This is a genomic window from Parasaccharibacter sp. TMW 2.1891 (genome assembly GCF_023337675.1).
GTDB lineage: Bacteria > Pseudomonadota > Alphaproteobacteria > Acetobacterales > Acetobacteraceae > Bombella > Bombella apis.
Genome location: NZ_QORT01000003.1, coordinates 1 through 56257 on the forward strand (window position 1 = coordinate 1; position 56257 = coordinate 56257).

Here is a 56257-nt window from a genome sequence, read left to right on the forward strand (position 1 = left end):
CTTAAAGTCAGATACATCAGCTTCCGTCTTCCATCAGCCTTCACTAACGAAAACGCCGCCAACATATCCCTTCCAGTCTCTACTTTATAACCCATATTCTCTTGTCAATGACCACCCCAGCCGCCCCAGAACTCCCGCCCCAGCGCCGCCGGTGAATGGGCTTATACGCAGATCCCCCTCACCGCACAACCCCATCACACCAAAAAAATCAAAAAAACTTCAAAAAAAGTTAAAATATCCTGAATTTCCGCAGAGCCACGCCACAAACCTGCTGATTCCTTCCTCCAGAGACACCTGCGGTTCCCATGGAATCACTGCCTTCAGAGCGGTCGTATCAGCCCATGTCTCCAGTATATCCTCCGCAGGTCTGGGAGCTTTCTGGATAATGGCCTGTCGTTCCAGAGATGTTTCAAGACACCGGATCAGATCCCTCACAAGACGGGGCTGCCCATATCCCACGTTGAAGAGTCGGCTTTCTCCTGCACTCGGCGGCGCATCCATCAGATGCAGAATCGCCTCTACGACATCATCAATATACGTGAAATCCCTTGCCAGCCCTTCGGCATCCCAGAGGGTCAAAGGATGCCCCGCCTGAATCGCTCTGGCAAAACCATAACAGGCCATGTCCGGGCGCCCCATCGGGCCATATACCGTAAAGAAACGCAGACCGGTCTGGGCAAACCCGTAAAGATGACTGTAGGTCTGCGCCGTAAGCTCGTTCATCCTTTTGGTCGTGGCATAAAAAGATGCCTGCGCCCCAACAGGAACGGATTCGGAGAAAGGAAGGGCCGCCGAAGGCCCATACACGGCGGAGGACGAGGCATAGAGAATCTGCCGCAACCGGGACAGGGTCCGGCAGGCTTCCAACAGACTGACCTGACCGGCAATGTTGTCCTCTATATAGGCATGGGGCTTGAGCCGGGACTGCCTGACCCCCGCCCGGGCAGCGAGATGCAGAACCGTATCAATGTCAGGATACTGTGCGAACAGACCTGCCAGGGCAGCCTGATCACGCACATTGGCCCTGACATAATGAAAGCCAGACTGCCCATGCAGTGCAGCAAGCCGCAAAGGCGCCATGGCCGGAGTGGACTGCTCACTATCAAGCCCGATGACACGCCATCCACGAGCCAGCAGGACACGGGCCACATGAGACCCGATGAACCCAGCAACCCCTGTTATGAAAACCGTGCGGGACACATTCAGTGTGCCCCACCAGGCAGAGCATCGGACACGATGCGGTTCCCCACCACCAGCCCCAGCCTTTCCGCCGTTCCGGCAGGAAGCTCCAGAACAGCCCGGACAGGCCCATGACTGCTGATGATTCCCTCACTCAGGGGTGTTGTATGTTCCTCAATGGCGTGAATACGGTTCTGATCATCAATGAAGATCATGTCCAGCGAGATGAAAGTGTTGCGCATCCACATGGCGGATTCCTGCGGGGCAGGCCAGACAAACAGCATGCCATGATCCGGCTTTATCTTCTTGCGGAACATCTCACCCACTTCCTGCTGGCGTGGCGTGCTGGCCACTTCCACCCTGAAGGCATGGCTGCGCCCGGTCTGATCGGTAATGGTCAAGGCAACTTCGGGTAATGGTGGCTGTGCCTCCGTAACCATTTCTTCAGCCCGAACCATGCCACCAGCAGCAGCCAGACCCGCCAGGACGAGTCCACCTGCCAAAAGACCCCACTGATAAACTCTTTTCATCATCCCTCTCCTTATCTGCACCACCATGCCGATCAGTGCTGAAATGCCGGATTATGCTGCCGCTCTTCCCCTATCGTGGTCGGCAGGCCATGACCCGGCAGGACGATGGTATCGGCCGGAAGAGTGAACAGTCTGCTGCGGATCCCCTCCAGCAGCTGTCTTTCATTGCCATAGGGGAAGTCTGTCCGCCCCACCGTACCACGGAACAGCGTATCACCGGCAATCACCAGCCCTGCCTGCCGCAGGATGAACACGACATGACCGGGCGTATGACCGGGAACATGAGCAACCTCAATGTCATGCCCAAGAAAGGACAGTATATCCCCGTCGCTGGAAAAACGGTCCGGTGTGACGCTTTTCATGCCATCCAGCCCGAAAGCAGCCGCCTGCTGCTCGATTCTCGACAGCAGAAACAGGTCCTCCCGCAACGGCCCGATGACAGGCACGTCACCCCCCTGCCGGTCCGTCAGCAGTTTCTTGAGGTCGGCAGCACCTCCGGCATGATCAAGATGACCATGTGTCAGCAGGATGGCCTCGACATGCAGCCCCTCGGCTTCCCGGGCCAGCCGCACACTTTCTCCGCCAGGGTCGACAACAATCGCCCGCCCCATCTGGTCCGACAGAATCGTGCAGTTCTGACGAATCGGTGTCACGGTCACTTTCCGCAAGGTTAATTTCATGACGGGCTTCCATTTCCGGGCATCAAACAAGAAATGATCTACAACGTCATACCCCTACCCGACAAGAAACCACCACTTCCCCACACTCCACACCCATGAAATAAAATACTGCAGCAAGAAAAGCAGAGTAGACGAATAGAAGATTCGGATCTAAATACAGTTTCTGGAGCCATTTCTCCTTTACCTTTCCGGAGGGCCATGCCTCTTGCAGGCTTTGCCTTGCCAAATGAGTATGATCAGCCTGAAACATATTTCTAATTGGTATATATTTCCTAATGTTAAATCTTATTCAGGTTTCTCTGCCCATTTCATGCCATTATTTGTCTTGTCATTCACCGGCTTCTTCTGATAGTTTCCCGGAACTACTGAAAGAATGAGGTCCACTTCGGTCAAACAGAACGGGAAGATGTATCATGCGCCGTGCCGGGAAACGGTTATTTTTATCATGTCTGGTATTATCTGCGGCAGCATTCTGCGCTCCCAAGGCCGAAGCGAGGCACCATGTCCGCCATTCAAGCCGTTTGATCAGAAGCAGCCACTTCCTGCACAGGCATTACCGCCACTATGGTCATGCCCATGTCATCCAATGCGTTGCCTATGTGCACCAGAGCACGGACTTCCACATCCGTGGCAATGCACGGGACTGGTGGCGCAATGCTGAAGGCATGTACGCCCGTGGCCAGCAGCCCGAGCCCGGTGCTGTCCTCAGCTTCCGTCCCACACGCCGTATGCCACTTGGGCATGTTGCCGTTGTCCGTCGGCAGATCGACAGCCGGACCATCATGATCGACCAGGCACACTGGGCCTCCAACGGCATCAGCCACAACACGAGAGTGGTGGACGTGTCTCCTGAGAATGACTGGACAGCTGTCCGTGTGGCTCTCCCGGGCAATGGGGAACGTCTCGGCAGCATCTATCCGACGCATGGCTTCATCTACAACCGTCAGGACGGTTCTGCCCCTGTTTCCACACGGTACCGCAATGTCATTGCCAAAGGAACGGCCAGTGACATGGAAACAGCCTCCGTTCCGGCTGATGCCAGCTTCTTCGGAGACGAGGCTCCCAGCCGGTCTCTCCAGTAAGAACTGGACCTCACGACCGTAATCCCACAAAGCCGGACCGTTCCCTCAAGGACGTCCGGCTTTGTGGTATGGATGACCTGTCTGGATGGACTGTGCCCGGAAGAGCTGCTCCGCCAGCATGACCCGCACCAGCATGTGTGGCCATGTCAGCTTCCCCAGCGAAAAAACAGCATCCGCCCGCTGAAGAATGGCGGCATCAAACCCTTCGGCTCCCCCAATCATGAAACAGACAGGGCGGCCACTCTCCTGCCACGTCTGCAATCGGGACGAAAAGGCCGGGCTATCCAGCAGACGGCCCCCTTCATCCATCGCCACAAGAAACGCATTGTCAGGACAGGCAGCCAGAAGGGAATCGGCCTCCCGCCGTTTCAGTTCGGCAGGAGCACCCCGGCCCTGGGCCACTTCCACAATCTCCAGCTTCGGACGCAACCGGGCGCAGTACCGCTCCAGCAGCTCCCGTTCCGGGCCGGCCTTCAGCTTTCCTACGGCGATGAGCTTCATCAGAAAACCCTCTCGCCAGCCACCACCTCATTCAACGGCAATTTCTTCCGCAGCCGCATCAAAGTCACCACCCCACATGCGTTCCAGCGCATAAAGCTCACGGCTTTCCGGCATGAAGAGATGGACAACCACATCTCCTGCATCCATCAGAACCCAGTCACTGCCCTGGTCCCCTTCAATCTGCGGGCGGGCAAGATTTTCTTCCTTCAGGCGACGTTCCAGATGCTGGGCCATGGCAGAAATCTGACGCTCGGAAAGACCGGAAGCAATGACCATGCGCTCAGCGAATCCGGCACGACCTGTCAGGTCCAGCACGACAATGTTCTCGGCTTTGTCTTCATCCAGACTGTCCGTAATGACAGACAGAAGACGGGCCAGCCCTTCCTCATCACTATGAGGGGCGGAAGCGGGGGTTTCAGTCGCGTTGATGATGGTTCTCACTCCTGATCGACAGACGGGCAGAACAGCCCCTTTTGACGCAAAGCGGTCGAAGATATGTCATTCTGAGGTGCCGAAAGGAATGTCCAGCCCGGCCCACTCCCTTTTTCTAGCAGAAGAGACGCCGCCCTTCCATCACGACGATGATGCCGCAGGACGGAACTGGCCCGCCCCTTGAGGGCCGGTATGATGCTTCCGGGACGAGGCAGGACAGCAATCGGCACCATCTGCGCCAGCCGCCGCCATGACCGCCAGCGGGAAAACTGGGCCAGCCCGTCTGACCCCATGAGCCAGACAAAACGGCACTGTGGGAAACGCTGCCGGAGCATGGCCACGGTCCGGACCGTGTAACGCTGCCCCAGCTTCTGCTCTATGTCCGTGGCGATGATGCGCCGTCCATCTGCCAGAGCCTGTGCCGTTGCCAGCCGCCGGGAGAACGGCGCCATTCCCTTGCGGGGCTTGAGGGGATTCCCCGGAGACACCATCAGCCAGACCTGATCCAGCTTCAGACTTGCCAGAGCCTTGCGGGCCAGCTGGATGTGCCCCTCATGCGCCGGATTGAACGACCCTCCCAGCAGGCCGATGCGCATCCGGCGGCCATCCCCGAATCGGGATGCAGCAGCCCCCAGCGGAGTCGCCGGAAGCCTTTCGGGACGAGGCCCCTTCATGAGGCTGTCTTACACGTTGAAGCGGAACAGCAGGACATCACCATCCTGCACGACGTAATTCTTGCCCTCGACACGCAGCTTGCCGGCCTCACGGGCACCCGCCTCGCCCTTGTAGGTGACGTAATCATCATAGGCGATGGTTTCGCAGGCGATGAAGCCACGCTCAAAGTCATTATGAATGACGGCTGCCGCCTGCGGGGCCTTCGTACCTGCCGTGATCGTCCAGGCCCGGGTCTCCTTCGGCCCTACCGTGAAGTAAGTCTGAAGGCCCAGAAGGCGATAACCAGCAGCAATCACACGGTCCAGACCGCTGTCCTTCAGGCCGAGGCCATCCAGAAACTCGGTCCGTTCCTCAGCCTCAAGCTGGCTGACCTCCGCCTCGATGGCCGCAGAGACGATGACAGCCCCGGCACCTTCCGCCTCGGCCCTCTTCCGCACCTGCTCGGAATAGGCATTGCCGGTCGAAGCCGCCGATTCTTCCACGTTGCAGACATAAAGGACGGGCTTGGTCGTCATCAGCTGGAGGCGGGCAGCCTCTACTTCTTTCCCCTCAGGAACGGCCGTACGGGCCGGTTTGCCCTCACGCAGGGCGGCCAGCAGCGGCTCCATGAGTTCCAGCTGTTCCTTGGCCTCACGGTCATTGCCACGGGCACGCTTTTCCAGCCCGACCTTGCGGCGCTCCAGACTGTCCAGATCGGCCAGCATCAGTTCCGTCTCGATGATGTCCGCATCCCGCACGGGGTCCACGCCGCCCTCGACATGGGTGATGTCATCATCATCAAAGCAGCGCAGGACGTGGATGATGGCATCCACCTCACGGATGTTGGCGAGAAACTGGTTGCCCAGCCCTTCCCCCTTGGAAGCCCCACGGACCAGCCCGGCAATATCCACAAACTCGAGGCTCGTTGGCACAATGCGCTGAGAGTTGCCAGCCTTGGCCAGAACCTCCAGCCGTTCATCCGGCACGGCCACCCGCCCCGTGTTCGGCTCGATGGTGCAGAACGGATAATTGGCAGACTGTGCCGACGCTGTCTGTGTCAACGCATTGAACAGGGTGGATTTGCCGACATTGGGGAGGCCGACGATCCCGCAGTTGAACCCCATTCGCTCTCTCCCCTTTCTGTGCCCTGCCGGTCTGGCTCATCTCTCGCCACCGCAGGCCTGTTAGATTCTCTGTTTTCAGTTCCGCCGCAAGGCTGTTTTCGTCATGAAGGCCTCATGCTCACCCTGCGCCAGAAGTGGCGTGGCATCGGCCATGTCATCCAGCCACAGCTCCAGCTCAGACCGTTCCGTGCTAGAGAAATCCCCCAGTACATGGCCATGCACCTTTTCCCGGCTGCCCGGATGGCCGATCCCCAGCCGCACACGCCAGTAATCAGGGCCGGGCAGGGCCTTGTCCATGGAGCGCAGGCCATTATGCCCGGCCGCTCCCCCGCCCCGTTTGACCCGCATCTTTCCGAAGGCCAGGTCCAGCTCATCGTGAAAGACGGTAATCTCATCCTGTGGGATTTTATAGAAACGTGCTGCCTGCTGCACGCTGTCACCAGACAGATTCATGTAGGTCAGCGGCTTGAGCAGAAGAACCTTCTGCCGCCCGACCATGCCTTCCGCCGTTTCCCCACGGAAGCGCTTGCGCCACGGGCCGAACCCGTGGCGCGCAGCGATCGCATCGACCGCCATGAAGCCGATATTGTGCCGGTTGCGGCTCATTGATGCGCCCGGATTACCGAGTCCGACCCAGAGCTTCACAACCGCAATACCCCTTACTTGGCTTCAGCTGCTTCCTCAGAAGCCTCTTCCGGCTCCTCGTCAACCGTCGGCGGAGCGATGGAGGCAATCACGAAGTTCGGGATATGCAGGGTCGGTGTGGAGTGCTCCGTCCCCTGGAGGTCGTCCCAACGCACGTTGTCGTTGATGTCCAGCTTGCTGAGGTCAACCGTGAAGTGCTCAGGGATGTTCTCGACCGGAACTTCCACGTCAACGGAGTGACGGGCAATGTTCAGCACGCCGCCACGCTTGATGCCCGGAGCCTCATCTTCACCCGTGAAGGTGATGCCCACCTGAACATGCACGCTCTGGCCAGGAACCAGACGCAGGAAGTCGATATGGATCGGCGCATCGGACACCGGATGGAACTGGATGTCACGGATCAGGGCATGGACCTGCTCACCACCGATGCTGAACTGGTACAGGCGGGACTGCCAGGCACCACGGTGCAGCTCTTTCATGATGATGCGGGGGTCGATGGAGACCAGAGCCGGCTCCTTCTTGCCACCGTACACCACGCCCGGGACCATGCCCTCACGACGTGTTGCGCGCGCTGCCCCCTTACCTGCTTTGGCGCGCTGGGAGATCTCCAGTGTCGTTACTTTCGCCACGTTATACGCTCCTGCGTTCTGAAATTGTCATGCCCAACCGGCCTCCAGGGGTGCCGGATGGTTGCCCCGCCCTAGCGGAAAAAAGCGAAAAAGACAATTTTTTTATCAGTCCAGCCCCGCACGGATGACAGCAATCTGGCGGCCCGTCCGCCCGTCACCATGCACTGTTGCCCGGCGATGGCTGAAAAAACGCTCCTCCGCCAGCGTATCATGGCCTGTCCATTCTGCCTGCACGCCCTCTTCTGCCAGACGGAACAGGCAGAAAGCGGGCAGATCAAACTGATGATGCCCAGCTCTTGCTGCCTGACTGAAAAACCGCTCGCCCTCCGGGTGCCGTTCCAGAACGGCCCGGCACATGTCCTCACCCACTTCATAGGAGACAGGGCCGATGCAGGGCCCCACCACGGCACGGAGTCCCTCCGCCCCCAGCAGACGCATCTGCCGGACTGTCTCTTCCAGCACACCTCCCACAGCTCCACGCCAACCTGCATGGGCTGCACCAACAATCCGCCCATCGTCCGACGACAGCAGCACAGGGGCACAGTCCGCCGTGGCTACGCCCAGAGCAAGCTCCGGGCAGTCCGTCACCAGCGCATCACCCGCCGGAAGGGCCTCGTGGCCCTGCGTATGAGACCAGACCTCATCAACCTGGCGCAGCACATGCACATCCGCTCCGTGAACCTGCCGGAGCGCAGCAAACCGCTCCAGCTCCACACCCACGGCAGCCGCCATCCGCCGCCTGTTCTCCTGCACGTTGTCCAGCCGGTCCTGCGTCCCCAACCCGCCATTGAGGGTATCATGGGGAGCCACAGACACGCCCCCCTCCCGGGTAAAGAAGCCATGCCGGACAGGCAGAAGCGGCGACCGTAAGAAGACAGGCTGTGTCATTCTGCAATCCAGTCCGTCTGCCGGGCGGAACGGCTGAAGGCATGAGCCATCAGGCCAATCCCGGCCAGTGCCATGGGCAGGCACAGGAGCTGCCCCATCGTGATTCCCCCAGCCAGAAAGCCGATATTGTCATCCGGCTGGCGGAACAGCTCACAGAAGGCCCGGGCACAGGCATAGCCAAACAGGAACAGCCCGGACAGGAACCCGGCCCGTGCCCGCAAGGCTGGGCGGCTGACAGCCAGCAGCATCACGACCAGTAGCAGGACACCCTCCGTCAGGGCTTCATAAAGTTCGGACGGATGCCGTGGCTCCGGCCCGACAGCGGGAAAGATCATGGCCCACGGCACGGCACTCGCCACTGGCCGTCCCCAGAGTTCCCCGTTGATGAAATTGGCACACCGCCCCAGAGCCAGCCCGATGGGCACCACCACGACGATCCGGTCTGCAAAGGCCAGAAAGTTCAGGCCCCGCCGCCATGTGAACAGGGCCAGTGCAATGATGACCCCTGCCGCTCCCCCATGAAAGGACATGCCGCCCTTCCATGTGGCGAAGATTTCCAGAGGATGGGACAGAAAGAAAAGCGGCCGGTAGAACAGGACATAACCCAGCCGCCCCCCCAGCAGCACACCCAGCACCGCATAGGCAAGGAAATCATCCACGGCTACCTTCGTTGCCACCTTCGGCCCAAGCTGGACCAGCCTGCGGGCCAGGGGCAGGGCAATGATGAAAGCCAGAATATAAGCCAGAGCATACCAGCGCACCACCAGCGGCCCGATCTGGAAAGCAACGGGGTCCAGCCCCGGGAAGATAAGCGGATGTGTCACAGATACGGCCTTCCTGATGCCAGATACCCCTTGATGTAATGGCTGATCCCGTCCTCCGGTGTTGTGAAAGGAGCCGTATATCCAGCCGCCCGCAGTGCCCTCATGTCAGCCTGCGTGAAGGACTGGTACTGCCCCCTCAGGCTCTCTGGCATCGGAACATAATCGATCTCTGCTGCCCGTCCCGCCGCAGCACAGACAGCCCGGGCCAGAGCCTCGTATGTACAGGCCTGTCCTGTCCCGCAATTGAACAGCCCGCTGACGGCAGGGTGTTCCAACAGCCAGAGCAGGACATTCACCACGTCCCCGATCCAGATGAAATCACGCTTCTGCTGCCCATCCGCAATATCAGTCCGGTCGGACTGGAACAGACGGATGGGATTGCCGGCCATCAACTCATCATATTTTACCTTGATGACCGAAATCATCCGCCCCTTGTGATACTCATTAGGGCCATAAACATTGAAGAACTTCAGACCGGCCCATTGTGGTGGGGTCGGTTCCCCAGCCTCTACCGTCCGCTTCACCCAGAGGTCGAACGCCTGTTTGGACCAGCCATAAAGATTGAGCGGCTGCAATCCCTCGATGCTGTCCAACCCGTCTGCAAACAGCTCTGGCCGGTCTGCCGCCCCATAGGTTGCTGCCGAAGAAGCATAAAGGAACGGCACCTCATGCTCCACACACCACCGCCAGAGCTGCTGGGACAGGGTGACATTGCTCTGCCAGACCAGGTCTCCATCCCGGGCCGTCGTTTCACTGATGGCCCCCAGGTGGATGACGGCCTCCACCCCTCTCACCGTTGCCAGAAAAGCGGAAAGTTCATGGGGGGGAATGATCTGGTGGGGAGGATGGCTGGCAAGATTGTGCCACTTCCCCTGATCATGCAGATAATCCACAATGACAGTCCGCCGCCCCTGCCGGAACAGGGCCTGCTGCACGCATGAACCAATAAATCCGGCTCCGCCGGTGACGATAATCATTCTTCCTGTATAGTCTGGCCAGATGCGGCTTCCAACAGAAAGAACGCAGAAACAGGGATGACGGTTGACAGACCGGCTTCCTGTTCTGAAAGAGTCGTGGCGGAAAAGACGGTCCGTTTTCAATGCTGAATGTCCAGGAGTAGCACCATGGTCTCTCGCCCCCGTTTCCTCGATGATCTGACCGGCCTTGCCGGAACGGCGTTTTCTGCCGCATCCGGCCTGCGGGAGGAGGTCCATACGCTGATCCGCAGCCAGATCAACGAGATGCTGTTCTCCCTCAACCTTGTCCGCCGGGACGAATTCGAGGCCGTGCAGGAAATGGCCAGCCGCGCCCGGGCCGAGCAGGAACGGACCGAACAGCGCCTCAGGGAGCTCGAAGCACGACTGGACGAGCTGGAACAGGCCCTGACAGCCCCACCCTCACAGCACTGATTTTTCACAGGACATGAACGGAGACTTCCCATCATGACAGCTCCCACCCTTCTTCTCGTCGGTTGCGGCAAAATGGGCGGCGCCCTCATGCGGGGCTGGGTCAACAGCCCGAACCCGCCACGCCTCTTCATCCTGGACAGGAAGCTCCAGGACGCCCCGGCAGGCAGCACCGTCTTCCGTACCCCGGAAGAAATCACTACGGACGTGACACCGGACATCATCGTCCTGGCTGTCAAACCAGCCGGTGCGGAAACCGTGCTCAAAGCCCTGCGACAGAGCCTCGGTGCCCGCATGGACAAGGCCGCCCTGCTGTCCGTCATGGCAGGCAAGAACTGTGAAAAACTGGCTGAATGGTGTGGCCGGGCGGACATGCCCATCATCCGCACCATGCCCAACACACCTTCCAGCGTTGGAGCAGGCAGCACGGGGCTATACGCCTCACCGCATGTCAGCAGGGAACAGAAAGAGCTGGCCATCCGCCTGATGGAGCAGGTTGGTACGGTCGTCCCCGTTCCACATGAGGAAGACCTGCGGTCTGTCATCGCCATTGCCGGCTCTGCTCCCGCCTATGTCTTCCTACTGGCCGAACTGCTGGAAAAAGCAGGGCAGGACCTGGGGCTGGAACAACAGGCCGCCCGTACGCTGGTCCGCAGCATGATCTACGGTGTGGGCAAGATGCTGCATGAACTGCCGGACGATGCCGAAGCCCTGCGCAGGAACGTCACCAGCCCCAACGGGACAACGGCCGCAGCCCTGAATGTCTTCATGGCTGAAGAAAACTGGCCCCGACTGATCCCGCTGGCAGCCGAAGCCGCCATCAAACGGTCCCGTGAGCTGGATGACTGACATCGGATGCAGGCAGACACCACTCTGCCTGCATCACCATAGCCGCACGGACAGGGAAAACCATCATGACTCTTGACCATCACGACCCGCTTTTCGACAGGACCATGATTGAGGCCACCCTCCAGCTTGCCCAGAGCCATGGCTGGCAGCGTGTCTCTCTTGTTGATGCTTCACGTGAAGCGGGGCTGCCCCTCCAGCAGGTCCGGCAGCGTTTCCCGTTCAAGTCCATGATTCTGATCCGGCTGAACAGCCAGATTGATGATGCCGCACTCTGCGGGGAAAGTTACGGTGCGACTGTTCGTGAACGGCTGTTTGATCTGCTCATGCGGCGTTTTGATGCCATGCAGGATTACCGCTCCGGCATCTGCGCCATCATGCACACCCTCCCCCGAGACCCTGCCCTGGCAGCGCTTCTCGCCGGAACCACGATGGAAAGCCTGCGCTGGGTCGCTGATGCCGCAGCACTGGACCGTCACGGCCTTGGTGGCATGATCCGCCTCAACAGCCTGCTGGCCATATGGTCCAGAACGCTGGCACGCTGGGAGAAAGACTCAACCCCAGACCTTGCCAATACGATGCAGGTGTTGGACAGCACGCTCGCCCGTGCCGAACGGATGGGCCTGTTGAAGGAATCTTCCGCCTCTGGGCAGGCTGACATGGTTACAGAAGAGGGTGGACTGCCCGACCATGTTGCCCCTGAGGAAAACAGTAATAACAACGTGTTGGACTGATCCCTCCTACAAAAAATGGCGGCCCTCTCTTTACCCTTCTGGCCGTTCGGGATAAGAGAAGAGTCTGCGTTGGGGCGTAGCCAAGCGGTAAGGCAGCGGATTTTGATTCCGCCATGCGGAGGTTCGAATCCTCCCGCCCCAGCCAGTATTTCATCCCTGAAAATCAGAACATGAAAAAACGCCGCTCCCTCTTCGGAAACGGCGTTTCATCCGTAGCTGCACTCAGATGCTGTCTGCCCTCCCTGACGAAAGGGCAGACACCCCATCAGAACTTCTGGAAGTCCTTCGGGTGAAGCTGGTTCTGATCAAGGAAGGTGATCTGGCCCTGATCATTCGGCAGCTCGATGGTCGTGTTGCCACCCTTGACGGTCTGATGCTCAAGCATCTGGCCGATCTGCTCGTCCGTCGCCTTGAGGCCAACCTTGTTGCCCGCAGCCTTGCCAAAGTCGGTAATCGTGTAATGACCGCCCTTGTTGTTCAGGAACTGGAAGAGATTGGCAGACCCGCTGCCACCACTCAACGTAGCACCGGCATCAGTGCCACCACTGACCGTATTGTGCACGGTGATCGTGTCGGACGCTGTACCACCCTTGATGGTATCACCAATTCCGGCAAAAGCCTGAAGAGACTGATGGGACTTGGATGCATCAAACAGGATGTTGTCCGGATGCAGGGCATCACTCTGATGATCCGTCTTGAAGACGCTCTGACCAGCACTTCCCTGGCGGGCATAGTGATAGACACTATTGGCCGTCCCGAAGATGGTCGCATTGTTACCAACAGAGTGGGTACCGGACCCCACACCACCAAGGAAGCTCAGCGTTCCACCAAGGGAAAGCCGCGTCCCATCCCCGGCAGCGGAGATAGTATCCTGACCACCCAGCACAGTTGCCTGCGGCAGACTGGTCGCATCATTCCCCATGCGGAAATCAATTGAACCATTACCCACGACATCAGACGGGGCCAGCGGCGTGCCATCACCAGAGCCTGAAGAAGACACCAGAGATGCAAAGGAGGTTGAAAACAGTCTGTTCAGGTCCTCTGCCCCCTGCGTGGGGATGCTTACAGGATACTGATGCTGCTGCCCTCCCGGGACGGTTACAATAGCCACGAAACTTCACCTCAATGCAGCGTTGTCACACTCAACTGGGCCAACAGGCAGAACTGCCGCCACAAACGGAACGACCGGCCCTTCTCACCTCCCCCTTGAGCTCTGAGGGTCAACATTTTTCATGGCCTCCTCGGGTCCAAATTAAGGAATATCTGTGACACCCCCTCAAAACCCTACGCTTCAGCACAAATTAAGGAACGGCATGACAAGGACTCTCTTTTCACTCATGAGTAGTAAACATATGGCTTCAAAATTACAACATGTTTATTTATTTTTTATTAAACAAATCGCCCGTCAGGTGCAAACCGCATGACGCCTTCCATGAGAATCGCATGGAAGGCGTCCATCGACTGCCGAGACTACGAATCTGGATTTGCGGAACAGCCCGCCTTACTGCAACCGGGACTCGAGCCGCTCCAGAGCAGCCAGCCAGAGCGTGGCTGTCCCATCAGATGGCGCCCGCCAGTCCCCACGGGGGGAAAGACTTCCCCCAGCCACCACTTTCGGCCCATTGGGCATGGCCGACCTCTTGAACTGGCTGGTTGCAAAAAAACGCCGCATGAACAGGCGCATCCAGTGAATGATGGCCGGCAGGTCATAGGCGACCCGGTCCTGCTGCGGATAGTTCAGGGGCCAATCGCCCCTTCCCGCATCCCGCCATGCATGAAACTGGAGAAACGCTATCTTTTCAGGCGGGAAGCCATACCGCAGCACATGATAGAGAGTGAAATCCTGCAAGGGATACGGGCCTATCATCTGTTGGGTACTCTGCACCCCCTGCCCCTGATCGGGCACCAGCTCCGGTGAAATCTCTGCCGAGACAATCTTCTCCAGAACAGTACGGACCGATGCCGAGAAGCTCCCATCATGCCCCACGGCCCAGCGTATAACATGCTGGATGAGTGTCTTTGGCAACCCGGCATTGACATTGTAATGCGCCATCTGGTCCCCGACGCCATAGGTGCACCAGCCCAGCGCCAGCTCGGACATGTCTCCCGTACCGATCACCAGCCCCTGATGATGGTTGGCCAGACGGAAAAGGAAATCCGTCCGCAAACCTGCCTGCACATTCTCAAAGGTCACATCATGGACAGGCTCCCCACGCCCATAGGGATGGTCGATGGCCACCAGCATGGCTTTCGCCGTGGGGCGGATGTCCAGCTCCCCGGCGCTGACACCAAGGCTCTCCATCAACCCATGGGCCATGGCAAGGGATGCACTGCCCGTCGCAAAGCCCGGCATGGTTCTGGCCAGAATGCGGCTCCGCTCCCAGCCAAGGCAATCCGCCGCCTTGACCGCCACCAGAAGGGCCAAAGCACTGTCCAGTCCGCCCGACACGCCAATGACCATGGTCCGGGCATGAGCTGCCTTCAGCCGCTGGCACAGCGCCTGAACCTGAATGTTCCACGCTTCCCGGCAATCCTGCTCGCACTGCTCCGGGCGGAAGGGCACGAAAGGGAAACGGGGCACATCCCTCATCAGCCCACGGTCCTTCACCTCCGGTGCCAGAGTGAAACGGACATGACGGCTTCCATCATCATCGGCCGGGACGAAATAGCCCATCTGAAGCCGTTCCTGCCGCAACCTGTCGAGATCGATATCCGCCATGATCATGGCACCCTGCCGGAGGAAACGCTCCGACCGGGCCAGGCAGTCCCCGGCCTCATGGATGAGAAGCTGGCCATCCCAGGCCAGATCAGTCGTGGATTCACCCTCGCTGGCTGCTGCATAAAGATAGGCGCTGACGGTCCGCATGGACTGTGCCCGGCAGAGCAGGGTTCTGTGCTCTGCCCGTCCAACCGTCACCGGCGAGGCTGAAAGATTGGCCAGCACCGTGGCCCCGGCCACAGCCAGGGCTCCGCTGGGAGGCTGGGGAGCCCAGAGGTCCTCACATATTTCCACCCCCAGCACCAGACCGGAAACATCCTCGGCTTCAAACAGGATGTCCGTTCCAAATGGCACGGCACGCCCTCCCAGCATGATGGTTCCGGAGCAGCCCTGACCACTGGTGAAATGCCGGGGTTCATAAAACTCCCGGTACCGGGGCAGCATCGTTTTGGGGACAATGCCGAGAATCCGTCCCCGGTGGAAAATGGCCGCACAGTTGTACAGGGCATCTCCCCGCCGAACGGGCAGACCAACGATGCCAACCGTCATGCATCCTGCCGTCGCCTCAACCAGAGCCAGCAGAGCTTCCAGCGCCCCATCCAGCACCACCTGCTGGAAGAAAAGGTCCTCCAGCGTATAGCCTGTCAGCCCCAGCTCCGGGAAAACCGCCACGGCAACACCCTGCTCATGGCAGCGCTCCAGCCACTCCTGCACGATCCTCCCATTCTGCCGGGGGTCGCCCAGAGTGATGGGCGTGGTACAGGCCGCAACACGGGCAAAGCCCTGCCGGTAAAGACACAGAAAATCAGCCATGGTCATGGCGGCTTCCTCCCGTTGGAGACTCCTCTCAGCCTGACGGCTCACACATCCAGCCGACCATTCCGCACAAAACGGAACAGACGGTGCGTCTCCATGACAGCCAGACCAAAGACCAGCACGGCATACAGGGCGGAAAGCGTTGTCATGGAAACAGGCAGACCGAAAGGATAATCTGGCAGGTCACAGGGTTTCGTGGGCCGTGCAGGAAGATGGGCCATCCAGTCCGCAAAATCATGCCCTTCCACAAGGCCAACGTGACATTCCGCCGCAGGGCTCGGCCACAACCCATGCTCCACCCCGACATGAAGAACCCCCAGACCGACGCTGACCGCCAGGCAGACCAGCCCGGCCACGGCCGCCCAGCGGGCATAACGGGGGGACAGGACCAGAGCCAGCACACCCAGCCCCAGCAGCACGCGCCAAGGTCCCCGCTCCCAAAGGCACAGCTCACACGGCACCATGTGCAGGAATGTTTCCGCCACGAAAACGATCAGGAACACGAGCAGGGCGGCCAGGACATACAGCCCACCAATATGCCAGACGGCCCTGATCTGCCGCTTGTCAGTAAACAGCATTCCCCTCATCCTCCCAGTCTCATCCATCCAGCCTCAATGCTGGGTGCCCACACCCTGCGCCGGTTGCGGCGGTGGCAACAGGGATGTCGGCCCGGATGAGGCGGCTCCCTGCTCACCACTACCACCAGAAGAAGGCGGTGCCAGCACGGTCGGCCCCCGTCCTTCATCCGCCTCCACATGCGGGGCAATGGCCATGGGCAGCTGCGGCTGCACAGGCGCTGGCAACGGCCCAACCATGGGGTCTACCCTGTCCCCATCACAGGACACGACCTGCACATCATACAGGGCACCTGCATACGCCCCCAGGGCCGGATCGTCCGTGAACATCCATCCCTCGAAGGGCGGACTGCCGGATTCCTGTTTCTCTTCAATCTTCAGCAGGATGGCCGTCTGCGCCGGGAGACCATCCGGCCTCTGAAGGCACCGCTCCAGCCGGAGGGAAAGAGGCCCATAAACAGCATCATCCCCCACATGCAGCGGCACGAGTTCCACATGGGAATCCAGGCGCCGCATGATCCGCAGCACGGCTCCATTGCGCCCCTGCCACGCCGTGGCCGGATAAACAGCCGGAGCGGCCACGCCCCGGACTCCTTCCGCCCGCAGGTTCTCCGGCACCGCGGCCAGCAGCCCCGCCAGACAGGACAGGGCCAGAACTGTCTTCCTGATCCTCACTCCGCACCTTCCTTTTCCACCACCTCGACGACACCACTTTCCACCATCACATCAGCCAGAAGCCGCTCCATGCGGTGCCGCAGAAAGACAGGCCCGACCTCCATGAGCAAAGCATCGGCGCAGGCATCGCGCAGCACCTGCCTCAGTTCCACTTCATTGTCCCGCAGGACACGCAGCTTTCCCGTGCAGCTTATGGGCTGCCCCTCCCTGTCCAGCCAGGTCTGCTCATCAGAGGCGTGGCTCACGGTGATGTCTGCCCTGCACCAGGCGCCGACTCCGGAACGGCCGCAGAAGCGGCGGCCGGCTGCGCTGCCGGAGCAGCCTTCTTCTGAAGGGAGTCCGTGACCGAAAAAATGAACTTGCTCAGCAGCTGCTCAAGGCTGATGGCCCCCTGCGTTTCACCAATGGTCCCGTCAGGCGCCAGCATGGCCGTATCGCCACCCGGCGTCAGCGCCACATATTTCCCGCCAAGAAGGGAATCCGACGTGATGATGGCCCCGCTATCCACTGGCAGGTGTATGTCAGAAGCAACGGAAAAAACGACATTGGCCTGGAAGGTGTGTGGGTCCACCTGCATGCTCCGCACATGCCCGACAGTTACGCCTGCCAGCCGGACATCCGAGCCCACACTCAGCCCGTCAACATGGCCAAAGGCCGCATGAAGGGGATAGCCACTGTCCTGCGGATGCTGCCGCCCGACAAGAGCCAGCACGACAAGCACCACCAGTGCAGCAGCGGCCACCAGCCCGACCAGCAATTCCATCCGCTCCCGGCCAGCCCGCCTTGCTGCGATATATCCGGCATTGTCCGAAGCCATGAACACATCCTCATTCAAGCATTGTTGACCCATCATGCAGTCACGCCGTACCGCTCTAGCGGACTCAGCCCTTCACGTCCAACATCCTGCATGATGGACGCCATTTTTTCTTTTTCCTCCCAAGGCTGGCAGTTATCCCCCATATCCCCATTTTTCTGCCCGCTTATGCCCGTTTTCCCCCTGCGGTCATGGTTTCATCATTCCCCCTTCAGTACTAGACTCGTCAGCATGAAAGCGCATCTTCACTGGAATGGCGTTCACATGAGAACGCTTCAGACGAGCATCGACCCCGACAGCACAGCCCTGCGTGCGGTCACCCTTCCTTCTGTCTGGAGTGATGACGCCGCCCAGGCGCTTGTCCAGCTGGCGCCGGCAGAAGGTGGGCCTGTCCGCCTTGCCAGTGAATCCGCCCGCTGGGTGGAGATGATCGACACCACCCCCCACCTGCCACACAGCCCACAGGATGCTCCGCCGGTCGGTCGTGGCCTGTCCTGCCTGCTTCTGATGCAGCAGATGGCACCCAACGCAGCTCTGTGGCGCAATGAGCCGGACGGGCAGCCCGGCTTCATCATCCGGCTTTCCGGTTTCGTGCAGGATGGCATTTTCGCCACGGAACATTTCGCAGCCTGCCTGAAGCTGGCCTGCGACAGCCTGCGTCGGCTGGATGCCGCACGGCGCCCCTACCGCAGCGGCGACCTTCCGCTTTTTGATGACCCTGCCCCCCGTGACGACAGTGACGGTCCCGCCGGCATTGTCCTGCTGACAGACCTGGACGCCTGCCTGGCGGGCCTCGGGCTGGATTATGACAGTGACGAAGGCCGGGCCATTGCCACAGCCATCACCCGTTTCACACGGCTTGTTGCCCACGCCGGTACTGCAACGCCGGAAAAAGCCTTCTCCTGCCCGCAGGCACCAGACCTGGAGCAGGTCAGCATTGCCATCAGCGCCGCCACACAGTCCCTGTCCGGCCTTGCCACGATCGAGACCGGGTTCTCCTCCCCCGGGCCGGTCGATGCCCTGCTGGATGTGGAATCCTGCGGGCTCGGCCCAATTTTCTCGCTGGTCAACAGTCAGGGTGGGCTGCGTCCTTCCACTCTGGAGCGTCTGGCCCACAAGGGCCTCTCACCGGAAGCCGCCCTCGCCCTGACACTGGACGGACAAACACCCCTCCAGCCAGCTGGTGCCAAGGCCCACGCCCTGATGCATGACGCTGTCCTGCCCTTCTGCGACCATCTGCCAGCCCTGCCCGAGCCGGAAACGGACGACCTCAAGGAGAAGCTGGGCCGTGGCGTCCGTCGTCCCCTGCCCATGCGTCAGGGAGGCTTCAGCCAGCGGACCTCCATTGGCGGGCACCGTCTCTTCATGCGGACCGGTGAATTTGAAGATGGCAGTCTGGCATCCCTGTCCCTCACCCCTCCTCGGGAAAGCCCCATGGCCCGTGGGCTGATGGAATGTTTCAGCCAGGCCGTCAGCATTGGCCTCCAGTTCGGCGTGCCGCTGGAGGTGTTTGTCGAGCAGTTCGCCTATTCCCGCTTCGGAGCCTGCGGCACGGTGGAAGGGGACGAAATGGCCAGCTATGCGACATCCATGCTGGATTATGCCTTCCGCGCCCTTTCGGAGGCCTATCTGGGCCAGCGCATGCCTGATGCCCCTGCCGAGTCCGGCGAAAAACAGCATGAAGCCCCCATGCTGCCCTTTGGGCCGGAGCAGGACGGTCCATCCTCCCGCCCCCGGAACAGGAAGCTGCGCCTCGTCGGCTGAGGCGCCATGCCAGAAATGCAGGGCGGGAAATCATTGACAGTGACGGAACAGCCTGTCTAGCTAGACCTGTCCAGCACGGGCTTCCTTTCCGATGGCGCTACGCCACGAAAGGAACGGAGCGCTGCCCCGCCAGATACGACGGGGAGTTATGGGGGATCGCGCATGATCGATCACGATACAGCCAGACGTGAGCCGTTCGATGACCGTCTCGCCCGGCTGGAGCAGAAGGTGGCTCCCCGGACCGGGAAAGCGAAGCCGTCAGCCCTCTCAGAACAGTCCTCCCTCGGCATGGCCTTCCGCATCGCCAGTGACATGATTGCCGGTATTGCTGTTGGTCTGGGCATTGGCTATGAGCTTGACCGATGGACAGGATACAGGCCTGTGTTTATAATTGTGTTCGCCATGCTTGGCATGGGAGCCGGCCTGCGGAATGTCTGGCGTGTTGTGAATGTGATGGATGTCCCCGAAAGTGGGACGCAGAAAAACGGGAGAAGCCAGCGTGGCCAGCGGATCGACGATTGACGCGCTCGGGCAGTTTGAGCTGCATCCGATTTTTGGTTCTTTTGGTGAGGCCCTGTGCCTCTCCCAGGCCCCGCTGTACATGGTCATCAGTGTGGCTGTCGTGCTGGCGTTCCTCTATCTCGGCATGAAGCCGAAGGCTGTTGTGCCCGGTCGTCTCCAGGCTGCGGCGGAGGTCAGTTACGAGTTCGTGCACGGCCTGGCTGTCGATACCATCGGTGAGAAGGGCACGGCCTTCTTTCCCTTCGTCTTTGCCCTGTTTTTCTTCATCCTGGCCGGCAACTATATCGGTCTGCTGCCATTCTCCTATACATTTACCAGCCACATCGCCGTGACCTTCGCCCTGGCGATCACGGTATTCATTCTCTGCATCCTGACCTCGCTGCGGTTCCAGGGCATTGCCTTCCTGAAACATTTCATGCCGGAGGGGGCTCCGGTGGCCCTGTGCCCCATCCTGATCCCCATCGAGATTCTTTCCTACATCTCCCGCCCCATCAGCCTGTCCATCCGTCTGTTTGCCAACATGGTGGCCGGGCATGTGCTGCTGGAAGTCTTCGCAAGTTTCACGATCATGCTTGCCGGTCTCGGAGTTGTCGGCGATGTGCTGGCTGTCACTCCGCTTGTGCTCAACATCGCACTGACGGCACTTGAGCTGCTGGTAGGGCTGCTACAGGCCTATGTCTTTGCCATCCTTACCTGCATTTACCTGCGTGAGGCTGTCGATCACTGAGTGACCGATACCTCCACGTGTTTTCCTTCGCCCTGTCTTAAAGGAACCTGAACCATGGATCTTCTTCATCCCGCCCGTGAGATTGGTGCTGGTCTTGCCGTGATTGCTCTCGCCGGTGTCGGTGCTGGTATCGGCAACATCTTTGCCGCCCTGGTGAACTCCATCGCCCGCAACCCGGCTTCCCGCCCGCATGTGTTCGGTCTGGGCATGCTTGGCTTCGCCCTGACGGAGGCCATTGCCCTCTTCGCCCTGCTGATTGCCTTCCTTATTCTCTTCGTCTGAGGGCAGGACCCATGCGCCTTACGCCTCGTTTCCTCCTGTCTGCCGCCGCCCCCCTTGCGGCCTTACCGGGCCGGGCCGTGGCGGAAGGCATGCCCCAGCTCCACTTCAAGGATCCCCTGTTGCAGGGGCAGGTGGTCTGGGGTGCCATCATTTTCATCGTCTTCTACCTGCTTCTGAGCCGTTCCGCCCTGCCTAAGGTGGCGGATGTCATCAAGGCCCGTGAAGTCCGCGTCCGGAACGATCTGGACGTTGCCCGCCGCGCCCGCAAGGATGCCGACCAGGCCCAGAAGGAACTCTGCGAGGCCCGCGAGAAAGCCATGGAAGAGGCCCGCGCCACCATCCAGGGCATCCGCGATACGGCCAAGGAGAAAATCCGGGTTCAGGCAGAAGAAACAGCAGCCCGCCTGGAAGCAGAGATCAAGAAGGCTGAAGCGCAGATTGCTCTGTCCCGCAGCAATGCGCTGGGCAGCATCAATGAGATCGCATCCAGCACTGCTACGGTTCTGACAGAGCGCCTTGTTGGCACAGCCGACCAGCGGGCCATTGCCGCTGCTGTTGAACACGCCCATGCTGCGAGGAGCTAAGCATGTTTCATGAACCCCGCTTCTGGACAGCACTTGCTTTTGTCCTGTTCTTCGTCATCTTCGGTCGCAAGATATGGGCTGTTGTCACATCCAAGCTGGATGACCGGGCTGATGAGGTCCGCAAAAATCTGGATGAGGCCACACGTCTCCGCCGTGAGGCCGAGCAGATGCTCGAAGATTCCAGACGTGACCACAAGCAGGCCCAGGAAGAGGCTCAGGCACTGATTGCCAAGTCCAATGCTGAGGCCCAGCAGCTGCGTGCCCAGGCCGAAAGTGATGCGGCAGAGATTGTTGCCCGCCACGAAAAAATGGCCCGTGAGCGTATTGAAGCTGCCGAAAAAATCGCCCTGCGCGACATCCGCCGTGAGGCGGCCGCCTTGGCCCTGGCAGCTACAAAGGACGTTCTTGGTAAAAAGCTGGCTGAAGACCCCGACCTTGCCAACAGGCTCATCAATGATGGCCTGAAAGCACTCCCGCAAGCCTTTGGTGACAAAGCTGCGTAAGACATCATGACAGCCAGTGAGATGACCAGTCCCTTGCTGGCTGTCGTGATTACCGTCCTCAATGAGGGCGAGAATATCCTTCCCGTCTGTGCAGAAATCCGCACGGCTCTTGAGAGCCTGCCACCGGCAGAGATCATCTTCGTGGATGATGGCAGTACGGACGACACCCTCCAGAAATTGCAGGAAGCCCGCAGCACTATCCTGCCCGGGTTGCGTATTCTGTCCCATCCCTCCTGTCTGGGTAAATCTACGGCCCTGCGCACGGCCATCAGGGCCGCCCGTGCCCCATGGATCGCCACAATGGATGGAGACGGACAGGACGACCCTGCCTTCATCAAAACAATGGTCGAAGCCGCATGGAACCATGGTGAAGGGGCTGTCGGCCCTCTGGTTGTTGGCGTCCGCCGCAAGCGTCAGGACAGGCTCTCCCGCAGGTTTGCCACCCGTTTCGCCAATGGTCTGCGCCAGCATCTGCTCAAGGATGACTGCCCTGATACGGGCGGGCCGCTCAAGCTCTTCCCACGCGACCTGTTCCTCTCCCTGCCCCAGTTTGAAGGGCTGCACCGTTTCATCCCCGCCTTGATGAAAAGCTACGGCGCCCCCCTCATCTGCATCGAGACACGACACAGGGCCAGGCTTCATGGCCATTCCAAATATACCAATCTGCACCGGGCTCTCGTGGGGGTGCGTGACATGCTGGGGGTTCTCTGGCTACAGAACCGCACCCGTCGGCCACCACCACTGAACGAACTGTAAGACAGCAGCCTTTCTCCCCGCCCGGCACCGGACGACCCTTCTGACGATCCGGGCATCATGCCCGTTCATCCAGTGCGAACCGGAGTTTTCATGCCTCCAAAATTCCGTCATTACGCTCTGCTTGCCGTTCTGGCGTTTCTGGCTGCCTTGCCGGGGCGCATGAGCCTGCCCCCGCTGGACAGGGATGAACCACGCTACATGCAGGCCACAGCCCAGATGCTCTCTTCCGGCAATTTCCTGGACATACGCTTCCAGGACCAACCCCGCTATCTGCAACCAGCAGGCATCTACTGGCTGGAAGCCGGAGCGGTAAAGGCCTCCGAAATCATCACACAGGATGAAACACTACGCCATGAAAGCTGGCCCTACCGTATCCCCAGCCTTCTGGCATCAATCTGCAGCATCCTCCTGACAGCCTGGATCGGAACCCGTCTGTTCGGATTTTCTACAGGCCTGCTGGCGGCAGGCCTGCTCATGGTGGCACCGCTATTTGCCGCAGAGAGCCGGATGGCCACCATCGACAGCACCCTGCTGCTGGATATTCTGTGCCTTCAGGCCCTGCTGCTCTGCCATTTCACCGACATGCAGAAGGGCAGAACGACACCATGCCGTTCCAGCATCCTCTACTGGAGCGCTCTCGGGGTAGGGATGATGCTGAAAGGCCCCATTGTTCTCATCCCCGCCCTGGGCACCCTGATCTCACTCTCCATCTGTCTGCGCAGTACGGCACTCATCCGACAGTTGCGGGCCGGGTGGGGCTGGCTGCTCAGCGTACTCATCGTCCTTCCCTGGTGTCTTGGCATTGCTCTGGTCAGTCATGGTGAGTTCTTCCGCCGTGCCGTAGGCCACAATCTGCTTGGCAAAATTGCCCACCCGCAGGAAACACACGGCTTCCCCCCCGGCTATTATCTCCTCCTGTTCCTGCTCGCTTTCTGGCCAGGGGCTCTGGCAGCCATACGCTCTCTCCCAGCCCTCTGGCAGCGACGTGCCAAACCAGAGACCCTGTTTCTTCTCTGCTGGATCATCCCACACTGGCTCATCTTTGAGTGTCTGGCCACCAAGCTCCCTCATTATGTCCTGCCAACCTACCCGGCCATTGCCATTCTGGTGGCTGCCAGCCTGACGGTCTGGCCCCTCGTACCGCTACGTTCTCTCTGGACGAAACTGGGGGTGTCCCTCTACGCCCTCGCCTGGGGATTGGCCGGACTCCTCTTCTGCCTGGCCGGGCCAGTCCTGCTCTACAGGATGGAAGGCCACCTCTTTGCGGATGCGCTCATACCTGCCCTGGGCAGCCTGCCACTCCTTCTGGCAGGCCTCCGGCTCATCTGGAAACAGAACTGGTCCGGCGGGGCACTCTGCGCCATGGGTGCCGCCCTGCTGACCGAAACGGGCATCTTCCTCTGCGTCATTCCCCATCTGACCAGCATCCAGCTTGCTCCCCGCATTGCCGAGAGCTTCCGGGAGCTCCGCCCCTGTCCCGACAGCGCCCTGATTTCCCCCTCCTACAGGGAACCCAGCCTTGTCTTCCTTACCGGGGGCCGGGCCATACTGCTGCCACCATCGCAAGCAGCCCATGAACTGCATGACCACGCACGCTGCGATCTGGCTCTCCTGGACAGGAAGGATGACCCAGCCTTCCAGCAGGAACTGGCCCGCCTTGGCACGGAGAGCATTCTGTATGACCAGTTTGACGGACTGAATTACTCCAACGGTCACAGGCTTCATCTGCGGCTCTATGCCAGCAGTGAAAAACCCACCCGCTGAAAAGGAAACTCATGCCTTGACCTGATGGCAGCCCTGAAGAGAAGCGGCTCGCTTTCATTAAAAAACTGACATAGAATGAACGGACAGAATATTTTGTGGGCAGGGCCATGTTGCAGAATTTCACTTCCCCCGTGCCTGTGGCAGGGCATACCGTCTCCTCATGACACAACAGGCTGTTCCCTCCCCCACCAAAGACAGCACCCCGCCTTCATGGTCCATTGACGATACGGCCAACGGGCTGTCCCTGACCATCCGGGGGGACTGGAAGGCCCTGCAGGATGATGTGGTGCAGTTCCCGGCAACTGCTCTCACCTCCTCCCACCCAGGGAGCGGGAAGACATTGTCCATCAACCCGGACGGACTGGGCAGCTGGGATTCCTGCTTCATCATGTTCCTGTGGACCGTCAAGCAGGCCGCCTGCCAGGCCTCCCTGACATTTGATGATCACGCCCTGCCGTCTTCCGCCCAGCGCCTTCTGGCTCTTCTGCCAGAAAAAGTGGAACAACCCACCCCCCACCAGCAGGACCGGGAAAGCTTCTTTGCCCGTGTTGGCGGAAAGACGCTGGACATCCTGCATGAGACAGCCACATCCAGCGCCCTGCTGCTGGAAGTCATGCGGGGAGCTGTCGGGACGTTGCGTGGCAAAAACTCCATGCGTCTCAAGGACCTGCTTGTGGATGTCTGGAATGCTGGCCCCTCGGCACTGCTCATCGTCAGCATTGTCAATTTTCTGATCGGGGCCATCCTGGCCTTCGTGGGGCTGCTGGAATTACGCAAATTCGCAGCTGAAATCTATGTGACCAATCTGGTGGGCATTGCCTCCGCCCGTGAAATCTCCGCCATCATGACAGCCATCATCATGGCCGGACGTACGGGCGGAGCCTATGCAGCCCGCATCTCCACCATGCAGGGCAATGAAGAGATTGACGCTCTTCAGGTAACTGGCATCTCCGTGGCGGGCTATATCCTGCTCCCCTCCATTCTCTCGCTGATCCTCATGATGCCGCTGCTGTATCTCTATGGCACGCTGGTCTCGATTTTCGGCGGTTTTGTCGTCTCCATGACCATGATGGACATTTCTCCCACCGGATACTGGCTCTCCACCTTCAACGGCGTGGAACTGAGCCAGTTTGCCTTCGGGTTCATCAAGGCACTCTTTTTTGCTGGCTTCATCGCTCTGGCTGCCTGCCGGATCGGCCTGAAAGCCGGCCGCAGTGCTGCGGATGTCGGCATTGCCGCCACACGGGCTGTCGTCATCGGGATTGTCGGGGTCATCGCTCTGGATGCCGTTTTTGCCGTCCTCGCCAACGCCGCTGGAATCTGATGATGTCTGATAGAGAAACTCTCATTTCCGTCCGTGATCTGCAACTCTCTTTCGGGCCCAAGATCATCCAGCAGAATGTGTCATTCGACCTAAAAAAAGGCTCCATCTTTGCTGTCATGGGGGGCTCCGGCTGCGGCAAAAGCACCCTGCTGAGGAGCATGATCGGTCTTCTGCGCCCCACGGCAGGGCACATCATGGTGGGTGGGGAAAATTACTGGGAGCAGGATGACGCCCACCGCACGGCCATCAACCGCCGTTATGGCGTTCTCTTCCAGAGTGGTGCGCTGTGGAGCTCCATGACCGTGGGCGAGAATGTCGCCCTGCCGCTGGAGATGTTCACGGACCTCAAGCCTGATGCCATAGACCATCTCGTCCGCCTGAAACTGGGGCTGGTGGGGATGGAGCATGCCATCGATCTCTTCCCCTACGAGATTTCCGGCGGCATGAAAAAACGGGCTGGACTGGCCCGGGCCATTGCGCTGGAGCCGGACATCCTCTTTTTTGACGAACCCTCCGCCGGGCTGGACCCGATCACCTCCGCCCGGCTGGATGACCTCATCCTCACCCTGCGTGACGGACTTGGGGCTACGATCGTCATTGTCAGCCACGAACTGCCCAGCCTTTTCACCATTGCTGATGATGGCATCTTTCTGGATGCTGTCACGCACAGGCCCATTGCCAGTGGCTCACCCCGTGCCCTGCATGACAGCTGTACCCTCCCGGAGGTGACGGCCTTCATGCACCGCTCTGCTTCCATCCCTTCCCAGACAGAACAGAAGGCCGAACAGCATGTCTGAAACCACCAACAGAAAAACCCAGATCGGCATCTTTGTCGTCCTTGGGGGCGTGCTGCTACTGTTCATCATCATGACATTCGGGCATCTCCGCCTCTTCTCCAAAACACGGGACGTTGCCGTGGTGTTCCAGAACTCCATTGCTGGCCTGTCTGTCGGGGCCCCGGTCAATTTCCGTGGTGTGAAGGTCGGATCCGTCCAGAGCATCACCCTGCATTTCGACCCACAGGACCACAAAGCCTATATCCCGGTCATCATTACTCTGGAGACCGGGCAGATGCATGTTGTCCAGGACGATGCGGGGGGCAAGCAGGTCAATTTCCAGACAATGATTGACAATGGCCTGCGCGCCGGGCTGAACCTGCAGAGCCTCGTGACGGGACAATCCAACATCGAACTGGACTTCGACAAATCCGTTCCCGCCACGCTGCATCCCCGCATCACAAAACTGCCGGAGATTCCTGTCCGGCTCTCCACCATGGAGAAGCTGAAAAACACACTGGAGCAGATTCCCATCAAGGATATCAGCCAGCATGCTGATTCCGCCCTGCTATCCGTCACGGAGCTGAGCGAGGGCCTGCGCCAGGACCTGCCCGGCCTCATTGCCAGCCTGAAGAGAACATCCGACCAGTCGCAGGAAACCATGCAGGTTGCTACTGCCACCATCAGGGACCTGCATACCCAGCTGGATGGGTCACTGGCAAAACTGGACCGACTGTTTGATACAGGTACCAACCAGCTTGAAATGCGTGGCAAGGATATCCACAGGACACTCCTCTCCGCCACAGCCACGCTGGAGGCCCTGCAGGACATTCTCTCCGCCCGTTCCGTGGACCGAGCCAATCTGGATGCTGCGCTGCGGGATATTGCCGCAACGGCTTCCTCTCTCCGTGGGTTCGCCAACGATGTGGAACGCAATCCGCAACTTCTGCTTATGGGACGCCACCCATGATGTTTCCATCACGCCGTACTGTTCTTGCCCTTCTGGGAAGCTGCACCCTGCTTGCAGGCTGTGCATCTCCCCAGCTGCACATCTATACGCTCGGCATTCCTGTCCATACCGATACGAAATCCCTCCAGGTGTCTCCGCAAACAACCATCGTGCAGATCAGCCGGATCATCATGCCGGACTATCTGGACAGCCAGGAGATCATCACCCGTCAGGGGGAGGAAATCCGCCGCAGCCCCAACTCCCGCTGGGCATCCCGCCTGTCCCTTGGCATTACGGACCTGATCACCAACGAAGTGGCTGCCTCCCAGCATGACATCCTGGTGACGGACCAGCCCCTGGCCCAGGCAGCCGACATGCAGATCATGGTTGCCATTTCCGAATTCGATGTGGATGTGAGTGGTCATGCCATACTGAACGCCCATTGGGCCATTGTTCCGCATGATCGCCACAAACCGATGGTCCGCAACATTGCGCATCTCGCTGCCAACGGGCCTGTCAGGACAGATGCCGATACGGCCGCACTGATGCGGAAACTCGTAATACAGCTGGCGGAGCATATCTCCAGATCCATCCCAGCAACACCGTAAAGCAAGACGGCCCCCGGGACTGAAACAGTGAACCAGTCCCAGCCCTCTTCCCCGATGCCATCCCAAACTGTTTTTCAGGAAAATCGTGGTGGAGCTAAGGGGAGTCGAACCCCTGGCCTCCTCATTGCGAACGAGGCGCTCTCCCAACTGAGCTATAGCCCCACAATCTGCCGTTCAAGACACCATGCACGCCATGAACTGTCAAGTCGTGACTGCCCAGCAATTGGTCTCGCCAGCCATGCAGAAGATTGTTACATGTGTGGGTCTGCATCTCCTCACGCCATCAGGAAGGATATCCGCCTGTGCATGCTGCCATCATCTATCTCCAGGTCATCAATCTCCTCATGGTGGTGCTGGATGTTTATACATGGATCATCCTTGCCTACTGCCTTGCCTCCATGGCCATCGGTTTTGGCGTCATAAACCCTCAGACCAACCGCTTCATGAGTAGCCTTCTTGAGATACTGGCAAGGCTTGTGGAGCCCGTTCTGCAACCCATCCGCAATATTCTACCAGACACAGGCATGATGGACTTCTCCCCCCTCATCCTGCTCCTGGCCATTCAGTATGGCATTCCCTTCATCCTGAAGAGCATTTTCAGAATCTTCTTCCTCCCACAGGGCTGAAACAAAAAAACCCCCCGCCTGAAAATCAGGTGGGGGTTTTTCCTGTCCGATGAAGAGCTGATCAGAACACGGCAAACACAGCGGCTTCCGGTGAGATGGACCGGGACGTATTGTGCCCGGCCACCGGCAGGATCACACCGACAATCCCACCAACACTCGACGTCCAGTTATATTCAATCCCAGGCCCGACATTGAAGGCACCAGACCAACCCGTCCGAGAGTTGATGTATTTCTTTGAATAAACATTGTACCCATTGACCGAACTGGATGTAGCCCAGGTATGGTACAGGTCCAGCGCAAACACCCACTTCTTGGTGATACCCAGCTCGACTGAACCACCCTCGTTCCCATAGGGACCGGCATGACCACGCCCGGTGAAACCTTTCTCTGTCCCATAACTGGTGATGTTGCGCAGTTTCGTACTGGCCACCGGATGGCGGACCTGCGCCCAAAGACGCACACGCATTGCATGGTCAAAAAACGGCAGGGCAAACTGGCTGTGCACACCATAGCGAAGTGCCCAGACACCCTGGCCAACCCCCTCTGACGCATTGGAAAGGTTCTTGTAATCACCTGTCGGGGTATTCACACCAAAATAAAGCGTGATGGACGGCGTATAATGCGGTGTCAGACGGTACTGGAACTCCACCGGCAGATCATTAAACTTCAGGCCGGAGTGTTTGGTATGATTCCCCCAGCTATAGCTATATGTCGGCAGCAGATAGATGGACAGATGGTCCGTAATACCATATTTCGCCAGCGAAAACTGGGAAATGGAATGCTGCCCCCCGGCTCCCTTCCGGGTATTGAGATGCCCGTTGGAATCAAACGCACCGGCAGGCAGGCCAGCCGCTACATAAGGCTCCACAGCAATCATGCCCGGGACAGGCAGAGCTGGTGAGGGAGAATAGAGGGACCCCGTATACCACTGCTCCGGCAACGGCTTGGAGGCTGGTTTCTCCGCAATGGACACGACCGGCTTCTGGGCAGCAGCCTCATGGGAAGAAGCCGCAACAGTCGTCCCCGCAGCTGCGCTGGCCGGCTGGGTAGCTTTGCCCGTTTTCTGGGCCGAGCTGTCACCTGCTCCGTTACCGTTACTGGCCGCCACAGCCGTCTCCGCAGCATGCACATCTGCACAGGCACCGAAAGTACCTGCAAAGAGACTGGACAGAAGGGCTGCGTAACGCACGGACGTCTTCATCACGATAAACCATCATCCCATTGTTGTGATGAGAAAACATTACGACAGCAAAAAGATAGTTTGCAATAGAGAAATGAAAAATTATTTATATCTGAAACATATTCCATTTGTTTTATCTATCCGGGACAGCCCCGGGGAAAACCAGACCAATGGTCTGTTTCCAGATAGTCATCAGGACGCTGTCCCTCCAACTGTCAGGCCACTCACCTTCAGCATGGGCTGCCCCACACCAACAGGCACACCCTGCCCGGCCTTGCCACATGTCCCTATGCCCGGGTCCAGCTCCATGGCGGGGCCGATCATGCTGATCTGCTCCATCACCGCTGCTCCACTGCCAATCAGCGTCGCCCCACGCACTGGTGCCGTAACCCGGCCATCTTCAATCAGATAGGCTTCCGAAGCAGCAAACACGAATTTGCCAGAGGTGATATCAACCTGCCCGCCACCAAAATTGCGGGCATACAGGCCCTTCTTCGTGGAGCGGATCATTTCCTCCTCCGAGGCCTGTCCCCCCGCCATGATGGTATTGGTCATGCGCGGCATCGGCGCATGGGCATAGGACTGACGGCGGCCATTCCCTGTTGGCGTTACTGATGTCAGGCGGGCATTCAGCCGGTCCTGCATGTATCCCTGCAATATCCCGTCTTCAATCAGCACGGTCCGGCTGGTGGGAGTTCCCTCATCATCCATGTTCAGGGAGCCACGCCGCTCCGGCAAGGTGCCGTCATCCAGAACAGTCACCCCCGGGGCAGCAATACGCTGGCCCACGCACCCGGAAAAAACAGACGTACCCTTGCGGTTGAAATCACCCTCAAGCCCGTGCCCGACAGCCTCATGCAACAGAATCCCGGGCCAGCCGGCCCCCAGCACAACCGGCATGTCCCCTGCCGGAGCCGCCACGGCCTCCAGCGTCACCAGGGCCTGCCGCAGGGCCTCTTGTGTCATGGCCTGCCAGCAGGACGGCTCCATAAGGCGGGACAGAGCATACCGCCCTCCCTGTCCGGCACGGCCACTCTCCCGCCGTCCGCCCTGCTCCACCACCACGGAAACATCGAGCCGGACCAGCGGACGGACATCCACCAGCGGCCCTGCATGCCCCTCCTGAAGAAACGCAGGACGCATGATCCGCACGACCTGCCACTGCGTGTTGAGGGTCACATTCACCTGCACGACACGGTGGTCCAACCCTCGCCCATAGGCCTCAATCTCTCCCAGCAACGCCGCACGCTGTGAGAAATCCCCCCCCTCAAGCGGATGTGCTGCACCATAAAGAGAGGCCCGTCCATCTGCCGCCGCAACCTCCTGCAGGCGGGAAGGGGCCTGCTGGTCCGGTCGGAGAGCCATGCGCTCTACACTGCCCAGCCCCTCGGCGGCACGCCGCAACGCCCCCATCCCCAGAAGATCCGAGTGGGCAAAGATGGTCTGGCTGCCCGTGACACCCCGCAGGCCAAACCCTGAAGAGCGGTTGAAACCAGCCGTCCGCAGCAGGCCATTTTCCAGCCCCAGCGTCTCTTCTTCCCGGTATTCCAGAAACAGCTCCCCGTCATCCATGCCAGCAAGACTGCTGGCAAGCTGACGGTTCACGTCATCAGGTGTCCATGGCAGGGTCTCATGAAAAAAAAGGGCGTCGGATATTTTTACAGGGGAAGGCGCAGACATGACCACCAGATGGATTTTCCATACGGCACAGATGCCGGGGATTATAAAAAACTGAGGCAGCACTGTCTCATAAAATGAAGTTTATGAGCAAGCACTCGACAGATGGCCAATTGTCCCCTAATCGTTTTGGTATCAGTCCAAAAATTGCGAGGCACGCAGCCATGGCGAAAAAAGCAGTTTCCTCTCCTTCCGCACAACGCCCTTCCCCTCAGAAAGCCGCCATCCAGCGCGTTTTTGAGCTGATCGAAGAGCACGGCATCGAGTTCGTTGATCTCCGCTTCACCGACACGAAGGGCAAATGGCAGCACACCACGCAGACGGTCCGCACCATTGAAGAGGACACCTTCACGGAAGGCTTCATGTTTGACGGCTCCTCCATCCAGGGGTGGAAGGCCATCAACGAGTCCGACATGGTCCTGCTGCCGGACCCGGAAACAGCCGTGGTCGACCCCTTCTCCGCCCGCCCGCAGCTCATCCTGATCTGCGACATCATCGACCCCAGAACGGGCGGCTATTACAATCGTGACCCCCGTGCGACAGCCAAACAGGCCGAAGCCTACCTGAAGAAGAGTGGCCTGGGTGATACGGCGTTCTTCGGCCCGGAAGCCGAGTTCTTCATTTTCGACAGTGTCCGCTTCGGCACGGGTGAGAATTACGGCACCTACCACCTCGACAGCATCGAAGGGCCGGAAGCTGCCCTGAAGGACTACCCGGAAGGCAACATGGGCCATCGCCCGGCCCGCAAGGGTGGGTATTTCCCTGTTCCGCCGGTGGACAGCGAACATGACCTGCGCGCCGAGATGCTGGCTACCATGGGCGAGATGGGTCTGCCGATCGAGAAGCATCACCATGAAGTGGCCCGCAGCCAGCACGAGCTGGGCACGGCCTTCGCCACACTGGTGAAGTCAGCCGACTTCATGCAGATCTACAAATACTGCGTGCACAATGTCGCCCATTCCTACGGCAAGACGGCCACCTTCATGCCGAAGCCCATCTATGGCGACAACGGCACCGGCATGCATGTGCATCAGTCCGTCTGGAAGGACGGCAAGCCGCTCTTTGCTGGCAAGCGCTATGCTGACCTTTCCGATGAGGCCCTGTATTACATTGGCGGGATCATCAAACACGCCAAGGCACTGAATGCCTTCACCAATCCCTCCACCAACTCCTACAAGCGGCTGATTCCGGGGTTTGAAGCCCCTGTGCTGCTGGCTTATTCCTCCGCCAACCGCTCTGCATCCTGTCGTATCCCCTACGCTACAAGCCCGAAGGCAAAGCGTGTCGAGGTCCGCTTCCCCGACCCGACAGCCAACCCCTACCTTGCCTTCAGTGCCATGCTGATGGCTGGTCTGGACGGCATCCGCAACAAGATCCACCCGGGCGAAGCCATGGACAAGGACCTGTACGAGCTGCCGCAGGAAGAGCTGAACATGATTCCGACTGTCTGCGGCTCCCTGCGTGAAGCTCTGGAGGCCCTGAAGACCGATCATGCCTTCCTTCTGGAAGGTGATGTCTTCACCAAGGACCAGATCGAAAGCTACATCACGCTGAAGATGCAGGACGTATACCGCTTTGAGCACACACCGCATCCGGTTGAGTTTGAGATGTACTACTCCGTCTGAGCCACCCCGTTCTTCCTGCTCCTAGCCGGGGCAGGAAGGGCTGGCCAGCGCACCATCGGAACAGACCGTCTGCCTTTCCATGAGGGGCAGGCGGTTTTTTTTCATGATAGCCGCCCCCATGAAAAAAGGGCCTGCCCCCTGAAGGAGCAGGCCCTTGCCTCATGCGGCTGGCAATGCCGGATCAGGCATTTTTCTTGGAAATGCCATTTTCGGCTACATCCCACAGCCAGGCAGCCCCACGCACACCAGAACTGTCACCATGACGGTTCTGCACGATCGGTGTCGTGCAAGGCGATGTAATTACATAACGGGGCAGCAGCTTGGGCACACGCTCGTAGATGCTGGGAAGATTGGACACGCCACCACCCAGCACGATCACATCAGGATCGAGGAAATTGACAGCCTGCGCACAGGCCCGGGCGAAACGGTCCATGTAGAGGTCCAGCGCACGGATGGCAGCTTCATCCCCATTACGGGCCGCCTCTTCAATTCCGTTCGGGGAGCGGTTGCCTTCACCCTTCCATTCCGCAGCCAGTGCCGGGCCACAGAGATAGCGCTCCTGACAGCCCTCATTGCCACAGAAACACTTCCGCATGGGCATGTCTTCCGGCTTTGCCCACGGCAGAGGGATATGACCCCATTCACCGGCGATGTGATGATGACCGGAGAGCACCCGAGCATTGGCCACGATGCCACCGCCCATGCCTGTCCCGATGATCACGCCCAAAACGACGGAATAACCGGCACCAGCGCCATCAGCAGCTTCGGACAAAGCGAAGCAGTTGGCATCATTTTCAACACGCACGGGACGGCCAAGACTCTCCTCCACATCACGCTTGAAGGCATTGTTGTTCAGCCATGTAGCGTTGGAGTTGCGGACCAGGCCTGTCTCGGGGGACAGGGACCCGGGGATGCCGATGCCCAGAGTGGATGTCAGCTGAGTCCCCGTGATGCGATGGGCAGGCACACAGCCGATCTGGTCCTCAGCCTTCAGCACCAGGTCCCGGATGGCCTCGATGGCCTTGTCATAAACCCCGGGGTTGGGAATACGCTCGCGCAGCACTTCCTTGCCACTGCGGTCCAGAGCAAGAATTTCGATTTTCGTGCCGCCAAAATCAATTCCAAGACGATAATCAGCCATGTGATGATTCTCCCTTAATCCAGCTTACGATGCGGGATGCAGAGGCTGCTGTCGAATGACCTCCAGCTCGGCTCCATGCTCCTTGATGAAACCGGCCAGAGCGCCAAAATGCTTGCTGGCAAGGTGGGTTTCGAACCCGTCCTTGCTGGCCCAGATCTCGCTGACCATGAAACGCCCCTTCTTCTCAGCATCACGGGAAATTTCGTAACGCTGGCAGGCTTCTTCCTTCAGCGAATGACCAGCACAGACCTGCACGGCTTTCTCAAGCTGGGCGGCTTTCTCTTCAGCAATGGTGACCAGTGCCAGAATATGGATGCTCTCGCTCATTTCGACTCTCCCTGAGTTGCCCCGCCCAGCTGCCGATGGAACCACGCTGAGCAAAAAAAATGGCCGGAGGCAACACACATTCCTGTCAGTCCTCTCCCACTGTGGGAGAAGGCGGACAAGGCCTGCCTCAAGCCCTGCATGAATGCGAGCCTCACCAAAAAACAGGGCCGTGTAAAGCCCTGTTCATAAACTTTCACTCAGGTGTCTTCTGCTCAGCGGGCCGTCTGCGGGACGAAGGGCAAAGCCGTGACAGAAACCTTGTGGAGCTGCCCGTCCGCATCGGCGGCGTAAAGCACCGTACCCTCTGCTGCATGGGATGGTGTGACATACGCCATGGCAATCATGGCCCGCAGGGTCGGACTGAAACAGCCAGACGTAATGCGCCCGACCCGGTCTGTCCTTCCTTCATCCGAGAAGAGTTCCACACCGCCACCCAGCAGCACGTCCCCTTCCGGACGCAGACCAACGCGCTGGCGGTATACGCCATGTTCCATCTGCCCTTCGATCGTCCCGGCACCAGGGTACCCCCCCGCCCGTGCTCCGCCGGCCCGGCGACAGGCAGCTATGCTGCTGACCAGAGCGGCCTCCACCGGAGATGTGGTTTTGTCGATGTCCGCCCCATACAGACACAGCCCGGCTTCCATCCGCAGGCTGTTCCGTGTCTCCAGCCCGGCCGGAGCCACATCGGGATCGTCCAGCAGACGGCGGGCAAAGGCTTCAGCCTGACTGGCCTCCAGAGAAAGATCGAACCCTTCCATACCCGTATAACCGAAACGGGATACAATGAGGCTGCCACCCTCCCACTGCATGGCCAGACTGTCCCGATACCGCATCCCCATGATGGTCGTCTGGTCCAGCACACGGGCCAGAACCTCGGCCGACAGAGGGCCCTGAAGAGACAGCATGGCCCGGTCAAATTCCCGGATCAGCCTGCAATCATTGCCAATGGCATTTTCGAGATAATCAGCATTGTCTTCCCTGTTCTGGCCATTGAGTGTCAGGATGAACTCTTCTTCCTGACGGGAAATGGCCAGATCATCCCGGATGCCGCCCTGATCAGTCGTCAACAGGCCATAACGGACCCGGTTCTTCTCAAGCCCCATGATGTCCAGGGGCATCAGGGCTTCGAGCGCCTCAGCAACAACAGCGGCATTATCCTCTTTTGCACGGATACGGACCTGCCCCAGAAAGGAGATGTCAAACAGCCCCGCCTGCTTGCGGGTATGAAGATGCTCCACCTCCATGCCGAGAGGGTAATGCTCGGGCAGGGCATAGCCTGCATAGCATCCCATCGTGGCCTTCAGCTCTTCATGCAGCGCCTGAAGGGGGCTGGACTTCAATGTTTCATCCGTCATTCTGTTTTATCCTGTAAATACAGGGGAAGTTCACCACTCTGCCAGCTTCATCCCCGTCTGACAATCCGGGCCCGGGCAAGGCTTCACCACGTTCCCCACCTGGGGGAGCTGGTCATTCCCCCGCCTTCAGGCTGGCCAGTACATCCGACTTCATGCTCACGCTCTGTGCCTGTGTCGGGAAAGAGCCTTCCTCAACCTGCCGGACATAATGGGACAAGGCTCCAACCATCTGCTCTCCGATTTCAGCAAACCGATGGGCATGACGAGGGGATTTGCCTTCGAAAAGACCCAGCACGTCATGCCAGACCTGGACCTGCCCATCACAACCCGGCCCGGCTCCGATCCCGATGGTCGGAATGGTCAGGGTTCTGGAAACCAGCTCGGCCAGCTCGGCGGGAATGACCTCCAGCACAATACCGAAAGCTCCGGCCTCCTCCAGCGCACGGGCATCATCCAGAAGTTTACGGGCGGCCTCGACCTGCTTTGCCTGCGCCCGCAGGCCGATCTGATGCTGGGACTGCGGTGTCAGACCCAGATGCCCCATGACGGGCACACCCATTTCCGTCAGCCGACGCACGACCGGGGCAATCTCCCGGCCGCCTTCCAGCTTCAGGGCCTGTCCACCACCCTCCTGCATCACACGGCGGGCCGCATCCACGGCATCCTGCTCGGTAGCATAGGAAAGGAAGGGCAGGTCGACCACAATAAGGGCTTTATGGCTGCCCTGGCGGACCATCCGTGCATGATAGATCATGTCCTCCACACGCACGGGCAGGGTCGTATCCCGCCCCTGCATGACCATGCCCAGAGAATCCCCCACCAGAATGACCGGCACGCCCGCCTGCTCGGCAATCAGGGCCGAAGCGTAATCATAGACCGTGAGCATGGCGATCCGCCGACCCTCATCCTTCATGGTCTGGAAGTCTGCGATTGTAGTCCGGCGCATGGTGGGGATCCTTCTCTATGGCCTCATGAACGAGGGAGGTTCTGGGCGATATAGGGGGGCAGGCTGAAAGAGGCAACATGCACCTCTGGCGTCCAATACTGGCAGCCTTCCGCAATGCCCTGTGCACGACGGGCCAGCTCGACCACGTCCGGACGGTGCGGCGGAGCCCCCTTCTTGGCCATGCCCAGTGTCATGAACCCACCAACATAGGTTGGCACGGCAGCCAGATAGGCCGTGACATGCGGGAAGAATTTCGCACGACGGGCCGTTGTTTCCCGCAGCTCATCTGCCTGCTGGAACGGCACGCCACACTGATTGACGATGATCCCTTCATCCGAAAGGATGCGGGCGCAGTTCTCATAGAAATCATCCGTGAAAAGCACATCACCCACGCCGATCGGATCCGTGCTGTCCACGATGATGACATCAAAGGCTGCATCACCAGATTTCTTGACGTAATCGATCCCGTCCCCAACGATGACCTCAGCCCTCGGGTCATTCCACGCATCCTTGCCAAACATCGGCAGGTGTTGCTTGGAGAGTTCGATCACGTCACCATCAATTTCCACCATGACGGCTTTCTCGACCGTCCTGTGCTGGAGAACACGACGCAGCACACCACCATCACCGGCCCCGATGATGAGAACACGTTTTGGGTTCGGATGCATGAAGAGCGGCACATGAGCCAGCATCTCCTGATAGATGAACTCATCCCGCTCCGTGATCTGCACGATACCGTCCAGCACCAGCACACGGCCATGGCTGCTGCTCTCGAAAATGCGGATGTCCTGAAACGGGGACTTCCTGTAGGCCAGTTCTTTCACAACCCTGAAACGCTGGCCCCAATCGGGATAGAGGGCCTCGTTGAACCAGGTCCCGGAAGACGTGCCAGATGTCATGGCGGCATCCTTTCTTCAATCAACGACGCCTGCCGCCCTCCATCACGGGGAGGCCGGCACAGACGCCGCTCCTTACCCCTGCTCCCCCTCCAGCATGGACGCTGGCCAGCGAACAGGAACACTCCATGGAATCCATTGGAAATTGAGGGAAAAACCCCCTGGCCTTTCCCTATCCGGCTTACCGGCCCGTATGCCGTGTCGAGCTGACACGTCCACGCCTGAAAGCATCAATCTCCACACGTCCTGCCTGAAACAGCTCCTGCATGACAGGGACGGACATGTTGGGATCGCACACACCGCACATGAAAATGTCGACAGCGGCGAAATGACGCTCGGGCCATGTATGGATGGAAATATGGCTTTCGGCCAGTACCAGCACACCAGATACACCGCCATTGGGTGTGAAATGGTGGAAATGACCATGCAGAATGGTCGCCCCGGCTGCCTCGGCAGCACGCCTCAGAGTGGCGTCAATCTGATCGGGGTCATCCAGATTTCTGGCATTCCAGAAATCGATGAGGAGATGGTTCCCTGCGTAGGTGATCCCATCACGCTTGATGAAAAAGTCCTTACAATCAGCGATTGTATCGATTGCCTCAGTATTCTGGATATCTCTCGGAAGGTCCGATTCCATCCCCAGTCGAGCAAGTGCGTCCATAACGTACCCCTGAACCAGCAGATTGCCGCATCCTCCCCCAATGAAGGAGCGGAAGGGTTGACCTCTAGGGGAATATAACCCTCAACGCAACTCTATTCTTTCTTTCTGAACAGAAAATGCCCAAATGAAGCCACAATAAAAAATGGGGAGGAAAATCCTCCCCATTCGTAAAGACCGGTCATCGGACCTCAGTTGCGGGTCTTGTCAACCAGCTTGTTCTTGGCGATCCACGGCATCATCTCACGCAGTTTTGCGCCAACCTGCTCAATCTGATGCTGTTCATCACGGGCACGGGACGCCTTGAAGCCCACATTACCGGACTGGTTCTCCAGAATGAAGTTGCGCACGAAGGTTCCATTCTGGATGTCCTTCAGCACCTCACGCATGGCCTCCTTGGCGGCCGGGGTCACAACGCGCGGCCCGCTGACATACTCACCATACTCCGCCGTATTGGAGATGGAGTAGTTGACGTTGGAAATGCCGCCCTCATACAGCAGGTCCACAATCAGCTTCATCTCATGCAGACACTCGAAATAGGCCATCTCCGGTGCGTAGCCTGCTTCCACCAGTGTCTCAAACCCGGCCTTGATCAGCTCGATCGTACCACCACACAGCACAGCCTGCTCACCAAACAGGTCTGTTTCCACTTCCTCACGGAAGCTGGTCTCGATCACGCCAGCACGGCCGCCGCCAACAGCGGAAGCGTAAGCCAGAGCTACATCCTTGGCCTGGCCGGAAGCATCCTGATGCACGGCCACCAGACAGGGCACACCACCGCCACGCTGGTATTCAGAACGCACAGTATGGCCAGGGCCCTTCGGAGCGATCAGGAACACGTCCATCTCGGGGCTCGGCTCGATCAGACGGAAATGGATGGCCAGACCATGAGCAAACACCAGAGCCGTGCCGGGCTTCAGGTTCGGGGCCAGCTGTTCCTTGTACAGGGCGGCCTGGCCTTCATCCGGTGTCAGGATCATCACGACATCAGCCCAGGCTGCGGCTTCGGCCGGGGTAACGACACGGAAACCCGCTGCCTCCGCCTTGGCCTTTGCCTTGGATTCCGGGCGCAGCGCCACAACGATATCCTTCACACCGCTGTCACGCAGGTTGTTGGCATGGGCATGACCCTGGCTGCCATACCCGATGATGGCGACCTTCTTTTCACAGATCAGATTGATGTCTGCATCACGATCATAATAAACACGCATGACTTTTTTCCTTCCTCACAACGGGTGCAGGCCCCTCAATCATCCTGCCCCAGATGGGGAGACACTCCCCGGACATGAAACACTCCATCCAGCCTTCCCACCCCGGAACAGGAGCAGGATGACCGGCAAAACTTCATTCAGACGAGGCGTTTGCCTTCTTCTGTCAGCTCGGCCCCACCGAAAACACGCCCCGGCCCCAGAAGCATCTGGTCATGGCTGGCCCCGGACGGGATCATCGGGAAGCAGCATTCTTCCTGCTCCACATGCACATCCACCAGCACCGGTCCCTCATGGGTCAGCATGGTCTCGATGGCCTCATCCAGCCCGCCCAGCGTCTCGACCCGCAGACCACGGATGCCGAACGATTCCGCCAGCTTCACGAAATCCGGCAGGGCTGCACTGTAGGACTGGGAATAACGGGAATCATGCACCAGCTCCTGCCACTGCCGCACCATGCCCATATACTGGTTGTTCAGGATGAAGATCTTCACCGGCAAGCGGTACTGGGCAATGGTTCCCAGCTCCTGAATATTCATCAGGGTGGATGCCTCGCCGGCAATATCAATCACCAGCCCGTCAGGGTGGGCGATCTGTGCCCCCACGGCAGCAGGCAGACCGTAACCCATCGTGCCCAGACCACCGGATGTCAGCCAGTGATTGGGCTCATCAAACCCGAAATGCTGGGCGGCCCACATCTGATGCTGCCCCACCTCGGTGGAAACGAAGCAGTCCCGCCCGCTGGCCTTCACCTGCTCATACAGGCGGCTGATGGCATATTGCGGCTTGATGGTGGCCGTGGCGGCCCCGTCCTGCTCGAACCCGAAACCGTCAACAGCCCGCCACTGGTCGATCTCCTGCCACCAGCCGGACAGGTCCGGGGCTGCACTGTCTCCCCAGCCTTCCAGAAGAGCGTGCAGCGTGGCCTTCAGGTCCCCCTTCAGAGCCACATCAACCTTGATGATCTTGCCGAATTCCCGGGGATCAATGTCCGCCTGTATCTTGAAGGAATGGGGAGAGAACCCGTCAACACGGCCCGTCACCCGGTCATCAAACCGGGCACCCAAGGCGACCAGTACGTCGCAGTCATGGGCCGCCATGTTGGCTTCCACGGCACCATGCATGCCCAGCATCCCCAGAAAATGATCACTGGAAGACGGATAGGCCCCCAACCCCATCAGGGTGGATGTCACGGGGAAACCGGTCTTCTCTGCCAGCTGGCGCAGCAGCTTTGCCGCCTCCGGCCCGGCATTGATGACACCACCACCAACATAAAGCAGAGGCTTGCGGGCCTTCTTCATGGCCTCGACGGCCTGGCTGACCGCCTGAGCATCCAGAGCCGGAGTCGCCTTTCCCTCTGCTGCTTCCGCCGGACGGGGCGGCAGGGGTGCTTCGGACACCGTGATGTTCTTGGGCAGGTCCACCAGAACCGGGCCGGGACGGCCGGAACGGGCCAGAGCAAAAGCCTCCCGGATTGTTGGGGCCAGAGCCTCGGCTTCCCGCACCTGAACACTCTTCTTGGTCGCAGGCCGGGTGATGCCCACCATGTCCGCTTCCTGAAACGCATCCTTGCCGATCAGCGGCACGGGCACCTGTCCGGCCAGACAGACCAGCGGGATGGAATCCATCTTCGCATCCATCAGGCCGGTCACGGCATTGGTCGCACCAGGGCCGGATGTCACCAGCACCACACCGACCTTGCCGGTGGAACGGGCATAGGCCTCGGCCGCATGGGTTGCCGCCTGCTCGTGCCGGACCAGAATGTGCCGGATCTTCTTCTGTTTGAAGAGAGCATCGTAAATGGGAAGGACCGCACCGCCGGGATAACCGAAAATGACATCCACGCCTTCTTCCTCAAGAACACGCAGAATGACTTCAGCACCTGTTGCCATCATGGGAGCTGTCTCGCTGGCAGGCATGGCGTCTGTCCTTTCGCCGTTTAACGCAACGCTTCTGCTCTATCGTTCCGGAGCGGGTCCGTCAATTCTGGATGATATAAAATATTCAATTTCGCGCATTTTTTTACTCGAAAAGAACTCTCTTCCACTGGTTCTTTGAAATATTATTTCGCCATCTCCCTCCCGGCTCAGCCTATGGTGTCGGAACCATGTAGCCTGCCGGCGGGTATAGCGGCCAATGGCACGGGTAGCAGCCAGCCGGGCGTCCTCCAGGCTGCACTGCCCCTCCAGCACCTGTCCCAGCTCCGGCACACCATGGGCACGCATGGCGGGCAGACTGGCGGGCAGATTCTGCTCCCGCAAGGCCGCCACCTCATCCAGCGCACCAGCAGCCACCATGTCATCAAAACGCCGGACAATGGAAGCCCGCAGCTCGTCCCGGGGGGGATCAAGCTGAAGTGAGATGAAACGGCAGGGTGCCGCTGGCAATGCCCTATCCTCCTGCCATGAGGCCAGCCCTCGCCCGGTTCCTGCCAGAACCTCCCAGGCCCGGCTGATACGCTGGGAATCCTGTGGATGAAGACGGGAGGCCGTCTGCGGATCAGCCTGCATCAACTTTTCGTGCAGGGCCTCCGGGCCAATCGCCTCCAGCAGGGTCCGGGCCTCCTGCCGGGCTGCTTCTCCGGGGTCGGGGACCTCCACGAGGCCATCCGTCAGGGCACGGAGATACATGCCCGTGCCACCACAGAGGATGGGCAGCCGCCCGGCGCTACGGCAGGCGGCGATTTCTGCCAGAGCCTGCTCCCGCCACCAGGCCACACTGCCGGGTGTGGCTGCGGGCAATACCCCATAAAGACGATGGGGAATGGCTGCTTCCTCTTCCTCCCCGGGGCGGGCAGTGAGGATGCGCAGCTCCCTGTAAACCTGCATGGAATCTGCATTGATGACCGTACCACAATACAGGTCTGCCAAATGAAAGGCCAAAGCCGACTTGCCCGAACAGGTCGGTCCCGCCACAATGAGGGCGTTTTCAGAAGAGTTCATACACCTATCCTGCCATATCTTCTGATCTTTTAGCGAGAGATGTCATGTCCCTTCCCTGTGTTCTGACTCTTGTTGCCAATCGCCGCCATGGGACCCTTCCCAAAGAGGCGATCGACATTGCCCGCAATCTTGTCAAAGGTGAGCCGCCGGTCGTTCTATCCGAAGGCGAGGCCGTTGACATTTTCTGCCCGACACCCGGGCCCGGCGATGCCACGCCTGCAACAATCCGTGCCGCCCTGGCTCCCTACAAGGTTGATGCCATTCTCACCAAGACCCGTGGCCGCCGCAAAGCCGTGCTGGTGTCCGACATGGACAGCACCATCTTCGATGGCGAAACGCTGGATGATCTGGCCAAGGCAACAGGCACGGGCGACTATGTAGCCGAAATCACCAAGCGTGCCATGAATGGCGAGATGGAGTTTGATGAATCCCTCCGCAAGCGCACCATCGGCCTGAAGGGCCATCCTGAATCCCTGCTGAAGGATGTTCTGGAACATCTGCCTTTCACTGATGGTATCAGGGAGCTGGTGCAGACCATGAAGGCCAATGGCGCACGCACGGCCCTCATCTCCGGTGGGTTCGACTGGTTCACCGAGCGGGCTGCCAGGAAGCTCGGCTTTGATGAACATTACGGCAACCAGCTTGAGATCAGGGACGGCATCATCACCGGCCAGCTGATCGGCAAAATCCTCGGCCCGGATGCCAAGAAAGAACATCTGGAGACCATCTGTGCCGAGCGGGGCGTCAAGCTCTCTGCCAGCCTGACAACAGGTGATGGTGCCAACGACATCCCCATGCTCAAGGCAGCAGGTCTTGGCATTGCCTATCACGCCAAGCCGAATGTCCGGCAGGTGATTGAACAGCAGGTCAACTTTACCGGGATGCGGACGCACCTCTTTGCGCAGGGCTACACGGCTGCCGATATCGTGACCGACTGACATATCCTCCCATTGTCCCCGTGTCTTCGGCCTCGGGCCAATGACACGGGCATGGCCTGCCGCCCTCAAAAGCGGCGGGCTTTTTTTGTCCCCTGTTTTTTGGCCCGGATATGCCCACCAAGACGCTCCAGCGTTTCTTTCAACCCGGCATCCTCGATACCATTTACGGGAACTGGCGCCGCATCCTTCCATTTCTTCTGGGGCCTGTGGGACGGCTTACGCTGGACAGGCCGATCCTGTAACAGCTTGATCTGTTTCAGCGCTTCATCTCCATAAAGACCACAGGCTGTGTTGATGTTGGCCAGAAGACGGGGCGCTGCGTACTGCATCTCCACCGCTGCCGGACCACAGCAGCGTATGGTCAACACGCCGGGCCGCAGGCGGCAGGGTTCGCTCACCTCCGCCAGCGCTGGACCGACCAGCGTCTCCCACTCCATGAGCAGACGCACGAACAGCGGTGATTTCTTGCGAAAAATGGGTTTTGTCAGGGGGGGCAGCAGGGCCCCGATCATCCGGCCCTTGCCTCGACGGTAATCGCTCCAGCCCTTGCCATCCGCTTTCCGGTCCTGCCCCGATGCTGATGAACGGGCAGTTTTTTTCATTCCTGTTTCATCTACCATCCGACCCATCCCAGTATGCTGCGTACGGACTCTCCATACCATCATCACGGGAGCAGACGGAAACGTTTCAGCAAGGCCAGCCCTTGCCCCGATGCTGTTTCTTCGTCATAGACACCGGCGTGACACCTGATGCTTCCCTCCTTCTCCATTGGTATGACCATCATCGCCGTACCCTGCCCTGGCGTGCCGCACCCGGCCAGCAGGCAGACCCGTACCATGTCTGGCTGAGCGAGATCATGCTCCAGCAGACAGTCGTGCAGACGGTCATTCCCTATTACCAGCGGTTTCTGGCCCGCTTTCCGACAATTGATGCTCTGGCGGAAGCGCCGCAGGAAGAGGTGCTCCAGCTCTGGGCCGGGCTGGGCTATTACGCACGGGCACGAAATCTTCATGCCTGTGCTCAGGCCGTTCATAAGCTGGGAGCCTTTCCCCGTACGGTCGAAGGATTGCAGACACTCCCCGGAATCGGGGCCTATACATCCCGGGCCATTGCCGCCATTGCCTTCAATATTCCGACCGTTCCGGTTGATGGCAATGTGGAGCGCATCACGGCCCGCCTCAATGCCGTGGAAGACCCGCTACCCGCTGCCCGCCCCCTGCTGGCCCGTCTTGCCAGCCATCTGAATGACGATCCGGCAGCACAGGCCCGCCCTTCCGATTTTGCTCAGGCCCTGTTCGACCTTGGGGCGAGCCTCTGCTCGCCCCGCTCACCCTCCTGTCTGACGTGCCCATGGCAGGACGGCTGCCTCGCCCGAGCCCGCAACATGGCTGAAGCTCTCCCTGCCCGACAGAAGAAGAAAGCCCGCCCGACCCGTCATGCCATTCTTTTCCGTGTCATCGATCCGGAAGGCCGTGTCCTGCTCCGCTCACGACCGCCGGAAGGTCTGCTGGGAGGAACGGACGACCTTCCCGGCACACCATGGTCCGAAAGCCAAAGCACGCCTTCGCCTGCACGGCTGGCCGAAACGGCCTTTACCCGCTACGCCCCCTTGCAGGCACAGTGGGAAGATTGTGGAGAGGTCAAACACATCTTCAGCCATTTTACGCTGCTTGTCCGCATCTATGGCTGCACGATACCAGCACAGAGCAATTATCCGATTCCTCCGAAGCATGGCCGGTTCCGCTTCCTGAAGGAGGCAGTTCTCTCCAGCGTGATGAAGAAATGCCTGCTGGTTGGCGACCGGCACAGGCCTGTCCCGGGCTGATCATGTTTCACATGAAACACTGAAAACAGACATGGGGGCCGCAACCCGGCCCCCATGTCTGTCTCTTCTGTGCGTGAATAAAGGCTTTCGGAAAAACTCAGGACAGCTTCCTGACCAGTCCGGCCACATGCCTGCCAAGGAAACGGGCCCCCTCCAGGTCTGTCTCGCTCGGCTGGCGGGAACCGTCACCATTGGCGATGGTTGTGGCCCCATAAGGAGCGCCACCTACGATCTCGTCATTACGCATCTGCCCCTGGAAACTGTAGGGCAGACCGCTGATGACCATGCCATGATGCAGCAGGTTGGACATCAGGGAATAGAGTGTCGTTTCCTGCCCACCATGCTGGGTTGCCGTGGAGGTGAAGACAGCCCCCACCTTGCCGATCAGCTCCCCTTTGGCCCAGAGACCACCGGTCTGATCCCAGAAATTGGCCATCTGTGCCGGCAGACGCCCGAAACGGGTCGGAGCCCCGATGATGATACCATCATACTCGACCAGCTCAGCCGGCGTTGCAACAGGTGCGTCCTGTTCCAGCTTGAAGTGATGCGCTCTGGCAGCCTCCTCCGGCACCAGCTCTGGCACACGCTTCACAACGGCCTCTACGCCCGTTGCACGTACACCTTCGGCAATGCTGTGGGCCATGGTCTCCACGTGACCGTAAGATGAATAATAAAGCACGAGCACTTTTGACATGACGATACATCCTTGATCTGTCGGTCTTTCCCGCTACCGGGAACACTGAAACCTTCACAAGAGGTAACGCCACCTTTCCAGACTGGATATAGAAAATCGGGAAAGGATGCTTTTCGGATTTCATCAGTCCGCTTTCAGTCGGACAGCCGCCATGGCGGTGTGCTGAACTGGCGGATGAGATGCTCCATGAGCAGGCTCACCCTCTGAGGCCGCAGCTTTGTGGCGGATGTGACGAGATAAAGGGCAATGTCGTCCGCCTTCCAGCCCGGCATCATTTCCTGCAACCGACCCTCCTGCATGGCTTCACTCACCATGAAATCCGGCATCAGTCCGAAGCCAAGCCCGGCCTCCAGCGCTGGCAGGAATCCTTCCGCATTGTCGGACTGGAGTCGTGCCGTCTGGGACAATGTATGGACTGCCCCTGTCGCTTTTTCCATCAGCCGGATGGCCCCGCATGATGACCCGTTGACATAGACAAAGCTCTTCCTCCCCTCCAGTTCCCGCGGATGGGCAGGCTCACCCTGCTGGGCCAGATAGTCCGGGGAGGCCACAAGCAGGCGTCGTACCGTACATACCCTGCGGGCCCTGAGCGCCGAATCCTCCAGAGCCGCAATGCGGATCGCCACATCATAACCTTCTGAAACGAGGTCCACGAAACTGTCCGTAAACGTGATGGCAATATCAATCTCCGGGTAGGCCCTCAGGAAAGATGGCAGAGCTGCGGAAACATACCGAAGCCCGAAGGTAGTTGGAGCCGTCATCCGGATCAGACCGGAAGGACGGATACGGCCACCCCGCACCTCATTCTCTGCCGCTTCTGCCTCCATGAACATGCGATTGGCCCGCTCCAGCGCAAGCTGCCCTGTCTGTGTAAGGGACATATGCCGGGAATTGCGGCTGAACAGGGCGACACCAAGAGACTGCTCCAACCGACTGATCGCTTTTGAGACAGTGGGGGGTGAAAGATGAAGTTCCCTGGCAGCCTGCGAGAAAGACCCATGCTCGGCCACCCTGGAAAAAATGGCCCACGCCTCGAAATCCGGCAATTTCATAATTCCGTCCCCTCCTGCCAGCCTCTGGCTGCTGACAGGTCATGATGCAAAATATGGAAAGAATGTCTTTCTTTCATGCCTGTGTGATCCGCTCTCTTCACGCCTTACATGGTGGGTGAGCTGAACCAGCAAGGAATGACACCATGATTGATATTCGCCCCTTTGACCAGCTCGGCCATGCCTCACATGGGTGGCTGGATGCCCGGCACCATTTCTCTTTCGCCCATTATCTGGATCATGACCGCATGGGCTGGGGGCGCCTGCGTGTCTGGAATGACGATACCATCGCCCCCGGCACCGGGTTTGACACCCATCCCCACCGGGACATGGAGATCATCACCTATGTCCGCCAGGGCGCCATCACGCACCGGGACAGTCTCGGCAACACGGGGCGGACCGAGGCTGGAGATGTGCAGGTCATGTCCGCTGGAACGGGCATTTTCCACAGCGAATACAACAATGAACCCATCCCCACACAGATATTCCAGATATGGATCATCCCGACAGACAAAGGGCACGGACCATCCTGGGCGACACGGCATTTCCCCAAAGGAGAGCAGACAGGCCAGTTCACCGTTCTGGCGTCTGGTCATGCCGATGACAAAGATGCCCTGCCCATCCATACTGATGCCCGTGTTCTGGGGCTTTCCCTCCAGAAAGGACAGCAGGCCAGTTACGCATTCACACCTGGCCGACTGGGTTATCTTGTTCCTGCAAAAGGCACCCTGCTGCTGAATGGGCAGACCATCACGGCACGCAGTGGGGCGGCCATTGCAGGGGAAGACACCATCACGCTTGAAGCGCTGGAAGATTCGGAAATCATTCTGGTAGATACGACATCATGATCTGACAGCTCCCTGCCCGGAAAGAAGGATGTTCCATCTGGCATGTTTCCCGTGAAACATATAAGCCTGTAGGGAATCCGGGCAGGGAGCCACATTGCATGAACACTGATCACACGGACCAGACCACCTCTCCGCCCCTGTGGCTGCTGGATGCAACAGGGCAGATGCTGGGCCATGATACCCTCAATGACAGGATCATCCGGCAGCTTTTTGATACCCGGGCCGTGCCAGGATTGAGCCTCCATCTACAGTCCCCCCTGACACGGCGCAATTATGCTTCCTCCCCCATCCGGGCCCGTTTCAGGAAACAGGCGTCCCTGCCCTTTCCCCTGCCGGAAATTGACGTTTTCTCCACATTGCAGGACAGCATCGCCCTGCGTTGCGTAGATGGCAACCAGGGTTGGATCAGCATTGGCACCGATCTCCATGAGATTCATTTCGATGCACCGAAAATGACCCCACTGGGGTATTTCCTGCCTCTGACAGGTGAGGCCCTGCTCGGACTTGCCATGCTCTTTGACCGGGGCCTGGCCAGCGTCCGGACAGCTGATGGCACGATGATCGGCCCAGCCTCCTTCCTTTCGGAAAAACCTCACGGGCTGGCACTCGGCCCCATCACGACATGTCTGGCTGACCATCTGGAGACGCTCATCCAGCTTGGCAGGCTTCCGCCAGGGCAGGAACTCTCCCATTCCTTCGGGCAGGACCATCTCACCTTCCGCCGGGCAGACTGATCCGACATGAAAAAAGGCTCTCCGGCATGATATCCGGAGAGCCTTTTAACTGTTCCCCTTCCGGTCATACCGGAAGGGGAAGCGAAAAGCGGTTTCAGCCCTTCAGTGCCTTGCGGACACCTTCAGCATAGGCCGGGTCAACCTTTTCGAAGAGACCCAGCTGACGCTCGACGATGTTCTGCGGCACGCCAGCCATGGCACCGGCAATGTTGTTGTACAGGCGCTGTTTCTGGGCATCATCGAAGAGATGATACAGAGCACGCGGCTGTGCAAAGTCATCACCATCGCTACGGTGATCGTAGTAGGTGGCGTCCCCGCTCACGCGCAGCGGCGGCTCCATCGCAGCCTTGTCTTCAACCGGACCACCGAAGGAGTTCGGCTCGTAGAAGTCACCATCGCCACGCTTCGGCTCATCAAAGCGCATGGCACCATCAAGATGATAGTTCTTCACCTTGAACTTCGGACGGTTGATCGGCAGGGACTCGTAATGTGTGCCGACACGGTAGCGGTGAGCATCCGCATAGGCGAAGATACGGCCCTGAAGCATCTTGTCCGGAGAGAAACCGATGCCCGGCACGATGTTGGACGGGGAGAAGGAAGCCTGCTCAACCTCGGAGAAATAATCATCCGGGTTGCGGTTCAGTTCCAGCTCACCGACTTCGATCAGCGGATAGTCCTTGTGGGACCAGACCTTGGTCACGTCAAACGGGTTGAAGTTGACGCGCTCGGCCTCTTCCTCTTCCATCACCTGGATGTAGAACGTCCATTTGGGGAAGTTCCCCTTCTCGATGTTCTCGTACAGGTCTTCCTGGGTGGACTCACGGGTTTTGGCCACGACCTCAGCAGCTTCCTCGGTCGTATAGAACTCATGGCCCTGCTGGGTCTTGAAGTGGAACTTCACCCAGAAGCGCTCACCCTTGGCATTCCACAGTGAATAGGTGTGGCTGCCATACCCGTTCATGTTGCGGATGCCCTTGGGGATGCCACGATCGGACATCAGGATCGTCACCTGATGCAGGCTCTCCGGGCTGAGGGACCAGAAGTCCCAGGCTGCCGTGGCGGAACGCAGGTTTGTGCGGGGATGACGCTTCTGCGTATGGATGAAGTCCGGGAACTTGATGGGATCACGGATGAAGAAGACCGGGGTATTGTTGCCCACCAGGTCCCAGTTGCCGTCATCCGTGTAGAATTTCAGGGCCCAGCCACGCACGTCACGTTCAGCATCGGCAGCACCACGCTCACCGGCCACGGTGGATGCACGCAGGAACATGTCCGTCTTCTTGCCGACCTCGGAGAAGATGGATGCGCAGCTGTACTTCGTGATGTCCTTGGTGATGGTCAGCGTTCCATGAGCACCAACGCCCTTGGCGTGCACGGTACGCTCCGGGATGCGCTCACGGTTCTGATGAGCGAGCTTCTCGATCAGCTGATAGTTTTCCAGCAGAAGCGGTCCACGAGGACCGGCAGACTTGCTGTCCTGGTTGCTGACCCAAGGGGCACCAGCGGTCGTGCGAATGATATTCTTATCAGACATTCAAGGACTCCTACCTTTTATCTGACCATGGAAAATAGGTAACATCCGGAGGAAAAGGAAAATGATTGATCCTGTTTCACTAATAAACAGTCCTGATCCAGTCCGATATCAACCCTCGATTAGGGAAAGTAGGCAGGTTTTCGGACAGTGTCCATCCCCTCTTTCTTCAAAAATAATGTGAAGTTCTATTTGATCAATGTCATTGAACAGAGACATCACCCCAGTTTATGAGAATGATATGCAATAACGTATTCCTGTTTATTTCAGTCATCAGCAGGACCAGTCAGCTTCCTCAGAACAGTCGGGCCATTTTCATGAAAATGAAGGTCACGGCCATGGCAACCACACACAGCCCACCAGCAAAAATGGTCCCCAACCCACCAGAGGCCAGAAACATGCCCCCCGTATTCATGCCGAAGAACCCCGTGACCAGCGTGGCCGGCAGCATGAGGGTCGTCACGATGGACACGATGCACAGACGGCGGTTTGTTTCTTCCGCCTGGCTGGAAGCCAGCTCATCCTGTAGGGAACGGGCCCGATCCTGCAAGGCAATGAGATCATCAAGGGCTGCGTGAATCTGCCGTTCAGCCCGGTCCCGCAGATCATCCTCGGCCCATTCCGGCAACTCGAGGTCTTCATCCCGCAGGACACGGTCGATCGGCATGACAACACGCCGCAGCTCTGTCGATCGGCGCCTCACCTTACCCACGATACCACCAAGATGCCCCAGATCGGACCCGTGGACAATGGCCAGCAGAACATCTTCCGCCCTGTCCAGCTCGTCATCAAGCTGGGCCAGCTGGCGGCGGACCGTCCCGGTAAAATCCCGCAGGACACGGTCTATCACCCCAGCCGGATTGCGGGGTACCCCCTGTGTCTGGAGAGACCGGTAGGCCGACCCCAGTACGGGAATGGGCGTGCGCCGTGTCGTGATCAGGATATTCTGCCGCATGGCAAAGCGCCAGGCACAAATCTCCCGGTCCTCCTCCGCCAGGGCATCGTCAAAGGCGGGCAGGGCCCCCCAGACCGTATCATCGGCAGCTTCAAGGGCAATGCCGTAATCCGTTTCCGCCAGCATGGTCCCCACATCTTCCGGCATCCCCGGCAGCCGCCCCACATGGGTACGGGCAGAACTGTGAACCGTATCGAAATGCAGCCAGCACCAGCCATTCTCTCCGGACGCCGCCTCATAGCCTTCTTCCCCGGGAGACTGGAGGATACGCTGCACGTCCTCGGCATCCAGCGGCATGATCCCCTGCCCCGGCACGGCACGGACAGCCCAGACAAGCCCCTTGATCCGGGCCATGGGGTGGGCCTCCTTCAGGGACGGGTCAAGCACTGTAAAAGGAAAATTCGGAACAGTATTGTCGGGCACAGCCACCCCCCATTACAGTTTTCCTGCCCGGACTGAAGGCGGCAGGACATCCCTTTGCACCGGGAAGAGCCAAGGCTCCAGACACATGAATACCGCCCGTTCTCTGACACGTTGCCCGATGGGACGCAATATGGATGACACCATTTTGTAACGGAAAACTGTTGGTCCGTTCTTCTTTCCAGCCTTACGGCAAGGCTCTATAGTTTCCCGGTGCAGGAACCGCATGGAGGCCTCGCCTGCCTGCTGTTCCATCCATGATCATCAACTGCCAAAAACCAAGGAAACACATATGGCTACGCAGGACTACAAGGTTCGTGACATGTCCCTGGCCGACTGGGGCCGCAAGGAAATCTCCATTGCCGAGGGCGAAATGCCGGGCCTGATGGCCCTCCGCGAGGAATATGGCGCCAGCCAGCCGCTGAAGGGCGCCCGGATTGCCGGCTGCCTGCACATGACCATCCAGACCGCCGTGCTGATCGAGACGCTGATCGCCCTCGGTGCCACAGTCCGCTGGTCCTCCTGCAACGTATTCTCCACCCAGGACCAGGCAGCTGCCGCCATTGCCGCCGCCAACATTCCCGTTTTCGCCTGGAAGGGCATGAACGAGGAAGAATTCATCTGGTGCATCGAGCAGACCATCAAGGGGCCGGATGGCTGGACCCCCAACATGATCCTTGATGATGGTGGTGACCTGACAACCCTCATGCATGAGAAATACCCCGAGCTCCTCAAGGAGGTCCGTGGCATTTCCGAGGAAACCACGACGGGCGTGCATCGCCTCTGGGACATGGAGCGCAAGGGGCTGCTCAAGGTTCCGGCCATCAATGTCAATGACAGCGTGACCAAGTCCAAGTTCGACAACCTCTATGGCTGCCGTGAGAGCCTCGTGGATGCCATCCGCCGTGGCACCGATGTCATGATGGCCGGCAAGGTGGCTGTTGTGGCCGGTTATGGTGACGTGGGCAAAGGCTCTGCCGCTTCCCTCCGCAGCGCAGGCTGCCGCGTGCTGGTGACGGAAGTTGACCCGATCTGCGCCCTTCAGGCTGCCATGGAAGGTTATGAGGTCGTCACGATGGAAAATGCCGCTCCCCGTGGCGACATCTTCGTGACCTGTACCGGCAACGAGGACATCATCACCATCGAACATATGCGTGAGATGAAGGACCGGGCCATTGTCTGCAATATCGGGCATTTTGACAGCGAGATTCAGGTCTCCGCCCTGCGCAATCACAAATGGACCAACATCAAGCCGCAGGTTGATGAGATCGAGCTGGCCCCGAACCGCCGCCTCATCCTTCTCTCCGAAGGCCGTCTGGTCAATCTGGGCAACGCCACAGGCCATCCGTCCTTCGTGATGTCCGCCTCCTTCACCAACCAGACGCTGGCACAGATCGAACTCTGGAATGCAAAACCGGGCCAGTATGAGGCAGGAAAAGTTTATACTCTGCCAAAAATCCTTGATGAAAAGGTTGCCGCTCTCCATCTTGCAAAGGTGGGCGCCACGCTCTCCAGAATGACACAGGCTCAGGCGGATTATATCGGGGTGTCCCCCAACGGGCCGTTCAAGCACGACCTGTACCGTTACTGATCCTTTCTGTCACTGTTCCCTGCCATCATTTCCGATGGCAGGGTCATAACCGACCAGTCATTCCTGCTTTCAGGGAAGGAACATATCATGGGTCTTTTCAACGACATCGTTTCCAAGGTTTCCAGCTTCGCCACGAGCCTGTTCGGCTCTTCTGCCAAGGCGGCGGATACGGCACAGCCAGCTGCCGGTGCTGCGGCTCCGTCCATCGCACAGGTGGATGTGGATGCCGTTCTGAAGGAACTGGCCGCCAAGGCTGGCCAGCCTCTGAACTACAAGGAATCCATCGTCGATCTGCTCAAGCTCCTGGGCCTCGACAGCTCCCTGCAGGCCCGTCAGAGTCTTGCTGACGATCTGCACTATACCGGGGACAAGAACGACACGGCCACGATGAATGTCTGGCTCATCAAGCAGGTCTATACCGAGCTTGCCAACAATGGCGGCAAAATCCCTGCTGGCTGGGGCCACTGAGTCCATATCTGGTCGGTATCCCTGTAACTGACCAGATGAAAAACCCCTCCGTCCAAATCATGGGCGGAGGGGTTTTTCGTACCTGATACCTGTCAGATATCCAGCAGCAGGCGACGGGGGTCCTCGATCAGCTCCTTGAGCCTCACAAGAAAACTGACCGCTTCCCGTCCATCCACCAGACGATGATCATAGGACAGGGCCACATACATCATGGGCCGGATGACAACCTGCCCATCCCGGGCCACGGGCCGGTCCTGGATGGCGTGCATCCCCAGCACACCGGACTGCGGTGCATTGAGAATGGGCGTGGACAGCAGGGACCCGAAAATCCCGCCATTGGTGATGGTAAAGCTGCCACCTTCCAGTTCTTTCAGGGCAAGGCCACCCTTACGAGCCCGTTTGCCATAATCGGCAATGCGGCGCTCCAGCTCGGCAAAACCAAGTGTCTCGGCCTTCCGCAGCACGGGCACGACCAGCCCCCGTTCCGTCCCCACGGCAATGCCCAGATTGACATGATCCTGATAAACGATCTCATGTCCTTCAATCCGGGCATTCAGCACCGGAAAATCCTTCAGGGCCCCTACGACAGCACGGGCAAAGAACGACATGAACCCCAGACGGGCCCCCTCATGCTTCTTCTCGAACAGCTCCCGATACTGGCTCCGCAGCGCCTTGACGGCACTCATGTCAATTTCATTGAACGTTGTCAGAATGGCGGCACTGTTCTGGGCTGCCTTGAGATTCCGGGCAATGGTCTGACGCAGGCGGCTCATCGGCACACGCCGCTCCCCCGTTCCCCTGTCTTCGGGAAGGGAGGCCACCGGTTCAGCCACAGCAGGAGCCGGATGAGTGACAGCTCCTCCCGTCACCACGGGCTGCTCTCCCTCTGCTGAAGCAGCTGGACCATGGTCCGTCACATCCTGCACCACGTCCTGGCTGTCCTGCTGCCTGTTTTCCTCAACCGCAGGGGCTGCTGCCTGATCATCCACGAATGCAATGACCTGCCCGACCTCAACATCCGTTCCTTCCGGCAGATCATGGCTCAGTGCCCCGGCTGCCGGAGCCGGCACATCCAGCGTGACCTTGTCCGTTTCCAGCTCAAGAACCATCTCACCAGCCTTCACGTAATCGCCAGACTGTCTGAGCCAACGCATCACGGTTGCCTGTTTCAGGCTTTCACCAAGCACAGGGACTTTAATCTCAACCGTCATCGTGACTCCTGTCCTTCCAGAACTTGAAACATGGTCCCGGCCTCCCACCTCCCGGAAGAGACCCGGCCTCTCATTAGCCTTATATCTCCCTATGAGGCTATAGGGTAAAGCCTTCTCTTTGTCTTTTCACTTTTCCAGCAGGAAACCTTTCATGACCAGAACCCTGCCCGCTTTTCTTCAGTCAGACCACATATCCTCTCGGACACGCACTGCCCTGCTCGAAAGAATGGAACAGGAACAGGGCCAGAGGAAACATCTTTCCCCAGAGGCTTTTCAGCTTCTTGAGCTGGTCTGTGATGACATTCTGCCACAGGCACCACTTCTGGGTGAGCTGCATCTCAATCTGGCAGTCATGATCGATCAGGCTCTCGCCGGGCCTGGAGATGGATGGCGTTTTGCCGATCTGCCGACAGATATGGCCGCCTGGGAAGATGGTCTTGCCTCTCTGGAACTGTATGCCCGGGGCCTTTTTGGACAGGATTATGCCTCTCTTGACACGGATCAGCGTGGTACGCTGCTGGACAGGGCTTTTGATGGCTCCCTGCCGGTCAATGCTCAGGCGCCTTTTTCAGCCTCACAGATGAAGTTGTGGAGTGGTGATCTCCGCAACCAGATCGTTGCAGCGTTTCTGGCGCATCCGATTGCACAGGAACGGCTTGGAATTTCCTCCAGCCTGACTGGTGGAGACAAGGAAATTCAAGGGTTTTCGGCTGAATCACTGACAAAAAAAGAGGCTTTTGAGCCGGAAAATGAGCGCCGTTTTTCAAAAATGGCATGAAGGAGAATTTCAGGGCTTTTCCGCCTCTGGAAGAAACAGGAAAAAGGGATCGTAGGGACATGAACCAAGGTCTTTCTTCATGGCGACAAGCCAGTCTGGAGCTGGAATGAAAGAAAGGACAGCCAGACAACACAACATATGAATTTACAAATCTTAGATTTAGATGTTGTTGAAAGACCTTGTGGAAACCGGGGTACCCGGCTTTCGGAAAATGTACCCCAGCTTACTCACAGTGTGTACAACCTCTGAAGGCAGGCTAGAACAAGGGGTGCAGAACGTTATCCCTCTTTTTCCACAATGAGGCTGTGTACAATCCCCGTTT

60 protein-coding genes and 2 tRNA genes are annotated in these 56257 nt (G+C 59.0%); 26 read left to right on the forward strand and 36 right to left on the reverse strand.

Going from position 1 to position 56257, the window contains the following annotated elements; genetic code table 11:
* Positions 1 to 219: 219 nt before the first annotated feature.
* Genes DTJ15_RS07140 through DTJ15_RS07150 form a run of 3 tightly spaced genes read right to left on the reverse strand, consistent with a single transcriptional unit; the run spans position 220 to position 2389 of the window.
* Positions 220 to 1200: an NAD-dependent epimerase/dehydratase family protein gene (locus DTJ15_RS07140; protein ID WP_249109736.1), complete on the reverse strand. Its 981-nt coding sequence runs from the start codon at positions 1198 to 1200 to the stop codon at positions 220 to 222.
* Positions 1201 to 1202: 2 nt separating this feature from the next.
* Positions 1203 to 1712 (reverse strand): DUF192 domain-containing protein, encoded by a 510-nt coding sequence (locus DTJ15_RS07145; protein ID WP_249109737.1) that lies wholly within the window; start codon positions 1710 to 1712, stop codon positions 1203 to 1205.
* A gap of 29 nt (positions 1713 to 1741) precedes the next feature.
* Positions 1742 to 2389 carry an MBL fold metallo-hydrolase gene (locus DTJ15_RS07150; protein ID WP_154980863.1) on the reverse strand — a complete coding sequence of 216 codons (648 nt, stop codon included), beginning with the start codon at positions 2387 to 2389 and terminating at the stop codon, positions 1742 to 1744.
* A 521-nt stretch (positions 2390 to 2910) separates the two neighbouring features.
* On the opposite strand from DTJ15_RS07150, the gene DTJ15_RS07155 reads away from it, so the two are divergent.
* Positions 2911 to 3471 (forward strand): CHAP domain-containing protein, encoded by a 561-nt coding sequence (locus DTJ15_RS07155; protein WP_227656447.1) that lies wholly within the window; start codon positions 2911 to 2913, stop codon positions 3469 to 3471.
* A gap of 45 nt (positions 3472 to 3516) precedes the next feature.
* On the opposite strand, the gene DTJ15_RS07160 is transcribed toward DTJ15_RS07155, so the two are convergent.
* From DTJ15_RS07160 to rfaD, 9 genes are all read right to left on the reverse strand, one after another.
* Complete coding sequence (locus DTJ15_RS07160) at positions 3517 to 3972, reverse strand: 23S rRNA (pseudouridine(1915)-N(3))-methyltransferase RlmH (RefSeq protein ID WP_043559281.1); 456 nt, start codon at positions 3970 to 3972, stop codon at positions 3517 to 3519.
* A 27-nt stretch (positions 3973 to 3999) separates the two neighbouring features.
* Positions 4000 to 4404 carry a ribosome silencing factor gene (gene rsfS / locus DTJ15_RS07165; protein ID WP_373364561.1) on the reverse strand — a complete coding sequence of 135 codons (405 nt, stop codon included), beginning with the start codon at positions 4402 to 4404 and terminating at the stop codon, positions 4000 to 4002.
* Positions 4405 to 4409: 5 nt separating this feature from the next.
* Entirely contained in the window at positions 4410 to 5000 is a 591-nt protein-coding gene (locus DTJ15_RS07170) for a nicotinate-nucleotide adenylyltransferase (protein ID WP_043559278.1), read from the reverse strand.
* Between the two features lie 87 nt (positions 5001 to 5087).
* Positions 5088 to 6182: a redox-regulated ATPase YchF gene (gene ychF / locus DTJ15_RS07175; RefSeq protein ID WP_043559276.1), complete on the reverse strand. Its 1095-nt coding sequence runs from the start codon at positions 6180 to 6182 to the stop codon at positions 5088 to 5090.
* Positions 6183 to 6257: 75 nt separating this feature from the next.
* On the reverse strand, positions 6258 to 6827 hold the full coding sequence (pth, locus tag DTJ15_RS07180; RefSeq protein WP_043559272.1) for an aminoacyl-tRNA hydrolase: 570 nt from the start codon (positions 6825 to 6827) through the stop codon (positions 6258 to 6260).
* Between the two features lie 14 nt (positions 6828 to 6841).
* Positions 6842 to 7456, reverse strand: a complete 615-nt coding sequence (locus tag DTJ15_RS07185; RefSeq protein WP_043559269.1) for a 50S ribosomal protein L25/general stress protein Ctc — start codon at positions 7454 to 7456, stop codon at positions 6842 to 6844.
* A gap of 105 nt (positions 7457 to 7561) precedes the next feature.
* Positions 7562 to 8344 carry a peptidoglycan editing factor PgeF gene (pgeF, locus tag DTJ15_RS07190; protein ID WP_249109738.1) on the reverse strand — a complete coding sequence of 261 codons (783 nt, stop codon included), beginning with the start codon at positions 8342 to 8344 and terminating at the stop codon, positions 7562 to 7564.
* Positions 8341 to 9168 carry a prolipoprotein diacylglyceryl transferase gene (gene lgt, locus DTJ15_RS07195; RefSeq protein WP_249109739.1) on the reverse strand — a complete coding sequence of 276 codons (828 nt, stop codon included), beginning with the start codon at positions 9166 to 9168 and terminating at the stop codon, positions 8341 to 8343. Before lgt ends, pgeF begins: the two co-directional genes overlap by 4 nt.
* Positions 9165 to 10145, reverse strand: a complete 981-nt coding sequence (gene rfaD, locus DTJ15_RS07200; protein ID WP_081563337.1) for an ADP-glyceromanno-heptose 6-epimerase — start codon at positions 10143 to 10145, stop codon at positions 9165 to 9167. Before rfaD ends, lgt begins: the two co-directional genes overlap by 4 nt.
* Before the next feature lie 147 nt (positions 10146 to 10292).
* Between rfaD and DTJ15_RS07205 the strand changes: the two genes are divergently transcribed.
* The 4 genes from DTJ15_RS07205 (at position 10293) to DTJ15_RS07220 (ending at position 12299) form a co-directional block, all read left to right on the forward strand.
* Positions 10293 to 10577 carry an accessory factor UbiK family protein gene (locus DTJ15_RS07205; RefSeq protein WP_086431625.1) on the forward strand — a complete coding sequence of 95 codons (285 nt, stop codon included), beginning with the start codon at positions 10293 to 10295 and terminating at the stop codon, positions 10575 to 10577.
* 33 nt (positions 10578 to 10610) lie between these two features.
* Positions 10611 to 11423, forward strand: coding sequence for a pyrroline-5-carboxylate reductase (gene proC / locus DTJ15_RS07210; protein WP_249109740.1), 813 nt, complete (start codon positions 10611 to 10613; stop codon positions 11421 to 11423).
* 65 nt (positions 11424 to 11488) lie between these two features.
* The gene (locus DTJ15_RS07215; protein WP_249079770.1) at positions 11489 to 12154 is read left to right on the forward strand and encodes a TetR family transcriptional regulator; all 666 of its coding nucleotides are present in this window, start codon (positions 11489 to 11491) and stop codon (positions 12152 to 12154) included.
* A 70-nt stretch (positions 12155 to 12224) separates the two neighbouring features.
* A tRNA-Gln gene (locus tag DTJ15_RS07220) sits at positions 12225 to 12299 on the forward strand.
* 120 nt (positions 12300 to 12419) lie between these two features.
* Here the strand turns inward: DTJ15_RS07220 and DTJ15_RS07225 are convergent.
* The 6 genes from DTJ15_RS07225 to mlaD all read right to left on the reverse strand — a co-directional run bounded on the left by DTJ15_RS07225 (position 12420) and on the right by mlaD (position 17756).
* Complete coding sequence (locus tag DTJ15_RS07225; RefSeq protein WP_052348986.1) at positions 12420 to 13265, reverse strand: hypothetical protein; 846 nt, start codon at positions 13263 to 13265, stop codon at positions 12420 to 12422.
* A 390-nt stretch (positions 13266 to 13655) separates the two neighbouring features.
* Positions 13656 to 15686, reverse strand: a complete 2031-nt coding sequence (locus tag DTJ15_RS07230) for an NAD(+) synthase (RefSeq protein WP_249109741.1) — start codon at positions 15684 to 15686, stop codon at positions 13656 to 13658.
* A 47-nt stretch (positions 15687 to 15733) separates the two neighbouring features.
* Entirely contained in the window at positions 15734 to 16267 is a 534-nt protein-coding gene (locus DTJ15_RS07235) for a disulfide bond formation protein B (protein ID WP_043559250.1), read from the reverse strand.
* Positions 16268 to 16300: 33 nt separating this feature from the next.
* A complete protein-coding gene (locus tag DTJ15_RS07240; protein WP_249109742.1) occupies positions 16301 to 16939 on the reverse strand; it encodes a DUF2155 domain-containing protein in 639 nt (212 codons plus the stop codon).
* Positions 16936 to 17184 (reverse strand): hypothetical protein, encoded by a 249-nt coding sequence (locus tag DTJ15_RS07245; protein WP_052348984.1) that lies wholly within the window; start codon positions 17182 to 17184, stop codon positions 16936 to 16938. The genes DTJ15_RS07240 and DTJ15_RS07245 overlap by 4 nt, the downstream gene beginning before the upstream one ends.
* Positions 17181 to 17756, reverse strand: a complete 576-nt coding sequence (gene mlaD, locus DTJ15_RS07250) for an outer membrane lipid asymmetry maintenance protein MlaD (protein ID WP_227449742.1) — start codon at positions 17754 to 17756, stop codon at positions 17181 to 17183. Before mlaD ends, DTJ15_RS07245 begins: the two co-directional genes overlap by 4 nt.
* 261 nt (positions 17757 to 18017) lie before the next feature.
* Between mlaD and DTJ15_RS07255 the strand changes: the two genes are divergently transcribed.
* From DTJ15_RS07255 to DTJ15_RS07310, 12 genes are all read left to right on the forward strand, one after another.
* A complete protein-coding gene (locus DTJ15_RS07255) occupies positions 18018 to 19517 on the forward strand; it encodes a vitamin B12-dependent ribonucleotide reductase (protein WP_249109743.1) in 1500 nt (499 codons plus the stop codon).
* A gap of 162 nt (positions 19518 to 19679) precedes the next feature.
* Positions 19680 to 20039: an AtpZ/AtpI family protein gene (locus tag DTJ15_RS07260; protein ID WP_043559245.1), complete on the forward strand. Its 360-nt coding sequence runs from the start codon at positions 19680 to 19682 to the stop codon at positions 20037 to 20039.
* Positions 20017 to 20766, forward strand: a complete 750-nt coding sequence (locus DTJ15_RS07265; protein ID WP_043559242.1) for a F0F1 ATP synthase subunit A — start codon at positions 20017 to 20019, stop codon at positions 20764 to 20766. The genes DTJ15_RS07260 and DTJ15_RS07265 overlap by 23 nt, the downstream gene beginning before the upstream one ends.
* A 54-nt stretch (positions 20767 to 20820) precedes the next feature.
* Positions 20821 to 21048 carry an ATP synthase subunit C family protein gene (locus DTJ15_RS07270; protein ID WP_018979931.1) on the forward strand — a complete coding sequence of 76 codons (228 nt, stop codon included), beginning with the start codon at positions 20821 to 20823 and terminating at the stop codon, positions 21046 to 21048.
* 11 nt (positions 21049 to 21059) lie between these two features.
* Entirely contained in the window at positions 21060 to 21632 is a 573-nt protein-coding gene (locus DTJ15_RS07275; protein ID WP_249109745.1) for a hypothetical protein, read from the forward strand.
* Between the two features lie 2 nt (positions 21633 to 21634).
* Complete coding sequence (locus tag DTJ15_RS07280) at positions 21635 to 22135, forward strand: ATP synthase F0 subunit B (RefSeq protein ID WP_081562458.1); 501 nt, start codon at positions 21635 to 21637, stop codon at positions 22133 to 22135.
* 21 nt (positions 22136 to 22156) lie between these two features.
* Positions 22157 to 22891 (forward strand): glycosyltransferase family 2 protein, encoded by a 735-nt coding sequence (locus DTJ15_RS07285; protein WP_408610228.1) that lies wholly within the window; start codon positions 22157 to 22159, stop codon positions 22889 to 22891.
* 90 nt (positions 22892 to 22981) lie between these two features.
* Complete coding sequence (locus tag DTJ15_RS07290; protein ID WP_249109747.1) at positions 22982 to 24655, forward strand: glycosyltransferase family 39 protein; 1674 nt, start codon at positions 22982 to 22984, stop codon at positions 24653 to 24655.
* A 160-nt stretch (positions 24656 to 24815) separates the two neighbouring features.
* Positions 24816 to 25979, forward strand: a complete 1164-nt coding sequence (locus DTJ15_RS07295) for an ABC transporter permease (protein WP_043559223.1) — start codon at positions 24816 to 24818, stop codon at positions 25977 to 25979.
* Positions 25980 to 25981: 2 nt separating this feature from the next.
* Positions 25982 to 26776: an ABC transporter ATP-binding protein gene (locus DTJ15_RS07300; RefSeq protein ID WP_373364560.1), complete on the forward strand. Its 795-nt coding sequence runs from the start codon at positions 25982 to 25984 to the stop codon at positions 26774 to 26776.
* A complete protein-coding gene (locus tag DTJ15_RS07305; RefSeq protein ID WP_043559217.1) occupies positions 26769 to 27725 on the forward strand; it encodes an MlaD family protein in 957 nt (318 codons plus the stop codon). Before DTJ15_RS07300 ends, DTJ15_RS07305 begins: the two co-directional genes overlap by 8 nt.
* The gene (locus DTJ15_RS07310; RefSeq protein ID WP_086441836.1) at positions 27722 to 28312 is read left to right on the forward strand and encodes a membrane integrity-associated transporter subunit PqiC; all 591 of its coding nucleotides are present in this window, start codon (positions 27722 to 27724) and stop codon (positions 28310 to 28312) included. The genes DTJ15_RS07305 and DTJ15_RS07310 overlap by 4 nt, the downstream gene beginning before the upstream one ends.
* 86 nt (positions 28313 to 28398) lie before the next feature.
* On the opposite strand, the gene DTJ15_RS07315 is transcribed toward DTJ15_RS07310, so the two are convergent.
* Positions 28399 to 28474: transfer RNA gene (locus DTJ15_RS07315), tRNA-Ala, on the reverse strand.
* A 140-nt stretch (positions 28475 to 28614) separates the two neighbouring features.
* Here DTJ15_RS07315 and DTJ15_RS07320 point away from each other — a divergent pair.
* The gene (locus DTJ15_RS07320; RefSeq protein WP_249109749.1) at positions 28615 to 28938 is read left to right on the forward strand and encodes a YggT family protein; all 324 of its coding nucleotides are present in this window, start codon (positions 28615 to 28617) and stop codon (positions 28936 to 28938) included.
* A 61-nt stretch (positions 28939 to 28999) separates the two neighbouring features.
* Here DTJ15_RS07320 and DTJ15_RS07325 read toward each other — a convergent pair whose 3' ends face one another.
* Together DTJ15_RS07325 and tldD are read right to left on the reverse strand one after the other, a co-directional pair.
* Positions 29000 to 30139 carry a hypothetical protein gene (locus DTJ15_RS07325; protein WP_373364559.1) on the reverse strand — a complete coding sequence of 380 codons (1140 nt, stop codon included), beginning with the start codon at positions 30137 to 30139 and terminating at the stop codon, positions 29000 to 29002.
* A 171-nt stretch (positions 30140 to 30310) separates the two neighbouring features.
* Positions 30311 to 31798 carry a metalloprotease TldD gene (tldD, locus tag DTJ15_RS07330; RefSeq protein WP_081563334.1) on the reverse strand — a complete coding sequence of 496 codons (1488 nt, stop codon included), beginning with the start codon at positions 31796 to 31798 and terminating at the stop codon, positions 30311 to 30313.
* Positions 31799 to 31959: 161 nt separating this feature from the next.
* Here tldD and glnA point away from each other — a divergent pair, with 161 nt between their 5' ends.
* Positions 31960 to 33420, forward strand: a complete 1461-nt coding sequence (gene glnA / locus DTJ15_RS07335; RefSeq protein WP_043559209.1) for a type I glutamate--ammonia ligase — start codon at positions 31960 to 31962, stop codon at positions 33418 to 33420.
* 181 nt (positions 33421 to 33601) lie between these two features.
* Here glnA and DTJ15_RS07340 read toward each other — a convergent pair whose 3' ends face one another.
* The 9 genes from DTJ15_RS07340 to miaA form a co-directional block, all read right to left on the reverse strand.
* A complete protein-coding gene (locus tag DTJ15_RS07340; protein ID WP_052348982.1) occupies positions 33602 to 34561 on the reverse strand; it encodes an ROK family protein in 960 nt (319 codons plus the stop codon).
* A 24-nt stretch (positions 34562 to 34585) separates the two neighbouring features.
* Positions 34586 to 34888 carry a putative quinol monooxygenase gene (locus tag DTJ15_RS07345; RefSeq protein WP_043559206.1) on the reverse strand — a complete coding sequence of 101 codons (303 nt, stop codon included), beginning with the start codon at positions 34886 to 34888 and terminating at the stop codon, positions 34586 to 34588.
* 212 nt (positions 34889 to 35100) lie between these two features.
* Positions 35101 to 36243, reverse strand: a complete 1143-nt coding sequence (locus DTJ15_RS07350) for a glycine cleavage T C-terminal barrel domain-containing protein (RefSeq protein WP_043559203.1) — start codon at positions 36241 to 36243, stop codon at positions 35101 to 35103.
* A 112-nt stretch (positions 36244 to 36355) separates the two neighbouring features.
* Positions 36356 to 37189: a 3-methyl-2-oxobutanoate hydroxymethyltransferase gene (gene panB / locus DTJ15_RS07355; RefSeq protein WP_043559201.1), complete on the reverse strand. Its 834-nt coding sequence runs from the start codon at positions 37187 to 37189 to the stop codon at positions 36356 to 36358.
* A 23-nt stretch (positions 37190 to 37212) separates the two neighbouring features.
* Positions 37213 to 38088, reverse strand: a complete 876-nt coding sequence (gene speE / locus DTJ15_RS07360) for a polyamine aminopropyltransferase (RefSeq protein WP_081562455.1) — start codon at positions 38086 to 38088, stop codon at positions 37213 to 37215.
* A 178-nt stretch (positions 38089 to 38266) separates the two neighbouring features.
* Positions 38267 to 38746 (reverse strand): adenosylmethionine decarboxylase, encoded by a 480-nt coding sequence (gene speD / locus DTJ15_RS07365; protein WP_043559194.1) that lies wholly within the window; start codon positions 38744 to 38746, stop codon positions 38267 to 38269.
* Positions 38747 to 38934: 188 nt separating this feature from the next.
* Entirely contained in the window at positions 38935 to 39954 is a 1020-nt protein-coding gene (gene ilvC, locus DTJ15_RS07370) for a ketol-acid reductoisomerase (RefSeq protein WP_043559191.1), read from the reverse strand.
* 137 nt (positions 39955 to 40091) lie between these two features.
* The gene (gene ilvB / locus DTJ15_RS07375; protein WP_248630713.1) at positions 40092 to 41870 is read right to left on the reverse strand and encodes a biosynthetic-type acetolactate synthase large subunit; all 1779 of its coding nucleotides are present in this window, start codon (positions 41868 to 41870) and stop codon (positions 40092 to 40094) included.
* A gap of 39 nt (positions 41871 to 41909) precedes the next feature.
* A complete protein-coding gene (miaA, locus tag DTJ15_RS07380; protein WP_081562452.1) occupies positions 41910 to 42893 on the reverse strand; it encodes a tRNA (adenosine(37)-N6)-dimethylallyltransferase MiaA in 984 nt (327 codons plus the stop codon).
* A gap of 44 nt (positions 42894 to 42937) precedes the next feature.
* On the opposite strand from miaA, the gene serB reads away from it, so the two are divergent.
* Complete coding sequence (gene serB, locus DTJ15_RS07385) at positions 42938 to 43831, forward strand: phosphoserine phosphatase SerB (protein WP_043559182.1); 894 nt, start codon at positions 42938 to 42940, stop codon at positions 43829 to 43831.
* Between the two features lie 65 nt (positions 43832 to 43896).
* On the opposite strand, the gene DTJ15_RS07390 is transcribed toward serB, so the two are convergent.
* On the reverse strand, positions 43897 to 44433 hold the full coding sequence (locus DTJ15_RS07390) for a DUF721 domain-containing protein (RefSeq protein WP_193599754.1): 537 nt from the start codon (positions 44431 to 44433) through the stop codon (positions 43897 to 43899).
* A 137-nt stretch (positions 44434 to 44570) separates the two neighbouring features.
* Between DTJ15_RS07390 and DTJ15_RS07395 the strand changes: the two genes are divergently transcribed.
* Entirely contained in the window at positions 44571 to 45656 is a 1086-nt protein-coding gene (locus DTJ15_RS07395; RefSeq protein WP_249109750.1) for an A/G-specific adenine glycosylase, read from the forward strand.
* A 97-nt stretch (positions 45657 to 45753) separates the two neighbouring features.
* Here DTJ15_RS07395 and wrbA read toward each other — a convergent pair whose 3' ends face one another.
* Both wrbA and DTJ15_RS07405 read right to left on the reverse strand, forming a co-directional pair.
* On the reverse strand, positions 45754 to 46350 hold the full coding sequence (wrbA, locus tag DTJ15_RS07400; protein WP_081562449.1) for an NAD(P)H:quinone oxidoreductase: 597 nt from the start codon (positions 46348 to 46350) through the stop codon (positions 45754 to 45756).
* A 134-nt stretch (positions 46351 to 46484) separates the two neighbouring features.
* Entirely contained in the window at positions 46485 to 47402 is a 918-nt protein-coding gene (locus DTJ15_RS07405) for a LysR family transcriptional regulator (protein ID WP_249109751.1), read from the reverse strand.
* Positions 47403 to 47545: 143 nt separating this feature from the next.
* Here DTJ15_RS07405 and DTJ15_RS07410 point away from each other — a divergent pair, with 143 nt between their 5' ends.
* Positions 47546 to 48247, forward strand: a complete 702-nt coding sequence (locus DTJ15_RS07410) for a pirin family protein (RefSeq protein WP_249109752.1) — start codon at positions 47546 to 47548, stop codon at positions 48245 to 48247.
* 98 nt (positions 48248 to 48345) lie between these two features.
* Positions 48346 to 48981 carry a hypothetical protein gene (locus DTJ15_RS07415; RefSeq protein ID WP_043559167.1) on the forward strand — a complete coding sequence of 212 codons (636 nt, stop codon included), beginning with the start codon at positions 48346 to 48348 and terminating at the stop codon, positions 48979 to 48981.
* Between the two features lie 94 nt (positions 48982 to 49075).
* On the opposite strand, the gene DTJ15_RS07420 is transcribed toward DTJ15_RS07415, so the two are convergent.
* Together DTJ15_RS07420 and DTJ15_RS07425 are read right to left on the reverse strand one after the other, a co-directional pair.
* Positions 49076 to 50515, reverse strand: coding sequence for a catalase (locus DTJ15_RS07420; protein ID WP_043559164.1), 1440 nt, complete (start codon positions 50513 to 50515; stop codon positions 49076 to 49078).
* 292 nt (positions 50516 to 50807) lie between these two features.
* Positions 50808 to 51821, reverse strand: coding sequence for a CorA family divalent cation transporter (locus DTJ15_RS07425; RefSeq protein ID WP_154981076.1), 1014 nt, complete (start codon positions 51819 to 51821; stop codon positions 50808 to 50810).
* A 358-nt stretch (positions 51822 to 52179) separates the two neighbouring features.
* Between DTJ15_RS07425 and ahcY the strand changes: the two genes are divergently transcribed.
* On the forward strand, positions 52180 to 53478 hold the full coding sequence (gene ahcY, locus DTJ15_RS07430; protein WP_043559515.1) for an adenosylhomocysteinase: 1299 nt from the start codon (positions 52180 to 52182) through the stop codon (positions 53476 to 53478).
* An 87-nt stretch (positions 53479 to 53565) separates the two neighbouring features.
* Positions 53566 to 53946, forward strand: a complete 381-nt coding sequence (locus DTJ15_RS07435; RefSeq protein WP_086431613.1) for a DUF3597 domain-containing protein — start codon at positions 53566 to 53568, stop codon at positions 53944 to 53946.
* A 92-nt stretch (positions 53947 to 54038) separates the two neighbouring features.
* Here DTJ15_RS07435 and sucB read toward each other — a convergent pair whose 3' ends face one another.
* Positions 54039 to 55157, reverse strand: coding sequence for a dihydrolipoyllysine-residue succinyltransferase (sucB, locus tag DTJ15_RS07440; protein WP_248630721.1), 1119 nt, complete (start codon positions 55155 to 55157; stop codon positions 54039 to 54041).
* Between the two features lie 151 nt (positions 55158 to 55308).
* Here sucB and DTJ15_RS07445 point away from each other — a divergent pair, with 151 nt between their 5' ends.
* Positions 55309 to 55935, forward strand: a complete 627-nt coding sequence (locus DTJ15_RS07445; protein WP_249085927.1) for a gluconate 2-dehydrogenase subunit 3 family protein — start codon at positions 55309 to 55311, stop codon at positions 55933 to 55935.
* The last annotated feature ends 322 nt before the right edge of the window (positions 55936 to 56257 follow it).

Coding starts and splice junctions, on each gene's coding strand:
- DTJ15_RS07145 (WP_249109737.1), bottom strand. CDS start 1,712: ATGATGAAAAGAGTTTATCAGTGGGGTCTTTTGGCAGGTGGACTCGTC.
- DTJ15_RS07150 (WP_154980863.1), bottom strand. CDS start 2,389: ATGAAATTAACCTTGCGGAAAGTGACCGTGACACCGATTCGTCAGAAC.
- DTJ15_RS07160 (WP_043559281.1), bottom strand. CDS start 3,972: ATGAAGCTCATCGCCGTAGGAAAGCTGAAGGCCGGCCCGGAACGGGAG.
- DTJ15_RS07170 (WP_043559278.1), bottom strand. CDS start 5,000: ATGCGCATCGGCCTGCTGGGAGGGTCGTTCAATCCGGCGCATGAGGGG.
- ychF (WP_043559276.1), bottom strand. CDS start 6,182: ATGGGGTTCAACTGCGGGATCGTCGGCCTCCCCAATGTCGGCAAATCC.
- pgeF (WP_249109738.1), bottom strand. CDS start 8,344: ATGACACAGCCTGTCTTCTTACGGTCGCCGCTTCTGCCTGTCCGGCAT.
- rfaD (WP_081563337.1), bottom strand. CDS start 10,145: ATGATTATCGTCACCGGCGGAGCCGGATTTATTGGTTCATGCGTGCAG.
- DTJ15_RS07205 (WP_086431625.1), top strand. CDS start 10,293: ATGGTCTCTCGCCCCCGTTTCCTCGATGATCTGACCGGCCTTGCCGGA.
- proC (WP_249109740.1), top strand. CDS start 10,611: ATGACAGCTCCCACCCTTCTTCTCGTCGGTTGCGGCAAAATGGGCGGC.
- DTJ15_RS07215 (WP_249079770.1), top strand. CDS start 11,489: ATGACTCTTGACCATCACGACCCGCTTTTCGACAGGACCATGATTGAG.
- DTJ15_RS07230 (WP_249109741.1), bottom strand. CDS start 15,686: ATGGCTGATTTTCTGTGTCTTTACCGGCAGGGCTTTGCCCGTGTTGCG.
- DTJ15_RS07235 (WP_043559250.1), bottom strand. CDS start 16,267: ATGCTGTTTACTGACAAGCGGCAGATCAGGGCCGTCTGGCATATTGGT.
- mlaD (WP_227449742.1), bottom strand. CDS start 17,756: ATGGCTTCGGACAATGCCGGATATATCGCAGCAAGGCGGGCTGGCCGG.
- DTJ15_RS07255 (WP_249109743.1), top strand. CDS start 18,018: ATGAGAACGCTTCAGACGAGCATCGACCCCGACAGCACAGCCCTGCGT.
- DTJ15_RS07260 (WP_043559245.1), top strand. CDS start 19,680: ATGATCGATCACGATACAGCCAGACGTGAGCCGTTCGATGACCGTCTC.
- DTJ15_RS07270 (WP_018979931.1), top strand. CDS start 20,821: ATGGATCTTCTTCATCCCGCCCGTGAGATTGGTGCTGGTCTTGCCGTG.
- DTJ15_RS07275 (WP_249109745.1), top strand. CDS start 21,060: ATGCGCCTTACGCCTCGTTTCCTCCTGTCTGCCGCCGCCCCCCTTGCG.
- DTJ15_RS07280 (WP_081562458.1), top strand. CDS start 21,635: ATGTTTCATGAACCCCGCTTCTGGACAGCACTTGCTTTTGTCCTGTTC.
- DTJ15_RS07285 (WP_408610228.1), top strand. CDS start 22,157: ATGACCAGTCCCTTGCTGGCTGTCGTGATTACCGTCCTCAATGAGGGC.
- DTJ15_RS07290 (WP_249109747.1), top strand. CDS start 22,982: ATGCCTCCAAAATTCCGTCATTACGCTCTGCTTGCCGTTCTGGCGTTT.
- DTJ15_RS07295 (WP_043559223.1), top strand. CDS start 24,816: ATGACACAACAGGCTGTTCCCTCCCCCACCAAAGACAGCACCCCGCCT.
- DTJ15_RS07300 (WP_373364560.1), top strand. CDS start 25,982: ATGTCTGATAGAGAAACTCTCATTTCCGTCCGTGATCTGCAACTCTCT.
- DTJ15_RS07305 (WP_043559217.1), top strand. CDS start 26,769: ATGTCTGAAACCACCAACAGAAAAACCCAGATCGGCATCTTTGTCGTC.
- DTJ15_RS07310 (WP_086441836.1), top strand. CDS start 27,722: ATGATGTTTCCATCACGCCGTACTGTTCTTGCCCTTCTGGGAAGCTGC.
- DTJ15_RS07325 (WP_373364559.1), bottom strand. CDS start 30,139: ATGAAGACGTCCGTGCGTTACGCAGCCCTTCTGTCCAGTCTCTTTGCA.
- tldD (WP_081563334.1), bottom strand. CDS start 31,798: ATGTCTGCGCCTTCCCCTGTAAAAATATCCGACGCCCTTTTTTTTCAT.
- glnA (WP_043559209.1), top strand. CDS start 31,960: ATGGCGAAAAAAGCAGTTTCCTCTCCTTCCGCACAACGCCCTTCCCCT.
- DTJ15_RS07340 (WP_052348982.1), bottom strand. CDS start 34,561: ATGGCTGATTATCGTCTTGGAATTGATTTTGGCGGCACGAAAATCGAA.
- DTJ15_RS07345 (WP_043559206.1), bottom strand. CDS start 34,888: ATGAGCGAGAGCATCCATATTCTGGCACTGGTCACCATTGCTGAAGAG.
- DTJ15_RS07350 (WP_043559203.1), bottom strand. CDS start 36,243: ATGACGGATGAAACATTGAAGTCCAGCCCCCTTCAGGCGCTGCATGAA.
- panB (WP_043559201.1), bottom strand. CDS start 37,189: ATGCGCCGGACTACAATCGCAGACTTCCAGACCATGAAGGATGAGGGT.
- speE (WP_081562455.1), bottom strand. CDS start 38,088: ATGACATCTGGCACGTCTTCCGGGACCTGGTTCAACGAGGCCCTCTAT.
- speD (WP_043559194.1), bottom strand. CDS start 38,746: ATGGACGCACTTGCTCGACTGGGGATGGAATCGGACCTTCCGAGAGAT.
- ilvC (WP_043559191.1), bottom strand. CDS start 39,954: ATGCGTGTTTATTATGATCGTGATGCAGACATCAATCTGATCTGTGAA.
- ilvB (WP_248630713.1), bottom strand. CDS start 41,870: ATGCCTGCCAGCGAGACAGCTCCCATGATGGCAACAGGTGCTGAAGTC.
- miaA (WP_081562452.1), bottom strand. CDS start 42,893: ATGAACTCTTCTGAAAACGCCCTCATTGTGGCGGGACCGACCTGTTCG.
- serB (WP_043559182.1), top strand. CDS start 42,938: ATGTCCCTTCCCTGTGTTCTGACTCTTGTTGCCAATCGCCGCCATGGG.
- DTJ15_RS07390 (WP_193599754.1), bottom strand. CDS start 44,433: ATGAAAAAAACTGCCCGTTCATCAGCATCGGGGCAGGACCGGAAAGCG.
- wrbA (WP_081562449.1), bottom strand. CDS start 46,350: ATGTCAAAAGTGCTCGTGCTTTATTATTCATCTTACGGTCACGTGGAG.
- DTJ15_RS07405 (WP_249109751.1), bottom strand. CDS start 47,402: ATGAAATTGCCGGATTTCGAGGCGTGGGCCATTTTTTCCAGGGTGGCC.
- DTJ15_RS07410 (WP_249109752.1), top strand. CDS start 47,546: ATGATTGATATTCGCCCCTTTGACCAGCTCGGCCATGCCTCACATGGG.
- DTJ15_RS07415 (WP_043559167.1), top strand. CDS start 48,346: ATGAACACTGATCACACGGACCAGACCACCTCTCCGCCCCTGTGGCTG.
- DTJ15_RS07420 (WP_043559164.1), bottom strand. CDS start 50,515: ATGTCTGATAAGAATATCATTCGCACGACCGCTGGTGCCCCTTGGGTC.
- DTJ15_RS07425 (WP_154981076.1), bottom strand. CDS start 51,821: ATGGCCCGGATCAAGGGGCTTGTCTGGGCTGTCCGTGCCGTGCCGGGG.
- ahcY (WP_043559515.1), top strand. CDS start 52,180: ATGGCTACGCAGGACTACAAGGTTCGTGACATGTCCCTGGCCGACTGG.
- DTJ15_RS07435 (WP_086431613.1), top strand. CDS start 53,566: ATGGGTCTTTTCAACGACATCGTTTCCAAGGTTTCCAGCTTCGCCACG.
- sucB (WP_248630721.1), bottom strand. CDS start 55,157: ATGACGGTTGAGATTAAAGTCCCTGTGCTTGGTGAAAGCCTGAAACAG.
- DTJ15_RS07445 (WP_249085927.1), top strand. CDS start 55,309: ATGACCAGAACCCTGCCCGCTTTTCTTCAGTCAGACCACATATCCTCT.